The sequence below is a fragment of the Jeotgalibacillus proteolyticus genome (assembly GCF_050107735.1).
Classification (GTDB): Bacteria; Bacillota; Bacilli; order Bacillales; family Jeotgalibacillaceae; genus Jeotgalibacillus; species Jeotgalibacillus proteolyticus_A.
This window is the reverse complement of the sequence record NZ_JBNILO010000005.1, coordinates 57,233-111,726: the sequence shown is the minus strand read 5'-3', so window position 1 is coordinate 111,726 and position 54,494 is coordinate 57,233. Positions and strand designations below refer to the sequence as shown.

Below are 54,494 nucleotides of genomic sequence, written 5' to 3'. Positions count from 1 at the left end.
GGGTGAACGATAGAAATATAGTATAGTTTGAACCTGGATGTGCTAAATGTGGTTCATTTATAAGGCTGTATTAGTAGAAAAAACAACTATTGTATTAATCTATCTTTCTAGTCTTAGGAGCGAACCCCCATGATACTTGATAACGATAACGGCCTGCTGCTGATGCGCCATGACCATTTAGGGGAGCGGAGCTGGAGAAGTGATGAGTCGTATAAATTAATCTTTTCTCCGTTTGGCAGAGGGGTGTACCAGACCCGTCACCGAGACATCTCCATAGAAAAAGGGGAATGTTTAATTATGAATCCCTTTGAAAAGCATAAGCAGCTCCGTGCGGAAAAGGAAAAGTTTCTGGTGGAGCTGAAGCCTTCTTTCCTGAAGGAGGCGGCGGATCAATTGAATATTTACGTGAGTCCCGAGTTTTCGATGCTTTCTTCTAAGCATCCTCAGCTGCAGCAGTGGATGACGTTTGTCCGCGATTTTTTACTGTTAAATGAAGAAGGGAATCCGGCGATCAATCGGTTTTTTCTTGATAACAGTCTGACCCAGCTTTCTATTTTAATGCTGCAATATGGAGCAGGTTCACATCAGGTTGAGCTTCCTGAAATAAACAGCAGGGAACCGGTTCAAACGGTGGTCCAGGCGTTAAAAGAAAGCTTTCGTGAAGACTGGACGCTGGATGAGATGGCGAGGACAGCCGGTCTGAATAAATACCAGTTTGCCCACCTTTTTAAAGAGGAGCTTGGTCTTTCACCTTACTCCTGGCTGCAGCTTTACCGCCTCATTCGAAGTCAGCATGCCTTATTTCATACGAAGGAGTCAATTCTATGGATTGCCCTTGAGTACGGGTTTAAGAGTGTCTCTTCTTATACTCATTTAGTTAAAAAAGTGTACGGAAAAACGCCTGCTGAGTTTCGAAGAATTCACGGTTCTAACCAGTAAAGCTGCGAGACTGAATGCAATCATGAGAAGTCCGCTTGCCGCCATTAATTGCTGGATCGAAATAAATGTGGCGAGCAGGCCATACACCCCCAGGGAAAGAGTGTTTGAAAAATACAAGAGGACCGCATTGGAGCTGAAGGCCCTGCCCATTTTTTCTTCCGGCACAAGTGTCTGAAGAAGATAAACCCGTGCAAGACCTGCGATTGGAAGCCCGACTCCAACGATGGCACAGCCGATGAAAAAATGCTTAACATCATAAAACAAGCCGTAATAGGCAATACCAGCTCCCCAGATCGCGGCCCCAATTAAATACATTCTCAGCGTCATTTCCTTCACTACATAAGGCAAAAGGATATTGGTTAAAATCACTACACCGCCAAATACTCCCTGCAAGATGCTGTATACTTCTTCGCTTTGATCACTCATTTCTGCAAGAGCAAGCAAAAGCCCCACTTCCCAAACCCATGTGTTGAAAAAAACAGTTATAAAGGTAAACAGGAACAGCCCTCTGATCACCCTATGTGATGTCGCCCAGGCAGCAAATTCTGTAATGGAACGGTAGACTGCTTTGATCGATCTTTTTCCTTCAGACCTGTGCTCCTTCAGCTGAATCTGTGAGATGCAAAACGCGCTGATTGCATACGTTATGGCATCCACGGTAAAAAAGTGAATCGTTCCCCACACAGCTAACAGCCAAACTGTGAGCAGTGGACTGAGTACCGTAACACCGCGGGTAATGGTATCGTATAAGCTGTTCACAATGGTCCGGTTTTCTTCATCGGTCAGAAGGGACAAAATAGATCGGTGGGCGGGATTAAAGAAGCAGCCGATACTCTGAATAAGAAAGCTAACGATAAATAGATAGACATACGTGAGTGCACCAAAATGATAGAGGACCACAACGGAAAGGATCAGGGGAATGCGGATGAGGTCCAAGTAGATCAGCAGTTTTTTCTTGGGAACCCAGTCAGCGATCACGCCGCCTATCAGACCAAACAGCAAGTAGGGCACCGTCTCTGCCATGGCAATACCTGTGACGTGCAGCCTCGATTCGGTTAAATCATAAGCTAGAAACAAAAAGGCCATCCCGGAAAGAACGTCCCCGAGTCTTGAAACCCCTCCTGCCAGCAAGTAATACCGTATGTTTTTGTTGCGCCATATTTTTTTATACATGATCATCACCTCAAGCTCAATCATAGAGGGAGATCAAGGGAGCGTCTGCCTGATTATTGCTGTGAAAACAGACAATTTTTCTAACTGGTCAGGCTTTCTGAATTGGAAGGTGAAACCATTTTGTTCTCAAACCGTATGTCTACTGTACATACCTAAAACCGATGGAAGAAGGGAGTTGTACTAGAATGATCTGGTTTCAGGCGATCATTAATATCCTCCTGCCCGCTTATTTTATATGGCGGCTGTATAAGGGCGACCATGTCAGCAGGCGTTCATGGTTTGCGGAAGCGTTGTCTGTGGGGATGTTTATCGGGTTTATTTTTGTGATCAGCCCGTGGCATATCTATTTATATTATTTACGTTACGTGTGGCTTCTGCTTTTTCTCATTGCAGTGATTGTATCGTATCTGAAGGTGAAGGATAAACCATCAAAAGGTCCGAAAAATGATGGCAGCTACAAATTTTCAGTAGGTCTGAGTGTGGTGCTTGCAGTGTACTTCGGGGTATTTTTAAGTCAGGGTATTTCCGGTTATTTCCTCAACAGCAGTGATCGGGACGAGGCCATCGAGCTTGATTTCCCTTTAAAAGACGGTGTTTATTCTGTTGGACAAGGCGGAGCACACACAGCAATCAATTATCACCACTCGCATCAGTCCCAGGCCTACGCCTATGATATTCTTCAGATTAACGGATGGGGCTTGCGCGCGAATGGCCTGACCCCGACAGAAAATAGCGCGTATCATATTTACGGTCAGTCTTTATCCAGTCCGTGCACAGGAACGGTGACAGCGGCAGTGGATGAGTACGATGATATTCCACCATTAGAGCCGCCTTCTGAGGTGGAGGAGCCAGCCGGAAATCACGTGATCATTGATTGCCAGGATGCAGAGGTCCTGATCGCACATATGAAACCGGGTACTGTTGCTATTGAAGAAGGCGATGAGGTAGAGAGCGGTGACATGCTTGGGGAAGTCGGCAACACAGGCAATACAACCGAGCCGCATCTTCATATACACGCAGAAAGAGACGGTGAAGGGATTCCCATTACATTTGATGGGCGGTTTTTGAAGAGGAATAGTCTTATTTTTAATTAGCTTATGGCGGTCGATCAAAAAACAATAGGTTTAAACACTTTTCAGTAAAGAGAATTAGCTGATGATAAATAACTCAGGCTGGCAAGTACCAGCCTGATTGACGGTTATTTTACTTCATCCCATGCCGGATTCCAGACCACTTCCCACAAGTGACCATCAGGATCTTGAAAATGCCCGGAATATCCACCCCAGAATGTATCATGTGCGGGGTCTGTAATGGATGCGCCTGCGTTTTTTGCCTTGGTCATCACATCATCTACCTCAGCTTTACTATTTACATTGTGACCAAGGGTGAATTCAGTGGGACTTGGGCTGCCTGCCTGCACTTTTGTTTCATGCGCGATACTTTGGCGATTCCAAATAGCTAATTTCAGACCCGGTTGTAAATCAAAGAATTCAACAGCCCCATACTCAAATTCTTCCCCCACTATGCCATCAGTTGGGAAACCTAACCCATCACGGTAAAAATGGAACGATGCTTCAAGATTATCTACTCCGATTGTTATGACAGAAACTCTTGGCTTCATCTAGAGCCACCTCCTGTAATTTGAAGTAATCTCATCAATATCATAATGCCAGAGATCGTTCATAACAACTTTGGTGCAAGCTTCAATCTCTGCAGTAAACGTCTGCCTGAAACAAAGTGAACAGTCCAAAAATACTTATCCCATGGTGATTCCAATGTAGATTGCACGATTGAGATCAAAAAAAGTGTGGACTGAGATCTTCATTTGCCTATTACTTTGCAGAAACAGAGGATGTACACTGCAGCTAACACGTTTCTCCTTTCAAAAACAGGGAAAGAGAAGTATTACCACTGAATGATAGGAGTTTACGAGTATGCTAAATACATTAAAGGCAATCCCTGCCAGAACCTATATTCTAATCGTTCTGGCACTCGGAATAATAGGCGGCGGGTTTTACATTTTTTCAGAGCTTGGTGAAGAAGTGCTCGAGAACGAAAAATTCATGATTGACCGTCAGGCCGCTGACTATGCTGAGAATCTGGCCACACCTGAAATTAAAACCTTTTTCGCATGGATAACCGAACTCGGATCAGTCTGGGTACTGACTGCAGGATCATTTATCATGCTTGGAGTACTGTGGTATTTTTATAATAGGAATAAATGGAAGATTATTTACTTTGTAATTGCAATGGGTGGAGTGACCATTTTAGTTAGCGGACTTAAAGCAGCATTTTCAAGAGACCGCCCAAACATATTGGAAGAGTACGATGGAACTGGCTACAGCTTTCCAAGCGGTCATTCCACTGCGCCAATTGTTTTTTACGGATTTATTATCTATTTGGTTATCAGAAGTAAACTCAATGCTTTAGCAAAATGGCTGATCAATATTTTCCTTGGAATCCTGATCTTGCTTATTGCTTTCAGCCGTCTTCCTCTTGGCGTTCATTACTTCACAGACGTAATCGGCGGGCTGGCCCTTGGTCTAACATGGCTGGTTACCTGTATCGCAATCCTGGAAGTTACATTATGGCACAGAGGAAGAATAGCGAAAAAGTTAGAGAATGAAGAAACACCTTCAAAATTTAATACTAAATAAACCAAAAATATTTTGGCGAATAAAGGTATTTATTGTCTTTAGTGTTGTTAGGATAATTGCTTTACTCGTAAGGATATCAGTTGATACTTCATTAGCGAATAGCGTGTCAAAGGATAGAGTTTATTTAGTCCCTGAAGATTTGTATGATAAAAGCAAAAAATAAAACAGCTCCCTTTTGGTTTAAGCGTAAACTGAGAGGGGGCTTTTTTAGTTAGTAAGTCATTAATGCCAAACAAGGTGAGGCATAACTTATAAAAATTTAGAAAAAGGTCCAGTATCTACCGTAATGTAAGAGGTGAGCGGAGCGGAAGGTGGCGACTCCCTGCAGGATATGGCGGCAAGCTGAAACTTTGAAGGGCATAGCCCTGAAAAGGCTCAGCGGCGTCCCTGCGGAAAGCATCCACCTGAAGAGAAACGAACCGGTCGAAGAGCCTGAGTTCTACTTGTCCCCAGGCTCATAAAATCAACATTAACTTCAACAGAGTCAAAATAAAAGAGGGTTATCATACTTTATAACTCTTTCACGACAATAACTACTAATACCTTTTAGATGACAAGCCCTTATACCTATAATGCAGTATGTGAAAATAACTAATTTTCAGAATAAACAAAATTAAACTCTACGTTACCCTATTAACATGCTACACTGTAGGTGAAACGTTTCAATTACCTAAACGATTGAGTTTGAGAGGAGCTAATGATGAAAAAATCAAAAGCAGGTGTTATGTTGTTACTGTTTATTTTATTGCTTAGTGCCATTTCACCGACGAATGTTTCGGCAGCTAACCACGGAAAAGAAAAAGCGTTAAACGCACAATTGAAAGCGATTGCAAAAAAGACGTATCGGTATTTTGAAGATAATACAGATCCAAAAACAGGTATGACGTACGATGAGATTCGCTATACGGAAGATGGCAAAGTGGAAGCGGCGCATACCTCACCTACCAATATCGGGATGTATATGATGAGTACTGTTTCAGCAGAAGAAATGGGCTTCATTTCCCGAAAAGAAGCGGTTGAACGCATTCAAATCACAGTCAATACGTTAAAAGAGCTGAAGAAATGGAATGGGCTTTATTACAACTGGTACCAGACAGAGGATGGGTCTTTGAAAACAGATTGGGGTCAATTCATTTCTCAAGTAGATAATGGATGGCTCTCAGCAGGCTTGATCGTTGTTGGACAGGCGTATGAAGAATTAAATGAACAAACGAGCAAGCTGGTTGAAGAAATGAATTATACAACCCTATATGATGAAGAGGTTGGACAGTTCAGAGGCGGTTACGATGCAGAAGCAGGAAAGCTGACAGATCATCATTACGGCTTGCTTTACACGGAGCCTCGTGTTGCGAGTTATATTTCGATTGGTAAAGGAGACGTCCCGTCAGAACATTGGTGGAAGATGTATCGGACAATGCCAAAGGAATGGGACTGGCAGGCACAAATACCAGATGGATATGATCAGCAGTATGATGGGATCACGGTCTTTGAAGGACACTATGAATACAACGGTGTAAAATTTGTCCCAAGCTGGGGCGGCAGTATGTTTGAAGGGCTTATGCCAGGGATTGTGATGAAAGAAAAAGACTTGGGAACAAACGCACTGGGATTGAATAACCAGCGTCATGTTGATCTTCAAATTGACTATGCAAAAGAGATGGGATACAAAGCATGGGGCTTTTCACCAGCAGCGACGCCAGACGGCTACAGTGAATTCGCTGCCACACCGCTTGGAACATCAGGCTATGATGATGGAGCGACCGTGACACCGCATGCCACGTTTCTTGCTTTGGATTATGCACCTAAAGAAGTGTTGAAAAATATTAAAGCGTTAAAGAAATTAAATACGTACGGGAAATACGGTTTCTATGATTCTGTCAATGTAGAAACAGGTGAAATTGCAAAAGCATATCTTGCCCTTGACCAAGGCATGATTATGGTTTCCATCGCCAATTATTTAAATGAAGGCGTTATTCGTGAGTATTTCCACCAGGATCCAATCGGTAAAAAACCGGAGGAATTACTAAAAAAAGAAGCGTTTTCTATACAATAGTTGCGTTTATAACAAGAATCTGAAGAATAAAAAATTTGCAAGGAGCAGAGACATAACTTTATAAGTTTAAAAGGCATTATATATTGTAAGTAAGAGGTGAGTGGAACGGAAGGTGGCGACTCCAGCAGGAAATGACGGCAAGCTGAGACCTCGAAAGGCGAAGCCTGAGAAGGGCTCAGCGCCGTCCCTGCGGAAAGCGTCCACCTGAAGTGCAGTGAACCGGTCAAAAAGCTTGAGACGTATTTTGGTCTCAGGCTTTTTCCTTTAATTAAACTTGGGATTTTATCATATACATTAAAGACTGCTCATTATCCGAACTGGAAAGTGAAACCAATTTTATTTATGAACCGTATATAAACTGTACATAGTTTGATAAGGAGATGATGCAAATGACACGTAATCCATTTTTATCTGTGTGGACACAACCAAAAGAAACCGTCCGTGAGGTGCTCGGGAGTAAGGGCTTTGGGTTCACGGTGGCTGTTGCCGGTGCGGCGGGAATCGGTGCTGGGCTGATCAATGTGCAGGACTCCGGATTTGAACAATCTCTTCCTGTGGCAGTTGTGTTTTTATTGGCTGTTTTGCTGGGAGCCGCTGCAGCGATCCTGGGTGCTTTTATTGCCGCAGGACTCTACACGATGGTGGGGAAATGGTTCGGGGGAACAGGAAATTACCGCCGCATGGTGGTTGCTATTGCACCGTGCTACATTCCGCAGATCGCGATAGGTCTGGTCTATATCGTGGTGGCTGTAATCTACGGCGAGCAATTTATCCAGGCACCGGATCCAGACTCATTAGAGATCACTTCGCTGCCAATGAGCACCTACCTGATTACGCTGCTTTTATCTACGGTTTTTGGGGTATGGGGATTGGTCATTACTGCTAAAGCCATCGGAATCGTTCATGGATTTTCAAGCTGGAAGGGCCTGGGCGTCGTCTTATCGGTTGCTGCTTTCATTTTCGTCGTGTTATTGATTATAGGTATTATTATTCTTCTTTCTATTTTATAGACGACACTAAAAAGCCTGCTGTCTCGACGTTTATAGCGTCAGGCAGCAGGTTTTTTACATAACGTACCGTACTTCTTGAAAGTGATTCATCAGCTTCTCCCAATAATCAGGAAAAATATATTCATACTGCTTAAACACGTCGGCTGAATAGATCAGTAGCACATCAAGGGTGTGGTTTCTTCGCTTTAGATCATACAACAGCGCGTCCGGGATCGTGTAAAAAGGATGAAGCTGATAGGGATTTAACACCTTTAGCTGGATCTGATGTTTCCGAACAAAGTCAGTCAGCTGTGTATGCTGAAAGGTGATGCTGCAGGGCGTGAACGGAATGCTGTATTCCTTGTTAATTAACATAATTCCTTCCATCACTAAGCCTCTCTTTCCAAGTTCATGCTTTTACCTGCCAGTATGAACAACAGGGGCAGGACATAAACATGGAAGCCCTTAAAGAAGCTCCAGCTTTCTCAGTACTTTGTAATAGCCAAAAACACCGGTGTAACCTGTTACATACTCAAGTGCGGTCCATCCGATATTCCAATTGTTTTCGTAGCGGATCAGCCCCATTTGAACGAAAAACCATTCCAGTAGAGTAGAAAACAGGGTGAAACCCACAATCCAGGCAAGTGAGTAAGCATAGCGCTTCACCAGATAAATAAATATCGAGGCACAAACAGGCATTACACCTAGCGCCATGGGCAGGGAAGCGAAGTTGGTTTCTTTTGAAAAAGGGTACACAGATGCGAAGCCATAGGCTATCGTCCAGGCGTCCAGGGTAAAGGTCAGCACTGCTGTAATCGGAGCAATAAGTACAATAATTTTCAAATCAATTTTTAAAATAAAGAAAATGATTGCCCAGGGTACGATAAAAGCGAATAGAGTTGTAAATAACACAGTTGATCACGTCCTTTTAAGTAAGTACTCTATACAAGCAGTATTCGCAAAAAATGACCTGAGTAGACTCATCAAGGTTTTTACACATTCATAGACTTCTTTTTTACCTTAAAACTTGAACTGTAATAGAAGGATTCTCGTGCTTTTATGTGGAATGGTGGAAGAGAATGGGTGTCCGAACGGAATGAAAGGAGGAAGAAAGAATGGGTGAAGCAAGTCAATTGCAAAAGGTGTACAACCAGTCCAAATACAAGCTGGCCAATCATGGCGTGCGTGATATAGAGGTTTTACGAAAGGCATTTGAGAGCAGGGATGGGGGTTTGGTAAGTGATCTGTACGGCACTGGTCAAATCATTGAAGATTTTCAAAGCAAAATGGCCTCATACCTTGGAAAAGAAGACGCTGTTTTTTTCCCCAGCGGAACGATGGCACAGCAAATTGCTTTACGTATCTGGTGCGATGAAAAAGGCAATAAAAAAGTGGCTTACCACCCACTTAGTCATCTTGAAATTCATGAAGAAGATGGTTTAAAAGAGCTGCACCACATTGAAACAGTTCTTCTAGCGGACCGCAAACGGGTCATCGATCTGAATGATGTAATGAATATGGAGGACGGTGTGTCGGCCGTACTTCTGGAGCTGCCGCAGCGGGAAATAGGCGGGCAGTTGCCAAGCTTCGAAACGCTCCGGGATATTTCAGAGTATTGCCGTGTTAACAAGACCAGGCTGCATCTTGATGGAGCACGGCTGCTTGAAGTTTTGCCCTATTATGGGAAGACGGCCGCTGAAGTGTGTGCCTTGTTTGATAGTGTTTACGTGTCTTTGTATAAAGGAGTCGGCGGAATTGCAGGCGCCATACTGGCTGGTGATCAGGATTTTATCAAACAATCGAAAGTATGGAAAAGGCGGTATGGCGGTGATCTGATCAGCTTGTACCCTTATATCATCCCTGCAGACTATTACTTTGACATGCGTGCACATAGAATGGAGCAGTATTTTAAAGAAGCAAAGGAAGTGGCTGAGCGGTTTAACGCCTGTTATGGCATCTCAACACTCCCTGCCGTTCCAGTTTCGAATATGTTTCATGTCCATTTTCATTTTTCAAAAGAGCAGGTGGAACCAATCTTATTAGAGGTAGAACAGCAATCCGGAATTGGTTTGACCAGCCATTTAAAAGAAATAAATGACCAGTCTTGTTATTTTGAAGTTCATATGGGAGACATGTATTCTGAAATTCCCGAAGAACTCGTCATAAAGGCATTTGACTTACTCAATCAACGAATGAAACGAGATTTAAACAACGAGGCAGTTTATGAATAAAATCTTCTTTGGATTTCTTTTCGTATTTTTCAAAACAAATGCAAGTTTCTTTGAGGATGGGACTGCGTATTATGTAACCAATTTGGTTGGCTATAGTCTGATCTTTTTTGGAGTGAAGGAGCTGGGAATGAAGGATGAACATGTATTGAAGGCTCAGCCATATGTCATTTTCATGATCGTTCACAGCCTCCTCTTTTTGGGGTTGAATGGTTCGGGCAATGCCCCTTTATCCATGCCGCTGGACTCGTATATGGCAATAATCGCTTTGGTGGGGCTTGGTTTTGTCATTGCAGGAATGTTTATGGTATTTGTTATTATTCCCCTTATTCTTGAAGGGGTGGGGGATGCATTCCGTACAAGAAGACTGAGCATCCTTTGTGCAGTCATGATGATGACCTTCACTTTAGCGGGGCTATTTTATTTCTTTTCTCCTGAAGTCACTCAACTTTTGGTGAGTGTTCTCTTGCTTATGAAGGTCCTGTTTTTAGTCGGGTTTTATACTGTGTTTCTTGGTAATAGGGAAAGAATCGCTGGGCAGGATTTATAGCGCTGAGTCAACTGCCAATCTGATGGAATACATTTGGCAGATTGATTGCCGGAAATCAGCTGGTAAAGAGGGGAATGACAAAAGCGCCGACAGCAAGACCAGCAAGAAACAAAACAATTCCATACATCCATTTCCTGTTTTTCATACGTCACCCTCCTTAATTTTGGAATATAGTACCTTCATCCCCTTCCAGACCAGTAATAAACGTTTTTTATTAGGAGGGGACTCTTTTGTCAACTAGTCTCGTATCGTAAGGATAGACGATTTTTCGAAAACGCTTAACTCACAATGTATTGTGTTCAGCACCAGAGAAACGTAGTATCAGTCAAAGATAGGATCATTAAAGGAAAATTAATTCCAATTGTTACAATGTATGATAGAATAATATTATCTAATTATTCAAACAAATTAATTGTACTATAGTTATTCAATGCCTTTGCGTATAACGTCAGAAAATAAGAGGGGAAAACTAACATTGAATAAACTCTATCATTCTGAATGGAAACCTAGTGTATTTGCAATAACAACAATGATTGGAACTTTTATTGGTATCTATCTCGTTCAATGGGAGCTGAATTTACGATTCGCTTTTATGTATTTAATCGTTGTTTTAGTGATTTTGCTGGGCAATGCGATTTACGTTGTTTATAAGAGAAAGAAGAACAGCGAGTTAGGCAACGAGAATTAAAAAATTGTATAGACAACCATGCACAAGATTTTAAAAAAGATTGAACTATAACAAAAAAGCTTAAAGAATGAGGAGGTGGAAGGTGGCGACTCCATCAGGATTTGATGGCAAGCGTCCGCCTGAAACCCTTAATCAGCCTGAGACATCATCTGTCCAGGCCTTTTAGTGTTATTTAAAATACCATAAAATTTTACATAGCCAATTTAATTTGAAAGGTGCAGGATTCATAATAAAGTGATCGAACTTGGCAGGCGTTGCTACTAGGGAATAAGTTTGTGGAAATGATTTAAGCCGGAGAGCTTGATCATCGCAGCAAGATGCTTTTCGCTCATCGGGCCAGCTGAAGTAGTTTTAGGAAGTGAAAAGAAATGAAGAATTTCTTGTTCCGGATCGAACCAGTCCTTTCTTTTTTCAGGGGGGTGGATTTGATTGGGCCAGACGCTTGAAAGAGAGGGACTGTACAGTTTAAGAGGCGTTTTTTGAACTGTAAACAGGTCGGGATAATAGTCTGTCCTTGAACCGGTATGTGGATTTTTTTCAGCAAACAAGGAACTTCCTTTCAAAACGTCCGGGCTTTTAAACAGTAATGTGTAGAGTGATTTTCCAATATCAATTCTCGAAGGAAGGCTTGAGAACTGCTGAACGGATAATCCTGACAGCTCGATGCGGCCAGACTGTACAAAAGGAAATAAAATATGGGTCAGACCGAGCAGTTCCTGCATCTGAAAAGAAAAGGACTGAATGACCTTTTCCTGAAAGAATGTATTTTCCATGACCTGTTTTTCTAGAAAATGCTGTTCATTTATGATGAGGGCGACTGCCAGCAGGTCACGCTCCGGGCTTTTTTGTTCAATAAAAAGCTCCCAGATCGGAGTCATAAAGCTGGATACACCAAAGTGAGGAAGAAGATAGGACCAGTCTTTGCGGTCCTTTTTGCTTTTTTCATACAGCAGCAATTGAGGGTATGCATCTTCAAAGATCAGGTAATTGGCTTTTTCGAGGAAACGGAAAAAGACGGCTGTTTGATCATAAGACAGCAGCTGGTTTAGGATGCTCTTCAAGTCGGTCATGTTCCATCCGGCGTTTCTGGAAACCATATGGGCAAGAAAGGCCCAATGAAGTTCAGGTGTTCTGCGATAAAGGCTCCAGTAAGCGCGGGTTCTAGTGACATTATTCAGATTGAGCCGGTAGGTTTCCTTTAAAATTGTTTGGACGATGGTGGTCTCTTGTGAAGTGAGGGTGGATACTGGGGCCTTTTTCTGCCATTTCTTATTGAGCTGCAAGCGGTCATGGAGGGAGATGATCTGTATTTCTTCATGTTTTTTTGGGGATGGAAAGAACGACGCCAGCCATTTTCGTACCATCTGATCACACCTCCCATACAGTGTATGGCAGGTCTTTTCAGATCATGAGTGACAATGGTGAAAGGGATTTAAACAATCGTTTGTTTAGGGGGTTAAAGAGAAGGTTTTGGGCTGGATTCCCTTCCCGGACGGCGTGCAGGAAGGGAGAGGGCTAATACAAGAACTTAAACAGGTCCGTGTCTTCTTTCATCACTTTATTCCAGTCGGTTAACTGTTCAGTCAGCTGCTGTGCCGTAAGCGACTGAACGACGTGAGCAAACACATGCTTTTTTTGCTCTGCTGTATTGGAGGGGTCTTTGTATGCCTGTTTATAGTGAGACAATGCCTGTTCTGATTTCGTAGCAAGCATATGTGCATCTCCGGCCATCAGCAGAAATTTAACAAGAGTGAAAGGCGGAAGACCTTCTTTTTTTAACTTCTGGACTCTCTTGAATATCTCAAGAACTTCTTTGTGATTTCCTCTGTAAAAATGGGCAGCAGCCAGTTCATAGCTTGCGTTAAGCTGACCAATCGGATCGTTCAGTTCGGAAAACACGTTGCAGGCATACGTTACGTGCCGGATGGCTTCATCGTAATGTTGAAGCAGGCGGTGAACAATACCGATATTCGTAAGGATCCCGCCGGCATTTAATAAATCGGTTGCGGCTTCATAGTAGTGAAGTGATTTTTCATAATGCTCAAGAGCCTGTTCAAATAGTCCTTCCCTCTTAAAGCAAATGCCTAGGACCATATGAATTTGTCCCGGCTTGAATTTTATATTCGCTTCATTCGAGTTTTCAATCGCAGTCGTTAATAGCCGGATGGCAGAGCGATGTTCACCGATTTTGGCATGCGCCATCCCCATGCTGACCATGAGGCGGATTTGTTCGATGCCATCTATTTTATGCTTAATCACGAGTTTGTAAGCAGCCTCCAGATAAAGAAAGCTTTGATCGGTTTGATCCAGCTCAATCAGCAGGTCAGCCAGCTCATTTGCACAGCGGATTTTCTCGTTAAATAAACGTGTCTGAATGTAAAAGCTGAAGCTTGCCTCAAGATATTGAACCGCTTCATTCATCTCCTTTGAGTAATACCGGCAATACAAGCCTCTGCAATAATACAATAATGCTTTTTCCTGCTTTGATATCTGATTTGAAACCTGCTCCAGCAGTATAAAATCAGCTTCCAGATGACGGCATGGCTTTCGGTTTGTCAGAAGAAGCTCCATCTCAGCCAGTGTGCTCGAAACATCAATCATTTCAAGTACCATTTCCCCGCCAAATAAATCGTCAAGTTCACATTGAAGCCGGACGCTATATTGACGAAGCAGTGAAAGTGATGGCTTTACCAGTCCCTTTTCAATCTGACTGATTAAACTGCGATTGGAAATGCCCTTTGCCAGCTCTGCCTGTGTCAGGCCAAGCAGTTTTCTATATTCTTTTAGTTTAATGACTGCCTCCATGATGTATTTCACCCCCCATGTTAGGATAGTCATTCATTGCTAGGTTTCCCTCTGTACATACTTTAAATCCTGTTGTATTCAATTACATAGATTGGCAGAGAAAATGAATGAAAAACAGAGGAAAGGGTATATACAAAATAAGGCCGAACCCTAAATTCCGCGAGGCTTTATGCAAGATTGATTCAAACCTGAAAGGAAAGCTTTAAAGCGAAGAAGGTCTTTTACTGAGTCCTTCTCATGAATGGAGGCGTTATCCATGGATATTGAACTAAAAAAAATCAGCAAAGAGCAATGGGCAGAACAGTCAAATGAAGAGTCAATCATACCCCAGGATGAAAATGTGAAAACCGTGTTTTTCGGAATCTATGACGAAGATACGATGATCGGCACGATTTTATATGCCTTTGATGATGAAATCACCAACACCTATTGGATTCACGCAATCAAAATAGATGAGCAGCATGAGGGAAAAGGCTATGAAAAAGAGGCTTTAATATCCGTTGTAGAGTGGATCAGGGAGCATTTCAAACACTGTACAGAAATTCGCCTGAATGCTTCAAAAGAAGACGATTCGGCCAACGAGCTCTATAGAAACTTTGGATTTGTGCCAAGCGGAGAAGAACACGATGGTCAAAACGTCCTGTATTTATCGGTTCAAACAGCGAGTGATTAATATAACTTAAAATACACACCATTCGTCCTGGACATGAGGGATGAATGGTGTTTTTGTTTATGGTTAATTTAGAGAAACCATAGTTAACCCCTGTATGGACAAACTGCTGGAAAAAGAGGCAGAGAGATAAAGAAGAACGTTGTAATACCAGGAGAATCTACCGTTAGTATGAGGTGAGGCAGTCCTTGCGTCCACTTGAAGCGCGGCGAGCCGGTCAAAGAATCTTAGGCACGTTGCCGAGGGCTTTTTTAGTGCCATCATGTAAACTAGAAAGAAAGGAGGCGGTTGTCATGAGAGGGAAGTCCATTTATTTACGGCCATTTGAGGAGTCGGATGCAAAAGAATTAACAGAGCTTCAAACAAGAAACAGAGAATTTTTTGAAATGTTTTCTATGCTAAGGGAAGATTCATTTTACACTGAAAAAGCGCAGATTGAGAGAATCAAACAATTTAAACAGGATCGGGAACTGGATCTGACGTATCAGTTTGGGATATTCAAAAATGAAAACGATGAACTAGTTGGCACGATGAACCTTTTTCAGGTGATGCGTGGATCGCTGCAAAATGCTGTTGTTGGGTATTTTCTTGATCAGGATCATAATGGAAGAGGCTACGCCACCCAGGCCGCCAAGCTGCTAACAGCGTATGCGTTTGAAGAGCTGAAGCTTCACCGGCTTGAAGCGGGTGTGATGCCTCATAATATTGGCTCGCTCCGCGTTTTGGAAAAAGCAGGGTTTCATAAAGAAGGTATCGCGAAAAAGAATGTGAGGATTAATGGCAAGTGGGAGGATCATCAGGTGCTTGCGATCATTAATCCCGCAGACTCTTGATTAAAACATGACAGGAATCTTCACCCAATCAATCATCCGTCCATCTTCAGCGCTTCTTGCGTATACCCAAAGCTCTCCGGAGGATGTTTGAGGGGTTCGTTCAAACTGAATAGGGATCGAGAAGCTGCCGAAAGAAGGTCCGCCGGCGGATGCCTGAATTGAAGATTCTCTGGTTATCGTACCACCTGCTGAATCCTGCAGCTGATAAAGAATGCTTCCTTCAAATGCCCGTGCAAAGCCTGACAGCGTCTGTCCTGCAGCAACCGTCGATCCGGGTTTTGGAGACGTGACCAGGATATTTCCGGAAGAAGGCAGAGGAATCAGCAGATCGTACCCGGGATAGATAACATCCGGTGACCAGCCAGGACGATTGAGGTTGGCACTGAATAATGCGGATAGTGGAAGCCCGAACTGACTTGCGATTTGAGCGAGTGTATCGCCTTCTTCAACCCGGTAAACAAAAGCGGGTACGAAAACAGTCTGATTTACATAAAGAAGACCAGGGTTCCCAATCTGAGGATTGATCCCGTAGATCACATCCACAGCAGAAGAATAATCCTGTGCAAATTGGTAGAGGTTATCACCTCCATGAACGATTCGGTAGATCACAGCAGGTCCATTTTTTTCAACGACGACCCTCTGTCCGGGAATAATTAAGCCGGGATCTGTTATAGGGGGATAAAGGGCGTTTGCCTGTTCAATAGCAGATACACTGCTGCTGAATCGATAGGCGATGGAAGTCAGTGTGTCACCGGGTTGAACCGTATAAATAAAAAAGGTGCTATCAATGATGGGCATCGCAAAACGCTCCTTTTATTTAGGCTTCTTTCATTACCTTATGCAGGCGAAGATAAAATGACAAAGCTGGCTGCAGTTCTCCCTTCTTCGATGTGCTTGCTCTTGTTCCTTTTTAATTGAAAAGGGTAAAGACAGGTAAATGGGAATAAAAAGGAGAGTTTAATGATGACTGAAACGAAAAGGCCAGTCGTGGCGCTCACAGGGGCCACTGGATATATAGGAAGTAATCTGCTTGAACAGATCACCAAAAAAGCAGATGTGATTGCGCTGTCGAGAAGCGGTGATGATAAAGAAGATTCAGAGCATGTTACCTGGCGCTCATGTGATTTTTACTCAAAAGGTGATGCGGAAAAGGGACTTGAAGGAGCCGATTATGCGATATATTTGATTCACTCCATGAAGCCCTCTGCCAAGCTGACACAGGCAAAATTCGAGGACATGGATGTGATTTTGGCGGATAATTTTGCGCAGGCTGCCAAGAAGCAGGGTGTTAAACAGATCATTTATCTGAGCGGAATTGTTCCAAAGGACACAAAAGAGCTTTCCCGCCATTTAAAGAGCCGGCTGGAAGTGGAGAAAGTACTCGGATCCTACGGAGTGCCGGTCTCAACCATCCGAGCAGGACTGATTGTGGGTCCTAAAGGATCTTCATTCCCCATTCTTTCAAAGCTTGTAAAGCGTCTTCCATGGATGCTGCTGCCAAAGTGGACTCGTACCAAAACGCATCCAATTGCATTAAAAGATGTGATCGGCTCTTTAAAAAACAGCATTGGAAACAAGAAGGTGGAAAATAAATCAGTGGATGTCGGCGGACCGGAGATCATGTCCTATAAAGAAATGCTGATTCAGACTGCAGAAGTAATGGGCAAAAAGCCAAAAGTGGTGGATATCCCTCTTTTAACGGTAAACCTTTCCCGTCTGTGGGTAACACTCGTGACAGGCTCACCGAAAGAAATGGCGTATCCGCTTATTGAAAGTCTGAAGCATCCAATGGTCGCCCAAGATACGATTGAGGGAATCAGCGACGGCAAAACCACATTTAAAGAAGCGGCACAGGAAGCGCTCAAAGCTGAAAAAGAGGAAGGGGCGGAAAAGCCTGCTTTTCTAACATCTTCTCCAACAGGAAGTGACGTGCGCTCGGTTCAGCGGGTTATGCTGCCGGAGGGGAAAACAGCGAATTGGGCAGGGGAAGAGTATATGAATTGGATCTCCCGCCTTGCCCGTCCGTTTTTAGCAGTAGATCTCGATGAGGATAAAAATTGCAAAATCCGTTTGTTTTCAAAAGCAGCTTCTATTTTGGAGTTGACCTACTCAAGCGAAAGAAGCACCGACACCCGTGCGCTTTATTTGATCACGGGAGGACTTTTTGCAAATGTGGGGGAAGACAGCAAAGGAAGAATTGAGTTCCGCCAGATTCCCAATACGCAGGAGTGCATTATTGCTATTCATGGCTACAGACCCGCACTGCCGTGGACGATCTACAAATACACGCAAGCGAAGGTTCATTTATGGGTAATGGCGCTGTTCAAACGTCATCTTCAGCATCTGATGAAAAGCGATCAGCACGAAGAAAAAGAAGGACGCCAAAAAACAATCGCAGAAGCATAATCAATGCCCGTCTTTGCCCCATTTGGGTGAAGGCGGGTTTTTTTGCATGGCTTCTATTAATCTTTGAGAGTTCTTTTGTGAATTAATCTATTAACAAATATGTACACGACGGTGATAGCTAAAGGCGTTAAAAAAAGATAACTTCCTGTTCTGTACAATGTAAGGTAAGCGATAAGACTGACTTCTCCCCATTCAAGCGCCACACGCCAGCCCAGCCCGGCAGCATTCAAAAGAAAGGTGAAGGCAAATACTTTCGGCCAATTGTTCGTCGGATAAAGCCATGCATAGAAGAGGCCAATATAAGACCCAACCACAGCCATGAGGGCGAGAAAGAAGAAAGAGAAGCCTTCCGTAAACGGGTGAATAAATGTAAAGAGGATGCCTCCTAAAAAGAGTAAGGACAACGAATTGAATAAGTGCAAAAACGTACGGTTATTTGCTATAGGTTGATTTTGGGGTGAATAAATAGACATAGAAAGCCACTCCATTCCCGAATTGTCTTCTTATTTTCTCACAGATTTCTTTCTTTGTTCGGACCGTTTTAAAAAAACATTGAGTTCCTTTAAGTCTTTTGAAATACTTGGAATTGAAGTAATGATGAAAATTGGGGGCATCATATGTGGTTAATTGGAATCGCCATTTTGATTGTGTTATATGTTACGACAAGTACAATTGAAAAATCATTAAGATCGATAGAAAAGCAGAATGAACAGGTTATTGAACTGCTCAAAGAGATAAGAGACCGCTAAGGAGGCAAACGGATGTTTGTACATAAAATTGATGAAGAACTTGAATTGAAATTGCCGCAAAAGCAGGATGCTGAAGCTCTGTTCCGTTTAACGGATCAGTCAAGAACGCATTTAAAAGAATGGCTGCCGTGGCTTGATTTTACGACAAAAGTGGATGATACAGAAAACTATATTGCAGGAAGCAATAAGATCTATGCCAGCAATCAGGGGCTGAACGCGTTAATCCTTTTTAAAGGAGAGCTTGCAGGTGTGGCCGGCTACAACCAGCTTGACTGGACAAATAAAACAGCTAAGATCGGGTATTGGCTCGGGGAAGGATTTCAGGGTCATGGGATTATGACAAAAACCGCTGAGGCGCTGACACGGTATGCCTTTGAAGAGCTGAACATGAACCGGGTTGAGATCCGGGCAGCAGCGGGGAATAAGAAAAGCCGGGCAATCCCTGAAAGACTTGGGTTTACCTACGAAGGGCAAATTCGTCAGGCGGAATGGCTGTACGATCATTTTGTCGATCATGCTATATATGGGATGCTGCGGGATGAATGGATAAGCAGGTAAGGTCTGGAGACAAGCTGCAGGCAGACGAAAAACATTCATGAAATATGATATGTGGTTCTTTGTGCCTTGTTTAATTTTATTTTTTGTGTAGAAAGACACAAAAAAGGTAGCGCTTTCTCTCTTTAATAGGCTAAAATACAAGTAGACAAAGTCGATTAAAAAGGGGAATGTGTATGAGAGAGACGATCACGGCAGTTTCAGATGAAATGGTGGTAAGGGCGCTCGAAAGCAATTTGGCGATCATCCGGTTTGACCGGGCGCAGAATGTCGCCTATGTGAATGATTTATTCGCTCAATCAATGGGCTACACAAAGGAGCAGATGATTGGCATGAACCATCGCGCCTTTTGCTTTGATGCTTTTACGAGGAGTTTCGAATACAAATCATTTTGGCGTGATCTATGGGCGGGAATCAGTTATCAGGACAAAATTGAACGCAAGGATGCAGACGGAAACCAAATTTGGCTTGAAGCGACCTATATGCCGATTTATGATGATCAACAGAAGGTGATTGGCGTGTCAAAGGTCGCAACCAATATTACGTCCCGTCAGTCGGCAGTAACCGAAATGGTCGTAGAGCTGCAGGAAATGTCAGTTCAAATGACAAGCAGTGCGCATGAGGGGATTAAGCGAAGCGGAGAGCTTCTAACCAGCATCTCGGATATGGCAAAGGTCTCGTCCTCCAATATTCAAACACTTTCAAGCCTGCAGGAGCAATCCGAGTCAATTCAAAAGGTTGTGAACACCATTCGTGATATTGCCGCTCAAACGAATTTGCTTGCGTTGAATGCCGCAATTGAAGCCGCGCGAGCAGGGGAGCATGGTAGAGGATTTGATATCGTGGCAAAAGAAGTGCGCAAGCTGTCTGTGCGCGTAGAAGATTCAATTATGCAGGTGCGAAATACGATGGAAGGCATTTCAAAAGAAATTAAAACGATCTCTGAGGGAATCAATCAGGCTCAGCAATCCATCACACAAGGTGAGCAGCAAATTGCCAATACAACACGTGATTTCAATGGGATTTCACAGACAGCTGCAGGTCTCGGCGAACAGGCGAGAAAGCTGATGGAGATCATCTAAATAACAAAATGAGGTTGGGACAAAAATAAAAAGAGAAGTATTGATCAATAGTAAGAGGAGAGCGGAGCGGAAGGTGGCGACTCCTGACGGTTGCTTGAGACTATACAGGGCAAGGCCCTGGAGAAGCTCAAGCACCTGTACCTGCGGAAAGCGTCCGCCTGAAGGGCAGCGAACCGGTCAAAGAGCTTGAGACACTTTTGTCCCAAGCTCTTTTAGTTTATTCGCATACAAGAATTTCTCTTGAAAACTTCCCTTTCAACACAACACAACGGTCAGTTATGATAAAGCCGGCTTGTGAGAGCATATGATCAATCGATTCAATCGTGACGACCACAAGCCGTTTCGTGAAATGCCGTGCATTAACAAGAATATCAAGCTGTTCTTCCGGTGTGGCATGTGTGTATAAATTGTACGGCATATCAATAATGGTCGCGTCATAACTTCCGGTTACCTGATCAATCGGTCCGATGGAGACGTCGCCTGAAAAGCCAAAGTGGGCTATGTTTTCACGTGATCCAGTCACGACAAGCGGGTTGATGTCACGTCCCACGATGTCAATGTCCATCGACAGAGCTTCTACAAGAACTGTTCCAATTCCGCAGCACGGGTCAATGGCTGTTTTCCCCTCTGGATCAGGCACGGCGATATTGGCAACGGCTCTTGCTGTGCGGGTACTAAGTGCGGTTGAGTACTCCCGGGGTTTTTTTACGTGACGCAGCCAAACGGGTTCCGCTTTTTCGTAAAGACCGAGATGCCAGCTGCCTTCACAGGGAACTAATCCAAAGAAAACATCCGGCTGGTGAAGATCCAGTTCCCCTTCAATAATCATGCCAAGATCCCGTTCAATTTGTCTTTTCTGCTCATACTCTATTTTTTGGGGTCCCTCTAAATCATTAATTTTGACAAACAGCACTTTAAACGAGGAGTCGCCCATTTTAACATTTTGCAGCTTTTGGCAAAGTTCCTCAAGCGTGCTGCCTTCAAACAGCACCTGGATCCGCTCCTTCACGAATGGACTGCGGCTTGGGTGTATATCCCGGTCTGTTTTCAGTATTTTCGTATCAGACTGCCTCCCAAATAATGAGCGCATTTCAAGGTGGCATAGATCTTTTTCTTCTTCATTGTAAGCATACGTATAAATAAAGTCTCCTGTAGCAGGCCATTTGTTCAAATTGTTCCCATCCTTTTCGCCCTTACTTTATAAAGAGCTTTGAGGATTAGTATATCAAGATTCTAAGTGAATGGGGAAATCCCTGCGGAAATTGGGCAGCAGGTTTATGGGATTCAATTTGTATAAATCGTTTTTTGAAGGAAATAGCTGTTTGTTTGTGGAAATAGAAGGAAGTAAATAAAGGAGTGGGTCATTATCCAAAAGACTAGAGTAATGATTTATTTTAAACTCGAGGCAGAGGATTTTTCTTTAGAGGAAGTTACAGCACGTTTAAGCCTTTCCCCTACATCAACCTATAAAAAAGGAGATCTTATCCATCACATGGAGGGATCATCTCCGCGTTTACAGCGCAGTACCCGTTGGTATTATGGAACGGAGGAAGAGGAATCATTTGATGTGAAAGTGCAGCTTGATCGGGTATTGAGCATGCTTTATGGCAAAGAAGATGTAATAAATGCGTTAAGGGCGGAACTGAATGTAGCATGTACGATTGAGATTGTTATTTATATGGAAAAGGGAATTACTCCTGGACTTCATCTGGATCTTCCACAAATTAATTTTATTCACAGCATTCAGGCAGAGGTGGATATTGACTTATATGCACACCCCTATGCTGATATGGAGTAGAATCGTTATGGAAAGAGGTGGATTGCATGAACAGACGGACATGGGGCATCATTGGGATTGTCATCGTGTTGACTGTATTTCTTGCCATTGTTGGAGCTGTGGCGTTTTTTCTTGAGTCGTAACTAAAGAAGGGGCATTGTTTTACCAAAGAGGCGAATCTTCCTTCGTCAGTTTTACTAGTAAAGGACTCAATAAAAAGACAGTGACATAGCAGAGAAGCAGCAGCGGCAAAGACAGGCTAAACATAACAAACAAGGGCAGCAGCAGGGATGGTGAGACAATCAGCATGGATGTTTTTTGCTTAGACGATGCGGTCTGAAATTGAGATTTCTTACAATAGGGACACTCCAGCGTGTTTTTAAAGGAGGCAAGTCTCTTAAAGGTATCCTTCCATTTCCATTCTCTTCCGCAATATGCACAGGCAGTCATATTCATTCTCCTTTCCATTCATCTTCTACTATCTTCTACGTATACTGATCTGAAAAGTTTCATTTTGTATGGTTTCTGTTTCCAAATTATCATTGAGAATGGAACCGGGATAAAGTAGGATATGAGTAGGGAAAAAGGTATGAAGGGAATGGTAAAATGAGTTCGATATCAATGAGGGATCGCATCCATTCGCTGGATATGATCAGGGGATTTGCGCTTTTTGGAATTTTGATCGCAAATATGATTGCTTTCAAGACTCCTATTTTTAACAATATGAGCAGTTTAGTAGAAGGAGAAAGTCTGCCTGAGGGCGGTCTGAACGGGGCGCTGACCATTCTGACGGCACTGCTGGTTGACGGCAAATTTTATCCGATGTTCTCGATGTTATTTGGTTTAGGTTTTTATATTTTTTACACCCGTTTAATGCAGCGAAATCTCCCGGCAGCGAAGCTCTTTATGCGGAGGCTCGTGTTTTTACTGGTTCTTGGAATCGTTCATCTTGTTTTTATCTGGTCGGGCGATATTCTACATACATATGCCATTACAGGGTTTCTGCTGCCGCTCTTTGTTCACCGTTCACCTAAGGTCATTAAAATTTGGGGTATTGCTTTATTAATAGCAGGCAGCCTGTTTTTTACCCTTCTTCTGATTGGCAGCGGCTGGAGCATGGAATATACCATTGCGGAAGGGTTTGAGACGATTGAATCCCTCAAGGCTGAAGAACTCGCAGCAGTGTCTGTTATGGCAACAGGCAGTTACGGAGAAATCCTGTCTTTTCGCTTTTTTAATGAAGTTCTCTTTATCTTTTTCCAGGTCCTTTTGCTGGTTCCGACGATTTTGCCGTTGTTTTTAATCGGTCTTTATTTCGGTAAAACCGGGATGTTTAAGGATATTGAAGGCAATATCAAAAGATGGAAAAAGATTTTATGGCTTGGACTTGGCATTGGGGCGCCATTAGTCGGCCTTTCAGTAGCCGTTCAATACAATGTATTTGACTGGCCGGCGTATTTAACTTCTCCTCTTGCAGAGGGCTTGAATATGCTCGGTGGACCGCTTCTTATGCTGTTTTATGTGGCGCTTGTTGTTCTTGCAACGAGGAAAGCGTCCGTTGAAAAAATGCTTATGCCATTTGCAGCGGTCGGCCGCATGGCGCTGACAAATTATTTGATGCAATCGATTATTGCGGTGATCATTTTTAATGGATACGGATTCGGTCTTTTTGGTCAGGTATCAAAAACGCAGGGTGTAGGAATTGCGATTGTGATCTACGCGGTACAGGTGGTGCTCAGCTACTTGATTTTGAAAAAGTTTAATCAGGGCCCGCTTGAGTTTATTTGGAGAAAGTGGACCTATGCCGGAGCCGATAAGCAGTCTAAGGCAGCTTAAAACAAAGAGGCAGGGATCAAACTTCAAAATTTAGAAAATGGCGGCAAGCTGAGACTTTACAGGGCAGCGCCGTTCCTGCGGAAAGCGTCCACCTGAAGCACAGTGAACCGGGCAACGAGGCTGAGACACTTTTGTCTCAGTCGCTGCATTTAGACGGCAACAACATTGATTTCTCTTATTTAATTCCTCATATTATGAAACTTTTATCTTATATACAAGTTTAAATAGGGGTGTGCAAAGGTATAGAAATGAAGAAGTATTTTCCATTTTAACTTCGAGTTTAAAGAAAGGAGGGAAACAGATGCAGCATGAAACAACTGCTGAGTACCCTGAAAATCGCAATCACAAGGAAATGACCACAAAAAGCTGGGTTGGCACTCTTTTCTTATTAATGATTCCTTTGGTCAATCTTGTGCTGCTGTTCGTATGGGGCTTTGGTTCAGAAGAAGGTCAGCGTAAAAAGTATTCCCGCGCTATGCTGATTGTAACAGGAATTCTTTTGGTCGTTTATATCGTCATTTTAGTATTGTTTTTTATGTTAGCCGCTGCAGGAGGAGGCTTTTCAACTTCTCCTTAAGAGATTTCAAATGTGGAAGCGTCGAGGTTGGGACAAAACTCAAGAAAGTTTTAAAAATGAAGATATTTTCATTAGCAGTATTAGGTGAGCGGAACGGAAGGCGGCGACACCTGCAGGACATGGCAGCAAGCTGAGTCTTTACAGAGCAAGGCTTTGAAAAGGCTCAGCGCCGTCCTTGCGGAAAGCGTCCGACTGAAGCGAAGTGAACCAGTCGTAGAGCTTGAGACACCTTGTCTCAGGCTCTTTTATGTTCGATAAGAATCAAATCTACAGTTACTTTGGTATTTTGGCTTTATAATTTTTTCTTACCTTACTAAGTAATTCCAATTTCTCCATGGCAGGTTCTCCTATTAGCATCGCGATCCCTACAATAAGAGATTCAATAATCATCATGGGAGGCACCATTGAATGGAATTCCCATAATTCCCCTCTCCTTGCAAATAACGTGCTTTCTGTCTGACGATGCAGATCCGAGTACAACCGGTCCGTCACCAATACTACACGACAGCCCACTTCCTTTGCGTAATCTACCAGTACATCTGTTTCAGGAAGTGTTTGCACAAATTGAAAGATTAATAAGACACTGCTGGAGGATAAGTGAATCATAGATTCAAATAATTCATGTCCGCTTTTAGGCATTACAGCAACAGGCACTCCCAATCGTGATAAACGAAATTGTGCAAGGCAGCCAAGAGACTCAGAAGGACCGGGTGCAAAGATGAACAAAGGGTCTGCGCGTGATATAAGAAGAACAGCCTGATTAAAATCTTCTCTTGATACGTGCTGGTTTGTTTCAGCTAAATGATTCATCTGCTTTTGAACCATATTGGTCAGAAGGTCCTGCTGCTGAACTTCTTCAACTGCGTTTTTAAGTTTGTTTTCCGGAGTAACTTCGAGTTTTTTCTTCATTGCTTTTTTATAATCTTTAAAGTTCATATAACCGAGAAGTGCCCAGCATCTTGAAACGGTTGCAATGCTTACTTTTGCTTCATCTGCCACCTCCTGCTCTGTCATATACGCCACACTCGTCCCTCTTTTCTCGAGCACCTGCGTGACGCGGAGCTGTTTCGATGTGAATTGTCCGTGTCTGTGTCCTAATGAGTTTTGCATGCCGATCACTCCTTTTTACTAGAGTATATAAGGGTATCGGAAAACGATGTAAAAAAACTTTCATTCTTATTAAAAACTTAAATTCTTTTACAAAAGCTAAACCTTATTTATATTTTCCCTTCATCTTTATTTTGTACGATAAATGTGTAAGAAAAATAGATTCACATTTAGGGAGGAAAAAACAATGGCAGAGTTAGGTCGGCAGGAAATTACTCAGTCTCAGAAAATGATGATTTTTATATTAGCGATGTCCCTTTTCGGACTGGCTAATTTATTCACGGAATTACTACCGGAGTTTACGTTTGGTCCAGTGGAATTATCTGTTTCGTATTTTGCTTTTATCCCTCTTACTCTTTGTATTTTGTTTAATCCGCTTTATGCGGCGCTTGGTGCTTCTGTTGGGGAAATTATTTTTGGCGATTTATTAATGGGAGATTTCAGTGGTCTTGGTGAATTAGAAGGATTCATTGAGTTTACACTTGCCATGTATATTGCGGGACTCTTGGTAAAAGATCCAAGAAATCGCCGCCAGGTTGGTTTAGCAGTCATTATTGGGGTGGGGATCGATCAGATGCTCAGCACCATTGTGGATATCGGAAAAGTATGGTTTGGTATTGAAGGAATCGAAGCAGTTCCTGGTTTACCTGAAAGTATTGTGGCGATCGAGGCCTTTAGTTTTGTGAATGAAATGGTCATCTCAGGTGTGCTGTTTGGATTGCTTCCAACTCTTTATTTTATCCCGAGATTATATGGAAAGATTGAGCCGCTGCTTGGTATGAAACCGCGGGATGCGCGCCCTCAGGCTTCCATGACAGAATGGATTTCACTTCGATTTATTATTATTTCAATCTTCTTAGGTTTTATTGCGATTGTGGCAGAGTTTATGGCTGAAATGGATATAAACTTTGCTGTATGGGAACCTGAATTCTTAGAGCAATTCGGCTCTCAATATATCTGGCTGCCGATTTCCGCTGCTGCCATTGTGCTCATTATTATCGTAACTATAGCGGTTAAAATGGGAAAATCTCAAAAGAAAGTAGACTCTAAGATCGCATGACACAGGCATTGATTCAAATGAATGACGTACACTTTCGGTACCCGGGCAGTGAAGAATGGGTACTGAAAGGAGCGTCACTTGAAGTAGAAAAGGGAGAATTTCTTGCCATCATAGGGAATAACGGCAGCGGAAAATCGACTCTATGTAAAGCAATGAATGGATTAATCCCTCATTATTACGCAGGAGACGTCAAGGGCGAAGTTTCAGTCAATGGAAAAGAGGCATTTACTAGTGCGGTGGCTGTATTAAGCCAGGAAGTCGGCTATGTGTATCAGGATTTTGAACAGCAGCTGATGCGTCCGACTGTATTAGACGATGTCGCATTTGCTCCTTTAAATTTTGGGAAACCGGATTACAAAGAGAAGGCATTATGGGCTCTTGAGGTACTGGATTTAATGCACTTAAAAGATCAGAGCATCTGGTCGCTGAGCGGAGGTCAAAAACATTTGACCGCGATTGCCGGTGCGCTGGCTTTGGACCCCGGGATCATCATAGTAGATGAACCGGTGGCGCAATTAGATCCCTATCATGCAAAGAAAATCTATGAAAAATTAAAAGAATTAAATGAAAAACATGGAAAAACGATTATTGTCATTGAACATCATACTGAATTTATTGCAGATTATGCACGAACTCTTCTTTTAATGAAGGACGGGCAAGTGAATTGGAAGCTTCCTGTTCATGAAGGGCTGTCGCGGGTGCAGGAGTTAATGGAGCTTGGGATTTATCCTCCCCAGGTTACTCAGCTTGCTGCCGGACTGAATGGACAACGAACTATGTCCTATCCCATTACGCTTGAGCAGGGTGTATCTTTCTTTCAGCCGATTCGAAAAGAAGTCAGGGCCTTTTCTCAACAGAAGGTAAACGGTGAGAAAAATCCTTTGAAAACAATTGAAGCAGAAGAGGTCTCTCATCATGTCAGAACAATGGACGGAGACAAAAAGACGATTTTAAATAATATCTCCCTGACATTTGGAGAAGGAGAAAAGGTCGCCCTTGTCGGAACAAATGGAGCGGGTAAAACGACGCTTCTAAAAGCGCTTGCCGGACTCTCCAGGCCCTCTGACGGAGAAATCCGAGTGGAGGGAAATCCAATCCGCAAAATACGTGCTTCTGATTTATCTGATCATGTTGCGTATGTATTTCAAAATCCCGAAGAAATGATGATTCAGGATACAGTGGAGAAGGATTTATCCTTCTTTTCAAGGTCACGCGGGCGGCTGGAAAAAGATCAGGCTTTTTTATCCGAATTGTCCACATCGTTTAACCTGCACGATCTTTCCAAGCGGGATGCCCGTTTGCTCAGCGGAGGACAGCAAAGGCGCAGTTCGATGGCGATAGGAGTGGCGATGCGGCCTATGGTTCTTTTGCTGGATGAACCTACGGCAAGTCTGGATATTGTGTCACGAAGAGAGATGACGCGTATGCTCCACAAAACATCTGATCATTGCAAAACCGTCATTGTCGCAACGCATGATATGGAACTTGTCGCAGAGTGGGCCACACGTGTCATTGTAATGGAAGAGGGAGAAGTCATCTTTGATGGAGCCCCCCGAAGCTTATTCCAGGATGAAAAAACGTGGAAAAAGGCGAATCTGCGTCCCCCTCAAATCGTGGAATTGAGTCTGCAATTAGGATGTAAACCCGTCTTTTTATCTGTTAAAGAAATGGAAGAGGCGATGAAAGTAGGTGCAGCTCTTGAGTGCATGGCGTGAAAAGTTAAGTGTTGAGTATGTGAAAATGGAACTGATGAAAACCGCTTTTGGTAATCGTGATACATTTTTAGCCAAATTGGACCCTCGTATATTAATCATCTGGTACCTTGCTGTCAGCATTGTTCCGTGGTTTACATTTAACGAGTGGATCCTGTTTACTCTCGTTGTGTTCACCTCAATTTTGGCCATTATCTCAAAGGTGAGTCCTTTAATACTGGGTCTGCTTTCCTTTGGGGTTGTAAGTGAGATTGGCTGGATTACAGTAGTGGTGCTTTTCTTCGGGGGAGATATTACGGCGTTTCTCGCTTTATTGACCTTCACGATGAAGATTACGATTATGTCTATTGCGAGTATAGCCGTTTTTGCAAGCATGGACCCGGAAAAGCTTAGTGACGCATTGATCAGCTTTGGAGTGCCGGCGCAGTTTGGGTTCGGTGTTTCTTACGGCTATCGTATGCTGCCCATCCTGCTTGATGAATACCAACATATTTTCCAATCCTTTCTAATGCGAGGAAAGGGACCAGAGAAAAAAGGACTGCTCGGCTGGAGAATGGCTGTTTATTACGGCAAGATCATGGTCCTGGCTTTTTATCCGATGATATTAAATGTGGCAAAACGGACAAGAACAACGGTAGAAGCATTGGAAGTAAGAGGATTTCCGTATTCACTTCACAGTAAAGAAGCGAAAAAGCAGAAGCTTTCCTACATGAAAGTCGGTCCAGGCGATCTTGTTTTTTTAGGAGCAACCATGTGTTTTCTTCTTATGATATTTTCAGGAATCCCTTATTTAACTGCTTAATTAAACCGTAAATGACTGCACACAAGGCAGATTTTATAGATAAAAGGAGTATTAATCACATGATTATTGATTTTCATACACACGCAAAGCTATCTAAAGGAATTCCCGTTGATTTGGAGGAATTCACGAAAAAGATGAATGAAGCAAAAGAGGCAGGATTAACGGCTTTGGCCCTTACGGAACATTTTAATGCACCTGACTTTCTTAAAGTCTATGACATGCTTGACAATTCGTTTCCCTATGACGGCCACACCTATGATGTAAATGGACTCACCGTTTTTCCGGGAATGGAGATCGATGTAAAAGAAGTCGGACATTACCTTGTTGTTGGAAATCGTGATGACATTCGCTCGATTTCTATGGAACTGACGGCATTTACTGAGGAAGATAGCTTTATTCCAATTGCGGATTTATTTAACCTGCTTGCACCTTATAACGTACTTAAAATTGGTGCTCATCCATTGCGCAAATCAACTCCGCTGCATCACCATGATCCGGAATTGCTTAAGCAGTTTGATGCGTTTGATTTAAATGGAAAAGATTTGTTTAAAGCAGGCCCAGAAATGGAAAAGCTGGTGGCAGAATTTGCAGATCAATATGGTGTTCCGGTGGTTGGAGGAAGCGATACTCATCACTTTCTGCAATACGGAGCGATTTTCAATCGCTTCGATGAAGTATGCAGAACGGTTGACGAGTTGAAAGAAGCGATTCGTCAACAGCATTACCAGACCAGTATCTCTGATTGTTTACATGTAAAAGTCAAGTCAGCCGGGCTGATCAAGAAGGAATTGAAAGAACAGGTTACGTTGTAATTAAGAGAGCCCCACACTGTGGTATACATTCCTAATAAAGCGCAGTGAACCGGCAAGGAGCCTGAGACAGATTTGTCTCAGGCTCCTTATTTGATTTATTGAAACAAGTCTATTTCACTAAATGGATAAATCCTTGCTTTTACTTCTCCCAAAACAACTTCCTCTGAAATCACCCCATACTCCCGGCTATCCATGCTTTTTCTTCGGTTATCCCCAAGAACAAATAGCGATTTTTCCGGAACCTTAAGATAAAAATCGCCCGTTAAAGGCTCGCCAAAAAGCAGCTTTTCCTTGTTTTGTTCGAGGTAGGGTTCAGAATAAGGGATGCCGTTAATGGTAAGGATGTCTTCTTTTATTTCAATTTCGTCTCCCGGCAAGCCGATGACGCGTTTAATATGCTGATCGGATGAAATGGGAGAGTCAAAAACAATTAAATCAAATGCTTCGATTTCACTTATTTTTGAAATCACCACACGATTTTGATCTTCGAAAGTAGGCTCCATTGAAATTCCTTTTACCAATACAGGTGAGAAGAGGAAATGTCTGCAAATTAATACGATGATAAAAGCTATCAGAATCGACTTTAACCATGAAAACCATTCTTTTTTAGGGTTTTGCTTCAACAAATGTCCCTCCTGTTTATTTATGGGTTGATTTCAGTTAATAGGAAAAATATTCTATTGTCAATCTTCATTTAACAAATAGAGGATTTCCTTCTGCTGATAGAATTATTTGGAGAATGATAAGAATGGAATGGTGAAACGCAAAGAGTACCCTCAGGTTCCTCATAAGGTTGAGTACAGCTTCACGGAAAAAGCAGAGACACTTCTGCCTGTGCTGGAGAAGTTGTGTGAGTGAGGAGATCACAACCGTCCCCCGTGAAGCTCCGTGAACCGGTGAAAGAGCCTTAGCCCTATTGGCCCCAGGCTCATTCACATCATACGGTCAGTCTGTATATGGATCTTTTTCCTCAGCAGGTAAATCACCCAATAAAGACATAATATTTTCCTCATCGAGTACATCCTCGTAGCGTTCATGCTGCTTGTTCGGATAAACCGTCATATTGCCTTCTAAATCCACACCGACAAAATTTTCGTATTCCTCTGCGTACCCGTGGTTTTCCTCCCAGTCCGCATACATATTTTCATATTCTGAAGGAGGATGTTCAAGGTCAGATGGGGAGTCAGAGCTGCCATAACGCGCCACGTCCTGCCAGGAATCCTCCGAATCATAGACGGCACTTTCTTTCTTTTTGCTTCGCTCCGTTTTTCTGAAGTCAGCTGTCAGGATCTTTTCTTCAATTGGACGGTTTTGGGATCGGTATCGGTCTGGTGTGTGGTCGACACAATAACGCGTGGCGGGCAGTGCTTCTAATCGGTCATAGGGAATTTCCTCTGTACACGTAATACAGCGGCCGTACATGCCCACTTCCATCGCTTGCAGCGCTGCCAAAATACCCTCAAGTTCAAATCTTTCATGTTCATTTAACGCAAGATCTTTTTCTCTTTCGTATAATTCAGATGCGAGATCGCCCGGATGATTATCATAGGAAGAAAGCTCACCCACAGCGTCCTTCTGGCTTCGCTGCAGGTCAAAATGATCATTGTGCTTAAAGTGAACTTCCAGTGCCTTTTTTCTGGCAAGAAGCTCGCTCCGCAGGAAATGCTGCTGTTGAATCGTTAACATGCTCCTCATTCCTTTACTGTTTCACTGTCTTCTTATCGTTTCCTGAAAGTTGGTTTTCACACGTGGAAAATAGATAAGCAAAAGAATTCATCCATATTTCGAATTTTTAGAACGATCATGAGAAGAAATGGTACACTTAAGACAACACAGAGAGGGGCGTTTACTCATGAGTCATCCAATACCAGAAGTAACTTTACATGACGGCTTAAAGGTGCCGGTAATCGGATTAGGTACATATAAGCTGAAAGGAAATGACGGCGTACATGCGATCACAGGAGCGATTGACCATGGCTATCGTCTAATTGATTCTGCTTACAACTATGAAAATGAAGGAACGGTAGGAGAAGCAGTCCGACGCAGCACGGTTCAAAGAGAAGAGCTGCTTATCACATCCAAGCTGCCAGGACGCTATCAAGGGTATGATGACGCGGTAACTGCCATTCAGGAATCGCTGTACCGCGGAGGTCTGGATTATTATGATTTGTACTTGATTCATTGGCCTAACCCGAAACAGGATCAGTATGTGGAAGCATGGCAAGCGCTAATGGATGCGAAAAAATGGGGGCTGATTCGTTCGATCGGTGTTTGTAATTTCCTTCCGGAGCACCTGGACCGATTAGAAAAAGAAACTGGCGTGCTGCCAAGCATTAATCAGGTGGAATTGCATCCGTTCTTTAATCAGGCAGATCAGAGAAAATGGCATGAGGATCATGGCGTTCAAACGCAGTCCTGGAGTCCACTGGCGAGAGCCGCTGAGCTTATGAAAAATGAATCCATTCATTCCATTGCTTCTGCTCATCATAAAACAGTTTCTCAAGTCATTTTACGCTGGCACTATCAGCTTGGAGCCATCTCTATTCCAAAATCCTCTTCGCCGGTCAGGCAGCTTGAAAATCTGTCCATTTTTGATTTTACACTTAGCGAAAGAGAGATGAACAGGATCGGTGAGCTGTCTCATCCGGGAGGCAGGATGAACGACCAGGACCCTGCTTTTTATGAGGAATTTTAACTAAACTAAAAACTGCTCATGATCATCAAATTCTGATGATCATGAGCAGCCCATATTTTCAGTGATTCTATTCATGCCTTTTAGGTAATCTCACTATGAAGTGGTGCTTAAAAGTTCACGGCAGTGCGGACATTTGGCATAATGTCTTTCCTGCTCAAGCTTTGATACGTAAGATAAATCAGTAGTGAATTCCCTCTTTTCAATAGGGGTATCAAAAAAATCACATTGAGTACCCGCGTGACTGCTATGGTGAATTCTTTTCTTTTTATGATCCACAAAATACTTCATGCAACAACCAGTCCTTTCCAATAAAAAAAACCGAAAAAGACCACAGCAGGTGTGATGCTTTTTCGGCTTTGTCAGCGGTTCAAAAGCCCGTGACATATTACCTCTTTATATTAAGATTTAAAATACGAGTAATTATTTATTCTGCAGGATTGAAAACGCAAATGTTTTTCAATTAGTACAAGTATAAAGGGAAAAGAACAAAGAGTAAACCTTTATACTTTCCTGACTGATCCTTCATGGTCTTAATGTTGAATTAAATGGAGGGTGCGGGTTAACAAATTGATTTGGTCGTCGAGTACGATCCAGTTGCAGTTTTCAGAAGTTATGGTGGATTTCAATTCTTTTAAACGGTTCAAATCTCTTTGAAATAAAAACCGTTCATCATAGTGTGTCATTTAACCCCTCCTGAATATTATTTCATCACACTTGTCTACCCGTGTTTGCGCGAACTAAACAAAAAATAAGAAAATTGTGTTAGTACGGGCAGCGGATTGATTTTGATTGGAAAAGAAACGGTTGAGCATTTATACTAGATGAAACTTTTAAAACTGTACGAAATACATGCCTCCATTCATTTGATAAAGGAGTGTTTTTTATGGCTGATCTTACATCATTTATTGAAGAGTTTGTAGAAAAGCATTTTGGACAAAAACCAAATGTTTCGATGGTGTTCACCCATCCTTACATTACACTGATTCATCTCCAGAATTTTTTGCTGCCCAGCGAAAATATTCTTGTGCAGCAAGGAAATGAAAAACGGGTGCTCGAAACGAGAGATTTTATGATTTATTCATTAAAATCAGAATTTTTAGAGAGCATTGGATCGATGACCGATCGACAGTATAGTGAACTTTATGCCGATTGGAATCTTGAAACCGGAACGGGTATGCTTTTGGCTATTTCAGACTCCGGGCAAAAAAATGAATCACTGACTTGGCCTGATGACGTAGATGAAGACACCGTCCGGCAAATTTTTATGATAAACAGTATTCATACAGAAAAGAAGCCGGATTCCATTCAATACTTTTGGCTCAATGATCGATATCTTTTAATTGAGCGTTCAGGAATTATGGTGGATATCGAAAAAGAACTAATAAAAATTGGAAACGAAGAACAGTTAAGACTAGCGAAAAGGCCAATGGAGTATCGCATCTTAAAACTGTTTAATTTAAATGAAGCGTTAAATAAAACCGTAACAGAATTATTCGTCGATTGGGACTTCCACAAAGATAAAGGGTATCATGTATTGATTTTGGACGAAGCATAGGGCAGCTTACATATACAGGCTGGAGAGAATCGACTACCAAATAAGGGGGATTGATTGAATGGCTGCAGAAAAAACAATCCAGAAGGAAGTAAGCGGATATATTTCAACGCTGCTTCGGGATCATTTCGGAAAAGGACCCAGATCAGTTTATGTAACAATCAATCAACCATTTATCACGATCCATTTTCGCGGCTTTCTTGCGCCAATGGAAAAAGTGCTGCTTCAGCGAAATGAATGGAAAAGAGTGCTGGAGATTCGCGATCTGCTGGTGCAAAAGCTGCGGGAAGATATAAAAAATGAGCTTAAAAAAATAGCTGATTTGGATATTAATGAATTTTATGCAGACTGGAACCTTGAGCTTGAAACCGGCTTTTTTATTGGAGTAATGAAGGGCGAACCTAAAGGGTCAGCGTTTGACGGCCCCTCCTTTATTGATAAAGAAGCATTTAAACAGCGAATTCGAAATGCAACAGAAAAAGCACAAAGGATTCCCGGCAGAGTCGATACGTACTGGTTAAGTGAACGCACAGTTTTAGTAAAGAGAACAGATATTTTAGTGGGAATTGAAAAGGCGCTGATTAAAGAAGGCTATACGGAAGTGCTTAAGCTTACGAAACGCCCAATGGAACGCTCGCTTCTTGTAGAAGCCAATCTGGATGAACTACTGAACCGTAAAATAGAAGAGATTTTTCTGGACTGGGATTTCACAGAAGACTTTGGCTATGTAGGACTGCTGCTGGAGCCTCCAAAAAAATGATTTGATCAGACGCATTCACAAGGGTGCGTCTTTTTAAGATAAGCGGCAAAAATCGCGTCAGCATATTTAAAAGGAGGACAACATGAAAACACTTTTACCCGCTGCAAAAATAGCAGCGCAGCAGGCTGTACTGGAAGCAGGTGCGGCAGTAAAATTACGGTTTGACCAGATAATTGAGGTACGTGAAAAAGATCAATTTGGCGATCTGGTTACAGAAGCAGATTTTTTAGCAGAAAAAATAATTTTAGACAAAATTTCCGGCGCATTCCCTGATCATCAGATTCATAGTGAAGAAGCAGGGGATAATGGCCTCACAAGCGACTGGCTGTGGCAAATTGATCCGCTTGACGGCACGCACAATTTTGCGATGGGGTTCCCTGTATTTTCAGCCTCTGTTTCACTGCTGTATAAAAGAGAACCGGTGCTTGGAGTTACTTATGAACCGGTAGCCGATCGAATGTATACCGCTGTTTTAGGGGAGGGAACGTTCTGCAATGAAAAGCCGATTAATATAAAAACGAAATCAGGCCTCTCCCGGCTGACAGTTGCGTGGATTCAGGGGCACCAGGTGCAAAACGAAGCAAAAGCGGTGCAGTTAAGACACTACATAGATGTAACATGCAAACGAATGCTGCGGCTGTGGGCTCCTACTTTGCAGTGGGCGATGCTTGCAAAAGGAGATATTGACGGGATTATTTTATACAATTCCGAGGGTGATGATTTATACGGCGGGTTGCTAATGGTAAAGGAAGCAGGCGGAATTGTCATTGATTTTGACGGAAATGAATTTAAAGGAATGAGCAGCGAACCCTATTTAATCGCCTGCCATCCTGATCAAAAGGAGGATTTTCTCCAGCTTGTACAAGAAGGGCTTCGCGACCGCGTGTAGCAGATGATGGAGGTGGAATTATGGCAGCAGAACAAGATGTAATTAAAATTAGAAGCGGAACACTTCATGATGCAGTGTCATCACTTGCTCTTCAAAAAGCGGTGGTGTCAGAGATGAACTATCTGATTACCCTGCCAGAAGAGTTCACTGACGATCTGTCCCGTCACACTGAATGGCTGGAAAAAATAATTGATCAGGACCGGGAGACCTTCATAGTCGCTGAAATTAACGGAGAGCTTGCCGGCTGGATTGTGTTTCAATCCTCCCATCGAAAACGGCTTGCGCATACGGGTTCTCTTGGCATGATGGTAGGTGCAGAGCATCGGGGAAAAGGCATCGGTAAGCTGCTGGTAAACGCACTGCTTGAGTGGGCGGAACGCAATGAGGATATTAAGAAAGTCAGTTTAGGCGTCTTTTCAGACAACCAGCGGGCCCTTTCTCTTTATAAGAAAATGGGATTTCAGGAAGAAGGACGCAAGGTCAATGAAATCCAGCGCAGTGACAATGAATTTATCGATGATGTGCTGCTTTACAAAATGGTCTGGTGACCGGCTCAAGGGGAAATGTTATGAAGATTCATTTGATTCGGCACGGTAAATCCACCCATACACGCTCCAAACGTCTGACCCAAAAAGAACTGCAGAACTGGTTTGAACGGTATAATGAGGCGGGTGTCAGGAAAGAAAAAAGATATCCTCCATCGACTGTCAAACAAATTTCTCTTGCCAATGCAGTGTTAACGAGTGATTTGAATCGGGCAATAGAATCCGCTGGTTTCCTTCAGACTGAAATTCTGTTGTCGGATTCCTTGTTTCGTGAGGTAGACATTCCGCGTTTGCCGAAGGAGCTTGACACAATTAAACTAAAAGCCAACACTTGGGCGATCATATTGCGTTCATTATGGTTTTTAGGTTATTCAAGAGAATGTGAATCGTTAAAGGAAGCCACGACCAGAGCGGAAGAGGCGGCTCATATGCTGATCGCCAATGCTCAAGAGTACGGAACAGTGGCTTTGATTGGTCACGGCTTTTTTAACCGGCTGATTGCAAAGGAGCTCCAGGCTGCCGGGTGGAAGGGGAAAACAAGGTCAAGCCTGCGTCACTGGAGATGTTCAACATATTCTAAACGATAGAGCAGGTGTTTAAAAGGAGCTGCAGAAAAGTGAAAGAAAACGGAATTACGATTAAAAAATACAACCCGGAGTGGAAAAACGTTTTTCGGGAGCTAAAAAAAGTACTTGAGCACTCCCTTGGAGACTATATTTTGCGAGTGGAGCATGTAGGAAGCACATCTGTAGAGGGCTTAAGTGCAAAACCGATTATTGATCTTGACGTAGTGATCTCCCATAGAGAAATCCTTCCAAAAGTGATTGAAAAGCTTTCAGAGCTTGGCTATTCTCACCAAGGGGATCAGGGAATTAAGGGGCGTGAAGCCTTTAAACGGGCAAATTCAACTGTTCCATTTAGTGAAAAAAACACCGAATGGATGGCTCACCATTTGTATGTCTGTGCACTGGATAATGAAGAGTTAAAACGCCACCTGGCTTTCCGTGACTACCTGCGAGCGAATCGTGATGCCTGTCTTGCGTATGAAAAATTGAAACGGGAGCTTGCACGCACTTCACCTAATCGCGATGTGTATACCGATGGGAAAGAGGAATTTGTTTTTGCTATCTTGAAAAAAGCTGCAGCATCATGACTCTGTGAAAAATGACCATTTTAAAAAAATTTAATACATACCTGAAATGTGGATAACAAGCGGTTGTCCACTCTTTTTACGTTTAATAAAAACTTTTCAGCATAGTGCCTCGTCTAACGTAGTGAAAGGGGGAGCGAGTGTGGAAGAGCTAAGCGCAGCAATGATGGAAACGGAAGAAAAAGAAATACTGATTGATGATCTGATGAATCATTACGGACAGGATGTTTTAAAGCTGGTGTATTCCTATGTCCGAAACAAAGAGCTGGCGGAGGATTTAACGCAGGATATTTTTGTGAAATGCTACAAATCACTTCATACATATAAGGGGAAGTCAGCCCTGCGCACCTGGTTGTGGAGAATTGCGATTAACCACTGCAAGGATTATGTGAAAAGCTGGTACTACAAAAATGTGTGGGCAACCGAAGAGGATTATGTGTTTTCAGGCACTCCGAAAGAGACCGTTGAGCAGGAAGTGATCAAACAGGACGAGGATGAAAGACTCCTATCTGCTGTGATGGACCTGCCGATTGTGTACAGGGAAGTGATTTTTCTGTTTTATTATGAAGAACGGTCGATTAAAGAAATCGCGGAAGTGGTTCAAGTAAAGCAGAATACAGTGAAAACACGACTCAGAAGAGCCAAGGAACTCATGAAACAAGGATGGGAGGGTTAAAGCAATGGAAGATCGACTGAAAAAGCTTCGAAAATCGATGGAAGATACAGCATTAGGACAGCTGAGTTTTTCAGCCCAGCATCGCAAAGGGGTCCATGAGAAAATCAAGGGGTCAGAAGAGAAAGACCATGCGTACTTTTCCGTTCTGCAGCTGCTGAGTACAAAGAAAACAGGGTTTGAGTTAACGCAGCTGCTTCGATCCAGGGGAGTGCAGCGATTTGAAAACAGAGAAGGGTTCTTGTATATTTTTTTACATTCTCTTGAACAAAAAAAGATCATCCAGGCCTCTTGGGATAATGAAGATAAATACTATCAGCTGAGTCAAAAAGGAAGAAGAATTGTGCAAAAAGCGGAGGAAACGCCTCTAAAGAGAGCTGCCGTTCTAAAAGGCCTGATACAGGAGTGAAGAAGGATGAGTGAAAAAGGAGATCAATTTTTAAAAGAGGTCATGCATCATATTAAATCTAAAGAAGTAAAAGCTTTCGTGAAGGCAGAGTTGGATCAGCACTTAAGAAAAACATCGCAGACCTGGATGGACAAAGGGCTGAGTGAAAAGGAAGCGGAGGACAAGGCTGTAGGAGGGATGGGAAGTCCGGGTAAGCTAGGCAGGGAAATGAACCACCTTCACCGTCCAAGGGTGGACTGGGTTCTTCTGTGTCTGCTTGGAGCTGCGTTGGTGCTGGGATTCCTGCCCATCTTCTCTCTTGGTACAGAGGGCTTTATGGATATGGACCATTTTCTCCTTTATCGTGTGATTTTTGTGATTCTTGGGATCTTGGCTGCCATTGGATTAATGGTAATGGACTACCGGAAGCTCATGAAAAAAGGGTGGATGTTTTACATATTCGGTAATTTCCTTTTATTTATGATCGGTACTTTTCCAAATAGGATTGTAAACGGACAGTTCTTTATTGAAGTCGGTCCTTTGACTATTGAAGCACTGATGGCCCTTCCTTTTCTTTTAATTGCTTGGGCAGCATTTTTTCATCACCAATCAATGCGACTCTGGCAGCTTGGTATTTTAACTATCGTTCCTATCTATTTCTTCCTGCAAATTCCTAATCTTCACTCGCTTTTTCTTTATATGGCAATGGTCTTCATGATGGCCTGGTTCAGTTCCATGGCAAAGAAAAAAGTAGTGTGGATAAGCGTTTTACCTCTTAGTGTGGTGGTGATGGGTATGTTCGCATTCTGGTTCACTGCAGACGACTATCAGCTGAGCCGGATCATGGGCTACTTAAACCCCGAGGCTTATGCTGAAGAAGGGGGCTATCTCTACCTTCATCTGCAGGAGCTTCTTTCGCAGGCAGGCTGGTTTGGGGCTGAAGGAAGCAAGGAGTTTCTTAATGCGGCGCACACGGATTTTGTATTCGTCAGCCTCACCTATTATTTCGGATATGCATTCGCAATCGCTCTTTTGCTGATATTGTCGTTCATTGCGATCAGAATGATTGTTATTTCGCGGCAGCTGAAGGATTCATTTGGCAGGCTTTTACTCGCAGGCAGCATGACGATGTATGCCGTTCAATTGGTCTATAACGTGGGGATGGTCCTTGGGTTTTTACCGCTTACTTCTATGGCACTGCCCTTTATCAGCTATGGGCTAATGCCGACTCTGTTCAATGCCCTGCTCATTGGTGTAGTGCTCAGTGTTTACCGCCGAAAGCATTTAACCCTAAATGGGAACCTCGTAAGGCATTGAAAAAAAGGGTTGCGTTATCGGGAATTTTGGCCGGCACTGTAAAACTGTTTGCAGAGGAAAGGAACCGTTAAGCTGAAGCATAAAAATTGTTTACAAGAGGTTTGGGACACATATGTCTCAGCCTTTTTTTTATGTCAATTTCAATAAATTTTGGATTTTCAGTTATAGCGTTCAGAGGAAAGGGTAGTAAAAGGTGACTTGAATTTAACAGAGATAAAGGAAGTGAACATATTATGGGGTCTCAATTAAAGGAAAATATAAAATGGTACAGGCAGATGCCGAAAGAAGAAAAATGGCTTTATAAGTATTCAAATCTATGGATGACGCCATTAAAATATACAGTCGTTTCCCTTCTGCTGTTTACGCTCACGGTGTGGCTCGATTTATGGCAGAATTACGGAAGCAGGATGCCTCTTGTTCAGCCGGACTATCAGCTGACTATGACGATCTTGAGCTCTCTGACGACGGGGCTGCTCTCTCTTACTTCTTTTACTTTTTATGGAGTGCTGACGGCACTGACCACCTTTTCAAGCATGTTTTCCCCAAGAATTTTGAGGAATTTCATGGTGACGAAAAAAACGCAGCGGACCTTGGGGATTTTTATTGGAAGTTTTCTTTATGTAATCCTTTGTCTCTTATTTCTTACGGAAGAAACAAGCTATTTCTTTATTCCGGTCACAGCAACTTTTCTGGCGGTCTTTTCATTAGGCGCGTTTGTCGTTTTTGTCAATCACATCATTAACTGGCTGCAAATTACAAACATGACCATTGATATGAAAAATGAGTCGATCAGAATTATTGGTAAATCAGCTGTAAGCGAACTTGATGTGAACCAGTTAGAAGCTGGTGCAAAAGTTGAAGAACAACTGCCAAAAGAGAAAGGAATGCCGATTCTGCTAAAGGAATCCGGTTATCTGCAGTCCATCAATTTCAGGGAATTATTTGAACAGGCACAGCAGGATGGTATTTTGGTTCGTCTTGAGCATAAGGTGGATAATTTCATATTTGCGTACTCTCCGGTATTAACCTATTGGAAAACGAAGGACAGTACAGAAGAATTAGACACAGAAAAGTATATCAACATGTTTCATATAGGAAAAAAACAGCGGGAGCTTCACGATATCGAATACAGCTTAAATAAATTTGTGGAAATTGCGATTCGGGCACTCGGCAACGATGACCCAAGGACGGCCTCCGGAACACTGTATCAGCTTGGGGATTTGCTGATTAATATTTCGCAGAATGAATGCTTTACGTCCTATTTAGTTGATGACGAACAAAATCTGCGTGTAATTATAAAAAGCCTGGACTTTGATGATTATCTGCATATTTCCTTTGCCTCCATCCGACAGTATGCCGGACAAAACACGGTCGTTACCATTGAACTGCTCGCTGTCATGGGAGCGATCGCCCGCGGTGTGAAAGAACGGGATCATGATTCTGTTTGGAGTTTTGTCGAATATATTGTGAAGGGTTTTAACTATCAATACCTGCACCGGCTGGATCGCAGAAGATTTTATGAGATCCTTCAGGATATCGCCAGTACGACAGGATACACATCAGAATACTCAAAGCTGGCTGATAAATCGATTGCTCATTTAACGGATGAAGATGAAATTACAGACGCGAAAAGATATATTGGGAAGCTTGATTAATGAAAGTCTGCAGGGAATGTGCCCTGTGGACTTTTTTGTATTGCCTAAGAGGCTCGCAGAGGATATACTATTATTAACCAATGGTCAATAAAGGAGTCCTCCCCATGTCCCCACGAAAAAAATCATCTGATGAGCTGACAAAGGACAGAATTATTCAAACAGCACGTATTCAATTTATTGAAAAAGACTTTACTCTTGTTTCCATGAGAGAAATTGCAAAAGATCTCGGCTGCACGCACGGAGCTCTTTATTATCACTTCAAAAACAAAGCTGAGTTATTTAATGCTATCGTTGAAGAAGATTTCTCCACATTAAATCAAGTGCTTGAACGCACCCTTCGGGAAGAGGGGGACGATACAGTTCGTCTCTATAACATCCTGCTGCGCTTTATTGAGTTTGGGCTAAATCATCAAAGCCAGTTTGACATGATGTTTACGATTCGAAACAGTGTGTCAGATACCCAATCCGAGGCTGCGGCACTTGCAAGCTATCAGAACTTCGCTCAGGCTGTGGGCACTTTATCTCCAAGGGGCGTCAAGGTCAACGAAATCTGGTCAGCTTTTTTATCCTTGCAGGGTTTCGTGTCCTACTATAGTGGATTTACAGCTGATTTTAAAGAAGCGGAGGAAGCTGCGAAAGTACACGCAAAGTTTATTTTAAAAGCGCTGCAATGCAGAGAGAGCTGACAAACAGAGTAAGCTCTCTTCTTTTTTACACTTTATTGACCACTGGTTAAATAACAAATGAAGGAGGAGCAAACTTGTACATTACCGTAACGAGACTCCATTTAAAAGGAATAAGTAAGATCCCAAAGTTCAGCTGGTATACATACAAGTCCATCCGGCAGCTGAATAAAGCACCGGGGATTATTTCAGCTGCCTACAAGAGTGAAGATTACTGCACTTACTGGACATTGACAGCCTGGGAGTCAGTGGACAATATGCGTGCATTCAGGAATCATGGCTCCCACCTGAAAGCAATGAAAGCCTCGGGGAAGCTCGCTGATGAATTGAACTACATCAGCTGGGAGGGAGACAAGATTCCTTCGTGGAGTGTATGTATGCAAAAATTAAACGATCACTTAGAAGAGCAATAGAGTGTATTTTAAAGGAATTGAGAGTTTGAATAAAATTCTCTTACAGGGATGGCTGCGTTAAAGTTAAGGAATTCCGCTCAGAGTAGGTTCTTTTTATGGAAAAGAGAAAAAAATCAGCGGTAAACAACTATCAAAATGCTCTTGATTTATCCGCTTATAATTCTCAACTCATTTGGTTATATTACCAAGGTGGAGGTGAGACCTGATGAACAAACAAAACAACCAAAACGAAAACAAACAACAGCCGCAACGCAACAAAAATCAAGATGCTCAACGCAAAAATGCGAACAATGAGCAGTATGAAACAGAATTTGGCACTGAAATGAACGCAGAACAAGCAAAAGCAAAAAGAAACCAAAAAGATTGCTAATGACAAAAATCCTTGTTCCGTTTACAGGAACAGGGATTTTTAATTTACATCGGATTTAATGTGTCTGATCCTGCTTATAGCCGATTTCTAAGGCAGCGTCCATCATTTTCTGGTCCGTTTTAAACTGTGCCGAAGTGTTATGAGGATAGTAATACCCACTGTCAATCATATAATTAGTCAGTTCATAATGGAATTTGATTTCTTCTTCAAGCTGTTTGCTCAGCACAGCCCGTATGACAGGGGAGGCTGTTTCTGTAATGGCAAGGGCATAGGTTTTGACACCTGTTTTAGCAGCAATCAGCATGTCTGTCGCAATGACCTGATCCGTCATAGGGGACATGCCGGACAGTTTTTCAAAAAGTGAATTCATCTCCATGCCTCCTTTACTGTAAATGTTTTCGGAGCTCTTCAATTTGCCGGATAGACATCGTCACGTCCTGCTGCATCAGTTCTTTTAAAAGGGGGTCAGACACCAACCCCTGCATCACTGAGGATTTAGTTAGACATAGGCTCTTAAACGTCAGCAATTCATGGATTTCGAGCGATTCATGTATTCCTAAAGTTTCATTCATTGAAAACACCTCACTTTTTTCCTTACTCATGTGACTGCAAGGTTCGTTCTGCGTAATGTACATCTTTTTTCAGCTGATCTGGAACGTTGTAGGCGTCGTAAATCCCTCTGTCCTGTAAAAATGAATAGATTTTTTCATGATGAGAGATGGCCAGTTTTAATTCGGCTGCCAAAAACTGATGAATTTCCTCTGTTGCAGATTCTGTAATGGCAGCAGCCAGATCTTTAATGGATGCTTTTACTTCAAACAGCATATCTGCCGCTATGGCATGATCGGCTTTGCTCAGTTCTTTTTCCATGTTTGTTCCTCCTCACTGCTGCATTCTGACGGCAGATGCTGAAATAAATTCATTCATTTTATTGATCGAAGCAGTCAACTGCCCGATGGATTCCTCAGCCAGAGATTTTAACTCCTTATTTTCAATCACCTTAACTCGCTGTTTTGCTTCATCTAAGCAGGACCATTTGAAATTCAAGAGCTCTCGCAGATCCACGATTTCATGAATACCGTAGCGGCTGTTTTTCACTTCTTCACCCCCTCGAAAACACCTTGTTAGGTTTTGTGAAGAAAGAAAAAAATATACTCTCTAAGGGGATTAATTCAAGGTGTATTTCTCACACGTCGGGTCATACTAACAGCAACTATGTGGTTAATACGGGGTGATGGGGCATGAACTTTTTAACAGACTATTTGTTTATTCCATTTATCGTTTTTGTGGTTGCCTACCTTTGTATGAGAGGGATGGGAAAAAAAGCAGCAAGTGAAATGTCCGGAATTGATTTAATGATTGTCATGATCCTCGGTACCACCATTTCTGAACCGATTGTGAGCGGGAAAATCGGTACAGCCATCTGGTACTCCCTCCTGATCGTCCTGTTTTATATCCTCTACAGCTATCTGGAATTGTTTAACTTTTTTAAACGGTGGATTACCCCAACACCAACTATCTTAATTGATCAAGGGAAGATAAAAATAGATGGATTGAAAAAAGAACGGATTGAGGTAGAGGAGCTTTTAGCCCAAATGAGGATCGACGGCTATACTGAAGTGAATGAAATTGCCCGGGCGACGATGGAGCAGACAGGAGAAATCAGCTTTATACCAACTGAGAAGGCCCGTCCGCTTCAGGGAAGTGATTTACAGCTTGACCTCTCACCGACCTACCTTCCGATTCCATTGATCATAGATGGATCTGTTCAAAAGAATAATTTGCACTATATTAATAAAGATCTGCCCTGGCTTGAAGGGCAATTAAAGCCGCACAATCTGGAAGTGCAGAAGCTGGATTCGGTGATACTTGCAACCTACAATGTAAAAGGGTTCCTGGATTTGTACCGCCGGCAGGAGCAGGGAAATCAGGGCTGAAAACAAGGTGTTTGATAAATGAACGTAAAAAATGACCTTATGAATCGTTCATAAAGTCATTTTTTTGTTAATTCTCTTAGCTGAGCAAGAATGGATCGAAAAGGCACTTCATTTACATAATCCTGCATGTCACGGAAGGGGTCACCCACTTTTTTTAAACGCTCAAGGACAGCCGGAAGCGGAAATTGCTCCGGCCTCAGTTTTAGCGTGACTTCATCCCAGTAAAGCGGGGCAGCAATAAGCCCTTGAGGATTTCCTCTTGGTGAGTAGGGGGCAATAATGGTTTTGCCCTCATCGTGCTGGAGATAATCCAGATAAAGTTTATTGCCGCGGTTTTTTTTCAGCCGTTCGATCGTAAACCACTCCGGCTCCTGTTCGAGTAAAAATTGACAAACAAATGAGGTGAACTGTCTTGTTTCCTGATAGGTAAATGTATCCTTAGGCAGAGGAAGATAAATCTGCAAACCTTTTCCCCCTGACGTTTTTACATAGGAAACCATTTCAAATGAATCAAAGATCGCTTTCATTCGAACAGCCGCTTCAACGGCTAAGGAAAATTCATTGACTGAAGGAGGATCAAGGTCAAAAACAATTTCTGATGGTTTGTTTGAATGAATGGTTCCAAAAGGGATATGAAATTCCAAGGCAAGCTGATTGCCAAGCCACAGAAGAGTGTCCAGGTCGTTGCACAAAATATAGTCAATATCTTCTTCTTTTTTCGTTTTCACAAAATCCGGTGCATAATCAGGGCAGTTTTTTTGATAAAACCGTTCATCCCCCGCTCCATGCGGATAGCGAATGACCGTTAAAAGTCTGTCCTCTAATAGAGGAAGGAGCACAGACGATGCAAGCTGAAGGTAAAGAAGATAATCATCCTTTGTAAGGCCTAAGTCCAGCCACACCGGTTTTTCGGGATGAGTCACTGTAACTCGTTCAGGGATGGGCAGCAGCTGGCGGTGAATGGATTCCCACGTGCAGTCATCCGGCTCTATTTCAAAATTAAATGAATGAAAGCGGGGTTCTCTGACATGCTTCCCGTCAAAATCGATGCAGTCAATATTAACGCAAATGGAGGGGGGGAGCGTAAAGATGGTGGTCGACTGTTTATGTCCCCGGGACTTGAAAAGCTCCTGCAAGGTTGTTTCGTGTTCTGGTTCCAGGCCGTGGCGAAAATGAACAATCTCAAGCAGATCTTCATTTTTCATCACTGCACCGGTAAAATAACCATTATTTTTGTCCCACTGCGTGAGAAAGACGGTTATCGTTCGCCAGTTTTTTTCTTTTAGCCAATCCGTACTGCGTTTTCCGCTTTCCCATTTACTTGTTTTACGTTTAGCTATAATCCCCTCTCCATAGTGTTTCACAACAAGCTTTTTCACCGTTTCATAATGACTGAAGGTTTCTACACATTGAATCTTTTCCTTTTGGTTTACCTGCACCGTTACTGGAAGAAACAGCTCGGAAAAAAGAGTGTGCATCCTTTCTTTTCGTTTTTCAAACGGTGAGGAAGAAAGGGACTTTCCGCTGATGCCAATAAGGTCAAACGCAGCAAATAGACACGGAAAGGCACGGGCATGCTTTTGGATCGCAGATGCCGTTTTCATCCGTCCGCGCGTTTGAACGACTGAAAATTCACTTTTAAAGGAATTGACCAGATGGACTATTTCACCGTCAAGCAAGAGGGGTAGAAAAGGTTTTACGGCTTCATACCTCTCCTCGCAGAATGTAATCACTTCAGGAAACCTGTCACTCAGCTCCTTTTCATTGCGGCTGAAAAGTCTTGGTGTCTTCTCCTCCCACGTCAGCAGGCAGCGAAAGCCGTCATATTTGCATTCATACAGCCAGTCAGAACCCTTTTGAACCTTCGAAGCAGAGGTAACGAGCATCGGTTTCACAGTTACACCGCCTTGTCGTTTTTAAGTAGGTTTTGATGAAGATCAAAACTTCATACATAATATGGCCTAAAAACCTCCATAGTAAGAAAAAAACAAGCAGGTGAAAAACATGCATACCGTTTGGAAAGGAAGCATTTCATTTGGACTGGTCAATATTCCGGTTAAACTTCACACCGCTACTGAAAACAAAGATATTAAACTAAGACAGCTCCACAAAGAGTGCCATACACCGATCAATTATCAAAAGGTCTGCTCCGGCTGTGACCAGGAAGTGAAAAATGAAGATATTGTCAAAGCGTACGAGTACGCGAAAAATAAATTTGTCGTGCTGGATGAAGAAGATCTGGAACAGCTGAAAAAAGAAAATGAAGACAAAGCAGTTGAAATCATCGACTTTGTAAAATTGGAAGAAATCGATCCCATTTATTTTGAGAAAAGCTATTTTATGGCGCCCGATACTGGAGGAGGAAAAGCGTATTCCCTTTTGAAAAAAGCATTGGAGGAGTCAGGCAAAATCGGCGTAGCCAAGATAATCATCCGCTCGAAAGAACAGCTTGCTGTAGTAAGGGTCTACATTGAAACCCTCATCATGGAAACCATCCATTTTCCGGACGAGGTCCGCAGCTCAAAGGACGTACCAAATGTACCGGAAGACGCAAAAATCGTCCAAAAAGAACTCGATACGGCTTTACTGCTGATCGACCAGCTCACCACGGAATTTGATCCTGATAAGTATACAGACGACTACAGGACTGCCTTAATGGAGCTGATCGAACAAAAGAAAACAGGCAAAAAAACCGTCACAGCAATTGAGCGCAAGCAGCCAACCACCTCAGCCAACGTAACGGAACTCATGGCTGCGCTTCAGGCATCTGTAGACAAAACCAAAAAGAAAAAACCTGCCCCTAAAAAACGAGCAGCACCTTCAAAAGCGAAGAAAAATGCTTAACACTTAAAAAGGGGTCTGACCCCATCAGTGCGGTGACGCATCGATGGGGTCAGACCCCTTTTATGGTTTAAAGCACTACCTCATCCGCGCTGTTGTTTTTCTTTAATTTGATCAGAGTGAAATGGAGAGTTTTCTTCTTCGCTTACGACGCTAAACGGATTGCCGTCAGGATCAAAAAATTCAAAGCCTTTCATTCCGCCGAAGTCTTCTATTTCAGTAGTAGTGACCCCATTTGCTATAAGGTCACGGTGCACGGTTTCAATGTCCTCTACAACAAAATTAAAGTAGACGTTTTTTTTCTTTCCTCTTATCGTAAATTCCATGGGCTGCGGTTTTTCTACCTTAACGAGTCCGAGTTGTGTCGGACTATTTGGGAAGTACATTCCAAGTCCTTTGTCATCACCAAATTCCCACTCATCGATCACCGACACTCCTAAATTCTTCTGGTACCATTTTTTAGATTGGTCAAGGTTGGTCACTGGTATGAAAATACTGCCTACTCTGAACATCTGTCTCACTCCTTATTAAATTTCTCTTATCTAACGTTTATATTAGAGTAAAAGTTATATACCATAAATAAAAATTAATGAGGATGCCTCCCAGGAGATCAGGGGATAGACTCGTGGCGCAATGTTTTATGTAACGTTCTATCACCGTTCCCGTCTTATGGATAAGGGGGTGTAGGATGAAATTCCAAACGTTTCTTTTCACGTTAATCGTTTTGATGCTATCTGCATGTTCGTCAGAAAATGAGAGGGAGCGGCCTGGCGATGCCGACATCAACAAGGAGAAGGATGTAATTGAAACCCATGGATCTATTGAAAATATCGACCTGCTCAGCAGGTTCACAGAACATGTACAGGCGGGTGAAAAGAGCTCAATCAAACTTATCCAATATACCACAGAGGGAGATCCAATCATTTCTCAGCTTGAATACAGTCAGAAATTGAACTATACCCTTGATACGACCTATGACTCCTTTGGCAGCGGAAACGTCTACGAACACGAGTGTGACTCCATTAAGATGAACGAGACCGGTGCAGAGACGACTTATTATCTGATGGACTGTTCCGGTGAAGGTGATATAGAATTACTGACGGTATCTTATAACACAGAAGAGCAGGATTATTTTGCCGTTTCACTTGACAGTCCACACTATAAATTGAATTCGGCAAGGAAAGAATGGATAGAAAAGCTGGAGGATACCGAAAAAGGAACGAGTGACTTTCAGCTTTCAACTGAGCATTTAAATGAAATTTACAAAGAGCTTGTGTTTGCCAATTACTTAGAAGAAAAGACGTTGTCGACTTCCTGTGATCCCAATGATGATCAAACATACAAGCTCGAAGTATCGATCAATAGCGGAGAAAGAGTGTTTGAATGGGCTTCATGTGATAATGAGGAAGACAGTAAAGAAATGACTTCTGTGGCTGAGCGGATCATTGATATAGGAAAATCGGCCGCACAGCCGGAATAATTTTAAAAATCAATGCCTGATTTTTGGCGATGTCCGTTTGTAAGATACGGTAAAGTAAAAAGAAAACCGTTTTTTGCGAAAGCGAGGGAATTCCATGGAGGCTTTGGAAAGAAAAATCGAGTTTTATCAGGCATTGATCCAAAAAAATAGTGAGTATGAGGGTATTTTTTATGTCGGGGTTAAAACAACCGGCGTTTTTTGCCGCCCAACCTGTCCTGCGAGAAAGCCTAAATTTGAAAACTGTGAATTTTATCTTACTGCAAAAGATGCGCTGCTCGCCTCTTTTCGTCCCTGTAAAAGATGCCGTCCGCTGTCGCATCCCAATCAAGTGTCTGAAGTGGTCACAAGACTTGTTGAAGCAGTAGAAAAAAGTCCTGAAAAACGATGGAAAAGTTATCATTTCAAAGAAATGTCGATTGATGAATCTACCGCAAGACGTCAATTTAAAAAACGCTTTGGAATGACGTTTGTGGAGTATGCCAGGTCAAGAAGAATAGGGATTGCGGTGAAGCAGATACGTTCAGGGGATGCCGTGATAGAAGCACAGCTTGCTGCAGGCTACGAATCGGGCAGTGGCTTTCGGGATGCCTTCTCAAGAATTATGGGAGCTCCTCCTGCTTTGGCAGAAGAAACTAAAATCCTGAAAGCTTCCTGGATCGACACAAAGCTGGGTTCCATGATCGCCATTGCCGATGAAGAAGCTTTATGGCTGCTTGAATTTGTGGACAGACGGGGACTTGAACGGGAAGTGGAAAAGCTAAGAACCAAAACAAAATCAGCGGTTATTCCCGGCAGTAACGAGATCCTGCAGTCTATCGAAAAAGAGCTTCAAGCTTATTATGGTGGGAAGCTTACGGAGTTTAAAACTCCTGTCCACTTACTGGGATCAGATTTTCAAAAAAGGGTATGGGGAAAACTGTGTGAGATTCCATATGGAGAGACTCAATCTTATTTTGATATTGCTGCGGCTTTGGAAAAACCGACGGCCTTTCGAGCAGTAGCCCTCGCAAACGGAGCAAACCAACTGGCTATTATCATTCCTTGCCACCGCGTCATCCGGCTCAACGGGGAACTTGGCGGTTATGGAGGCGGTATTTCCCGTAAGCAATGGATGCTGGAATTTGAAAAAAAGAACAAATAAGAAATGGGGTCTGACCCCTTTCGTGCGTTTCAAATGTAAAGCAGAGAAGGGGCCTGGCCCCTTCTCTGCTTTATTGCGTTACCTCATCACCTTGAGAAAACAAAAGGGGTATGGGAAGATAGATCGGTGATTGTATTCAATATTCAAAAAAAGGGAGGAAGGAATGTGAAAAAGGATAAGAAGGAAAAAGTCGCATGGAAGGTGCCGCATACGTTTGTGATTGTATTTGGGGTTGTGGTTCTTGCCGCACTGCTCACTTATTTAGTGCCGGTCGGGCAGTTTGAGACAGAAGAGGTCACCTATAGCCAGGGGGGAGAGGAATCTTCACGGACAGTGCTGATTCCGGATAGCTTTTCAATTGTCACCGATAATGAAGGTAATCAGGTTCGTGAAGGCACGAAGCTGTTTGAAGCTGGAGGAGAGGCCGGGTTTTTAAACTACGTGTTTGAAGGTCTCGTTTCAGGAGATAAATGGGGATCAGCCGTGGGGGTTGTGGCTTTTATCTTGATTATTGGTGGAGCGTTTGGGATTATCCTGCGCACAAAAGCAATTGAACAGGGAATATTAAGTGTGATTGATAAAACAAAAGGAAAAGAGATTCTGATTGTTCCGATTATGTTTTTCTTGTTTTCGCTTGGCGGAGCCGTGTTTGGCATGGGTGAGGAAGCAATTGCTTTTGCTATTATTCTTGTTCCATTAATGGTCGCCCTTGGGTATGACGCGATAACAGGGGTCATGATTACATATGTAGCGACTCAGGTAGGGTTTGCCACTTCGTGGATGAATCCATTTAGTGTCGCGATTGCTCAGGGAGTATCTGATGTTCCGGTGCTGTCTGGTGCACCTTTTCGAATTGCCATGTGGGCTGTATTTACCATAATCGAATCATCTTCACATGGCGTTATGCTGCAAGAATTAAAAAGGATCCTAAAAAATCTCTTTCGTATGATACGGATTCGTACTTTAGGAAACAATCAGAATTACAGGACCTCGACGCGAAATTCACACTTGGCCACAGCCTGGTGATCCTGACATTAATACTAGGAATTGGCTGGATTATTTGGGGCGTCATTGAGAATGCGTATTATATTCCGGAAATTGCGTCGCAGTTTTTCACCATTGGTTTAGTGTCCGGTTTGATTGCTGTTGTGTTTAAACTGAATAATATGAAGGTTGATGACATTGCTGAAGGATTTGTAGAGGGAGCGAAGGATTTGCTGCCGGCCGCTTTAATTGTTGGAATGGCCAAAGGGATAGTCATTATTCTTGGAGGCGACAGCCCGGATTCACCTTCTGTCCTAAACACTATGCTTTTTGGTGCTGGACAAGTGATTGGGGATTTCCCTGAAACGCTGTCAGCATGGTTTATGTATGCTTTCCAGTCCGTCTTTAATTTCTTTGTAGTATCCGGCTCGGGACAAGCAGCATTAACTATGCCTTTAATGGCGCCTCTGGCGGATATTGCAGGAGTTTCACGTCAAGTAGCTGTGCTTGCTTTTCAACTGGGCGATGGGTTGACGAATATTATTGTGCCGACTTCTGCCGCTTTACTTGGAACGCTTGGAGCAGCGAGGCTTGATTGGGGCACATGGGCCCGTTTTATTTGGAAATTCATGCTGCTGTTGATTGCGTTGGCTTCACTATTTATTGTGATAGCTACGTTGATTAACTTTTAGTGAATTAAAGTGGTAAAGGGGTCTGGCCCCTTCTTTAATGGAACGCTTTACTTTGATCAAGGGGCCAGACCCCTTTAGTGTGATAAAGAAACTCAGGTTGTAAATAGAAAGGAGGCTGCTGAAATGTTGAAGTTGATTCGAAATGGCGATGTGTATGCGCCGCATCCGCTTGGCAGGAAGGATTTGCTGCTGGTGGATGGAAAGATTGGGTTTATTGGTGATAAGATCGAGCGGCCGGAAGGTTTTGTAGAGATTGAGGAGATAGATGCTGAAGGAAAAATAGTCGTGCCCGGCTTTATTGATTCGCATGTTCATATTATGGGCGGCGGGGAAGGCAGCTATAAAACAAGAACGCCTGAACTGCAGCTTACAGATGCTACGCTCGGCGGAGTGACCACTCTTGTGGGTGTGATTGGAACGGACGGCACAACTCGTACGATGGCAAGTTTGGTGGCCAAAGCCAGAGGGCTTGAAGAAGAAGGCATCACCTGCTATGCGCACACAGGGTCCTATCAAGTGCCGGTTAAAACGCTGACAGGTACGATTGAGGATGATTTGATTTTAATTGACCGGATTATTGGTGCCGGTGAAATTGCGATTGCAGATCACCGGTCTTCACAGCCTACGGTGGAAGAGCTTGCGAAAATTGCTTCAGCTGCCCGGATTGGGGGAATGCTTTCCGGAAAAGCGGGTATTGTCAATGTGCATGTGGGAGACAGCTTCGATCATTTGGATGTGATTGAAAAAGTTGTGGAGACGACCGATATTCCGATCAAACAGTTTTATCCTACTCATATAAACCGGAATCCTCACTTATTTGAAGCAGGTATTGCTTATGCGAAAAAAGGAGGATACGTGGACTTTACGACGAGCTCAATCCCTAAGTTTTTTGAAGAAGGCGAAGTAAAGTGCAGCATGGCGCTGAAAAGGATGCTTGAGCAAGGTGTGGATGGGTCTTTGATTACGTTTACTTCTGACGGACAGGCAAGTCTTCCGGACTTTAATGATCAGGGAGAATTTTTAGGTCTTCAGCTTGGCAAAGTAACCACGCTTTATCCTGAAGTGCGGGATGCTATTTTAGAAGAAGGTGTAGCCATAGAAGATGCTGTACGCGTGATTACTGAAAATCCTGCAGCAATTCTTAAGCTTTCTCAAAAAGGGCAGATCAAAGAAGGAAAAGCTGCGGATCTTGTGCTGCTCGACAAAGACACACTTGAGATTGATACCGTCATTTCTCTTGGACAAGTTATGGTTAAAAACGGAGAAGCGGTTGTGAAAGGAACATTTGAATAGCGTTTGTAAAAGGAAAGAGGAGCTATCCCATTTACAGGATAAGCTCCTCTTTTTTTATCCTGCTCGTTCGGTGAGGCCGTGTATGGACTGAATCACTGCTTCGAGTTTAGCTTCAATCCGGTGCAGTAAATAAAGGGTTACCACAATCGGAAATCCTACTTCACTAATTAGCTTAATCCACTCATCCATTTTGGTTCACTCCTTTCTAGGGTCTACTTATAAAAAAAGCAGTCAGCTGTTCGCTGACCGCTTTTAAAAAATCGATAATGCCTATGCCATCTCCACGTCTTCAACGTCTCTGGCTACAACGCGTGCGCCGATAATAGAGACAAGTCCGCCTGTTGGGGTGACGAATGCGTCTTCAGCAATGATGCTTTCCATTACTGATTTGACAGCAGCCGGATCGATGGGCTCGATGGGAGAATCAATTGACAGCGTGGATGTTGCTCCTCCAGCTGTTTGAAATTGAAGTTCCAGTGATTTACTCATGTTTTCGCCTCCTTTCTTTCTAATTAGCTATTAAAACGGATGGATTCCGGATGTTTCCACTCGCTCTGTGTCCAAAAGTGAGTAGCTGCACAGAGAAGAAAGTGCCTGAGCGGTGTTGTGAAGCTGGTCAGGTGTTGCTGTGAAGCGGATACGGCTAAGTGTTTTTCGTTTTAAAACGGGTGATCCGTTTGGCTTTAAACCGTCCTCGAAAACCAAACGAAGCTTTACATCACTGACGTTGCTAACTGCCATAGTCAATCACCTCCTTTCACCTCCTATATCGTAGCGGCGGACAAAAAAGGACACCGTAGCGAAAACAGATTGAAAACCATCCTGGCTACATAGAAAATGTGGATAGCATAGAGCCAAAAGTCCTGCTTTTTAGTGTTTGAAAAATAAAGAGAAAATGAGAATGAAAACGCATTAGAAGAGATTGCCAGTTTCTCTTAAACTATGCTTTAATAGAAATGTAAATATTATGAATTTA

64 protein-coding genes and 2 pseudogenes (1 of these 66 cut by a window edge) are annotated in these 54,494 nt (G+C 42.9%); 43 read left to right on the top strand and 23 right to left on the bottom strand.

The features are described from left to right. Window positions 1-13, top strand: partial view of a hypothetical protein gene (locus ACQCT8_RS09690; protein ID WP_426870558.1) — the 3' portion only. 182 nt of this gene lie to the left of the window's left edge; only the last 13 of its 195 coding nucleotides appear in the window; its start codon lies off the left edge, out of view; the stop codon is at window positions 11-13. A gap of 116 nt (window positions 14-129) precedes the next feature. After that, window positions 130-939: a helix-turn-helix transcriptional regulator gene (locus tag ACQCT8_RS09685; RefSeq protein ID WP_426870556.1), complete on the top strand. Its 810-nt coding sequence runs from the start codon at window positions 130-132 to the stop codon at window positions 937-939. Here the strand turns inward: ACQCT8_RS09685 and ACQCT8_RS09680 are convergent. Next, window positions 874-2,112 carry an MFS transporter gene (locus ACQCT8_RS09680; protein WP_426870554.1) on the bottom strand — a complete coding sequence of 413 codons (1,239 nt, stop codon included), beginning with the start codon at window positions 2,110-2,112 and terminating at the stop codon, window positions 874-876. The genes ACQCT8_RS09685 and ACQCT8_RS09680 overlap by 66 nt on opposite strands. 185 nt (window positions 2,113-2,297) lie before the next feature. On the opposite strand from ACQCT8_RS09680, the gene ACQCT8_RS09675 reads away from it, so the two are divergent. Further along, window positions 2,298-3,206, top strand: coding sequence for a M23 family metallopeptidase (locus tag ACQCT8_RS09675; protein WP_426870552.1), 909 nt, complete (start codon window positions 2,298-2,300; stop codon window positions 3,204-3,206). Window positions 3,207-3,310: 104 nt separating this feature from the next. Here ACQCT8_RS09675 and ACQCT8_RS09670 read toward each other — a convergent pair whose 3' ends face one another. After that, window positions 3,311-3,733: a VOC family protein gene (locus ACQCT8_RS09670; RefSeq protein WP_426870550.1), complete on the bottom strand. Its 423-nt coding sequence runs from the start codon at window positions 3,731-3,733 to the stop codon at window positions 3,311-3,313. A gap of 313 nt (window positions 3,734-4,046) precedes the next feature. Here ACQCT8_RS09670 and ACQCT8_RS09665 point away from each other — a divergent pair, with 313 nt between their 5' ends. The 3 genes from ACQCT8_RS09665 (at window position 4,047) to ACQCT8_RS09655 (ending at window position 7,832) form a co-directional block, all read left to right on the top strand. Continuing rightward, a complete protein-coding gene (locus ACQCT8_RS09665) occupies window positions 4,047-4,769 on the top strand; it encodes a phosphatase PAP2 family protein (protein ID WP_426870548.1) in 723 nt (240 codons plus the stop codon). A 700-nt stretch (window positions 4,770-5,469) separates the two neighbouring features. Then, on the top strand, window positions 5,470-6,822 hold the full coding sequence (locus tag ACQCT8_RS09660) for a glucoamylase family protein (RefSeq protein WP_426870546.1): 1,353 nt from the start codon (window positions 5,470-5,472) through the stop codon (window positions 6,820-6,822). A gap of 389 nt (window positions 6,823-7,211) precedes the next feature. Then, window positions 7,212-7,832 (top strand): Yip1 family protein, encoded by a 621-nt coding sequence (locus ACQCT8_RS09655; protein ID WP_426870544.1) that lies wholly within the window; start codon window positions 7,212-7,214, stop codon window positions 7,830-7,832. Window positions 7,833-7,886: 54 nt separating this feature from the next. Here the strand turns inward: ACQCT8_RS09655 and ACQCT8_RS09650 are convergent, their stop codons facing one another. Together ACQCT8_RS09650 and ACQCT8_RS09645 are read right to left on the bottom strand one after the other, a co-directional pair. Beyond that, on the bottom strand, window positions 7,887-8,198 hold the full coding sequence (locus tag ACQCT8_RS09650; protein ID WP_426870542.1) for a hypothetical protein: 312 nt from the start codon (window positions 8,196-8,198) through the stop codon (window positions 7,887-7,889). Between the two features lie 78 nt (window positions 8,199-8,276). Then, window positions 8,277-8,723, bottom strand: coding sequence for a CBO0543 family protein (locus ACQCT8_RS09645; protein WP_426870540.1), 447 nt, complete (start codon window positions 8,721-8,723; stop codon window positions 8,277-8,279). A 203-nt stretch (window positions 8,724-8,926) separates the two neighbouring features. Here ACQCT8_RS09645 and ACQCT8_RS09640 point away from each other — a divergent pair, with 203 nt between their 5' ends. The 3 genes from ACQCT8_RS09640 to ACQCT8_RS09630 all read left to right on the top strand — a co-directional run bounded on the left by ACQCT8_RS09640 (window position 8,927) and on the right by ACQCT8_RS09630 (window position 11,277). Next, window positions 8,927-10,042 carry a threonine aldolase family protein gene (locus tag ACQCT8_RS09640; protein WP_426870538.1) on the top strand — a complete coding sequence of 372 codons (1,116 nt, stop codon included), beginning with the start codon at window positions 8,927-8,929 and terminating at the stop codon, window positions 10,040-10,042. Next, the gene (locus ACQCT8_RS09635; protein ID WP_426870536.1) at window positions 10,035-10,589 is read left to right on the top strand and encodes a hypothetical protein; all 555 of its coding nucleotides are present in this window, start codon (window positions 10,035-10,037) and stop codon (window positions 10,587-10,589) included. The genes ACQCT8_RS09640 and ACQCT8_RS09635 overlap by 8 nt, the downstream gene beginning before the upstream one ends. Before the next feature lie 529 nt (window positions 10,590-11,118). Next, window positions 11,119-11,277 (top strand): hypothetical protein, encoded by a 159-nt coding sequence (locus ACQCT8_RS09630; RefSeq protein ID WP_426870534.1) that lies wholly within the window; start codon window positions 11,119-11,121, stop codon window positions 11,275-11,277. A gap of 260 nt (window positions 11,278-11,537) precedes the next feature. On the opposite strand, the gene ACQCT8_RS09625 is transcribed toward ACQCT8_RS09630, so the two are convergent. Both ACQCT8_RS09625 and ACQCT8_RS09620 read right to left on the bottom strand, forming a co-directional pair. Further along, window positions 11,538-12,641 carry a DUF2515 family protein gene (locus ACQCT8_RS09625; protein WP_426870532.1) on the bottom strand — a complete coding sequence of 368 codons (1,104 nt, stop codon included), beginning with the start codon at window positions 12,639-12,641 and terminating at the stop codon, window positions 11,538-11,540. 151 nt (window positions 12,642-12,792) lie between these two features. After that, complete coding sequence (locus tag ACQCT8_RS09620) at window positions 12,793-14,082, bottom strand: helix-turn-helix domain-containing protein (protein ID WP_426870530.1); 1,290 nt, start codon at window positions 14,080-14,082, stop codon at window positions 12,793-12,795. A 256-nt stretch (window positions 14,083-14,338) separates the two neighbouring features. Here ACQCT8_RS09620 and ACQCT8_RS09615 point away from each other — a divergent pair, with 256 nt between their 5' ends. Next, on the top strand, window positions 14,339-14,755 hold the full coding sequence (locus ACQCT8_RS09615; protein WP_426870528.1) for a GNAT family N-acetyltransferase: 417 nt from the start codon (window positions 14,339-14,341) through the stop codon (window positions 14,753-14,755). A 290-nt stretch (window positions 14,756-15,045) separates the two neighbouring features. Beyond that, a complete protein-coding gene (locus ACQCT8_RS09610) occupies window positions 15,046-15,585 on the top strand; it encodes a GNAT family N-acetyltransferase (protein ID WP_426870526.1) in 540 nt (179 codons plus the stop codon). On the opposite strand, the gene ACQCT8_RS09605 is transcribed toward ACQCT8_RS09610, so the two are convergent. Continuing rightward, on the bottom strand, window positions 15,586-16,383 hold the full coding sequence (locus tag ACQCT8_RS09605; protein ID WP_426870524.1) for a LysM peptidoglycan-binding domain-containing protein: 798 nt from the start codon (window positions 16,381-16,383) through the stop codon (window positions 15,586-15,588). Window positions 16,384-16,548: 165 nt separating this feature from the next. Between ACQCT8_RS09605 and ACQCT8_RS09600 the strand changes: the two genes are divergently transcribed. Further along, the gene (locus ACQCT8_RS09600) at window positions 16,549-17,991 is read left to right on the top strand and encodes an NAD(P)H-binding protein (protein WP_426870522.1); all 1,443 of its coding nucleotides are present in this window, start codon (window positions 16,549-16,551) and stop codon (window positions 17,989-17,991) included. A gap of 56 nt (window positions 17,992-18,047) precedes the next feature. On the opposite strand, the gene ACQCT8_RS09595 is transcribed toward ACQCT8_RS09600, so the two are convergent. Next, window positions 18,048-18,464 (bottom strand): hypothetical protein, encoded by a 417-nt coding sequence (locus tag ACQCT8_RS09595; protein ID WP_426870520.1) that lies wholly within the window; start codon window positions 18,462-18,464, stop codon window positions 18,048-18,050. Between the two features lie 144 nt (window positions 18,465-18,608). On the opposite strand from ACQCT8_RS09595, the gene ACQCT8_RS09590 reads away from it, so the two are divergent. The 3 genes from ACQCT8_RS09590 to ACQCT8_RS09580 all read left to right on the top strand — a co-directional run bounded on the left by ACQCT8_RS09590 (window position 18,609) and on the right by ACQCT8_RS09580 (window position 20,377). After that, window positions 18,609-18,740: a hypothetical protein gene (locus ACQCT8_RS09590; protein WP_426870518.1), complete on the top strand. Its 132-nt coding sequence runs from the start codon at window positions 18,609-18,611 to the stop codon at window positions 18,738-18,740. A gap of 12 nt (window positions 18,741-18,752) precedes the next feature. After that, window positions 18,753-19,298, top strand: a complete 546-nt coding sequence (locus ACQCT8_RS09585; protein ID WP_426870516.1) for a GNAT family N-acetyltransferase — start codon at window positions 18,753-18,755, stop codon at window positions 19,296-19,298. Between the two features lie 173 nt (window positions 19,299-19,471). Beyond that, complete coding sequence (locus ACQCT8_RS09580) at window positions 19,472-20,377, top strand: methyl-accepting chemotaxis protein (protein WP_426870514.1); 906 nt, start codon at window positions 19,472-19,474, stop codon at window positions 20,375-20,377. 217 nt (window positions 20,378-20,594) lie between these two features. Here ACQCT8_RS09580 and ACQCT8_RS09575 read toward each other — a convergent pair whose 3' ends face one another. Next, on the bottom strand, window positions 20,595-21,548 hold the full coding sequence (locus tag ACQCT8_RS09575; RefSeq protein WP_426870512.1) for a TRM11 family SAM-dependent methyltransferase: 954 nt from the start codon (window positions 21,546-21,548) through the stop codon (window positions 20,595-20,597). A gap of 213 nt (window positions 21,549-21,761) precedes the next feature. Here ACQCT8_RS09575 and ACQCT8_RS09570 point away from each other — a divergent pair, with 213 nt between their 5' ends. Next, window positions 21,762-22,175 carry a DUF4279 domain-containing protein gene (locus tag ACQCT8_RS09570; protein WP_426870510.1) on the top strand — a complete coding sequence of 138 codons (414 nt, stop codon included), beginning with the start codon at window positions 21,762-21,764 and terminating at the stop codon, window positions 22,173-22,175. Window positions 22,176-22,316: 141 nt separating this feature from the next. Here ACQCT8_RS09570 and ACQCT8_RS09565 read toward each other — a convergent pair whose 3' ends face one another. Beyond that, window positions 22,317-22,604 (bottom strand): TIGR04104 family putative zinc finger protein, encoded by a 288-nt coding sequence (locus ACQCT8_RS09565; RefSeq protein WP_426870508.1) that lies wholly within the window; start codon window positions 22,602-22,604, stop codon window positions 22,317-22,319. Window positions 22,605-22,760: 156 nt separating this feature from the next. On the opposite strand from ACQCT8_RS09565, the gene ACQCT8_RS09560 reads away from it, so the two are divergent. Next, on the top strand, window positions 22,761-23,990 hold the full coding sequence (locus ACQCT8_RS09560; protein ID WP_426870506.1) for a DUF418 domain-containing protein: 1,230 nt from the start codon (window positions 22,761-22,763) through the stop codon (window positions 23,988-23,990). Between the two features lie 301 nt (window positions 23,991-24,291). Continuing rightward, window positions 24,292-24,567 (top strand): hypothetical protein, encoded by a 276-nt coding sequence (locus tag ACQCT8_RS09555; protein ID WP_426870504.1) that lies wholly within the window; start codon window positions 24,292-24,294, stop codon window positions 24,565-24,567. A 273-nt stretch (window positions 24,568-24,840) separates the two neighbouring features. Here the strand turns inward: ACQCT8_RS09555 and ACQCT8_RS09550 are convergent, their stop codons facing one another. After that, window positions 24,841-25,677: a MurR/RpiR family transcriptional regulator gene (locus ACQCT8_RS09550; RefSeq protein ID WP_426870502.1), complete on the bottom strand. Its 837-nt coding sequence runs from the start codon at window positions 25,675-25,677 to the stop codon at window positions 24,841-24,843. A 184-nt stretch (window positions 25,678-25,861) separates the two neighbouring features. Between ACQCT8_RS09550 and ACQCT8_RS09545 the strand changes: the two genes are divergently transcribed. Genes ACQCT8_RS09545 through ACQCT8_RS09530 form a run of 4 tightly spaced genes read left to right on the top strand, consistent with a single transcriptional unit; the run spans window position 25,862 to window position 30,060 of the window. After that, a complete protein-coding gene (locus ACQCT8_RS09545; RefSeq protein WP_426870500.1) occupies window positions 25,862-26,734 on the top strand; it encodes a cell division protein FtsQ in 873 nt (290 codons plus the stop codon). Next, a complete protein-coding gene (locus ACQCT8_RS09540) occupies window positions 26,731-28,449 on the top strand; it encodes an ABC transporter ATP-binding protein (protein WP_426870498.1) in 1,719 nt (572 codons plus the stop codon). The genes ACQCT8_RS09545 and ACQCT8_RS09540 overlap by 4 nt, the downstream gene beginning before the upstream one ends. Further along, window positions 28,424-29,248: an energy-coupling factor transporter transmembrane component T family protein gene (locus tag ACQCT8_RS09535; protein ID WP_426870496.1), complete on the top strand. Its 825-nt coding sequence runs from the start codon at window positions 28,424-28,426 to the stop codon at window positions 29,246-29,248. Before ACQCT8_RS09540 ends, ACQCT8_RS09535 begins: the two co-directional genes overlap by 26 nt. A 59-nt stretch (window positions 29,249-29,307) precedes the next feature. Then, entirely contained in the window at window positions 29,308-30,060 is a 753-nt protein-coding gene (locus ACQCT8_RS09530) for a PHP-associated domain-containing protein (RefSeq protein WP_426870494.1), read from the top strand. A 95-nt stretch (window positions 30,061-30,155) separates the two neighbouring features. Here ACQCT8_RS09530 and lepB read toward each other — a convergent pair whose 3' ends face one another. Beyond that, complete coding sequence (gene lepB, locus ACQCT8_RS09525; RefSeq protein WP_426870492.1) at window positions 30,156-30,683, bottom strand: signal peptidase I; 528 nt, start codon at window positions 30,681-30,683, stop codon at window positions 30,156-30,158. Window positions 30,684-30,810: 127 nt separating this feature from the next. On the opposite strand from lepB, the pseudogene ACQCT8_RS09520 reads away from it, so the two are divergent. Next, window positions 30,811-30,918 (top strand): annotated as a pseudogene (locus tag ACQCT8_RS09520) (winged helix-turn-helix transcriptional regulator); the annotation flags it as partial. An 87-nt stretch (window positions 30,919-31,005) separates the two neighbouring features. Here ACQCT8_RS09520 and ACQCT8_RS09515 read toward each other — a convergent pair. Then, window positions 31,006-31,746, bottom strand: a complete 741-nt coding sequence (locus tag ACQCT8_RS09515; protein ID WP_426870490.1) for a TraR/DksA C4-type zinc finger protein — start codon at window positions 31,744-31,746, stop codon at window positions 31,006-31,008. A gap of 166 nt (window positions 31,747-31,912) precedes the next feature. Between ACQCT8_RS09515 and ACQCT8_RS09510 the strand changes: the two genes are divergently transcribed. Next, complete coding sequence (locus ACQCT8_RS09510) at window positions 31,913-32,755, top strand: aldo/keto reductase (protein ID WP_426870488.1); 843 nt, start codon at window positions 31,913-31,915, stop codon at window positions 32,753-32,755. A 530-nt stretch (window positions 32,756-33,285) separates the two neighbouring features. On the opposite strand, the gene ACQCT8_RS09505 is transcribed toward ACQCT8_RS09510, so the two are convergent. Further along, window positions 33,286-33,438, bottom strand: coding sequence for a hypothetical protein (locus ACQCT8_RS09505; protein ID WP_426870486.1), 153 nt, complete (start codon window positions 33,436-33,438; stop codon window positions 33,286-33,288). 200 nt (window positions 33,439-33,638) lie between these two features. Between ACQCT8_RS09505 and ACQCT8_RS09500 the strand changes: the two genes are divergently transcribed. The 13 genes from ACQCT8_RS09500 (at window position 33,639) to ACQCT8_RS09440 (ending at window position 43,150) form a co-directional block, all read left to right on the top strand. Continuing rightward, a complete protein-coding gene (locus tag ACQCT8_RS09500) occupies window positions 33,639-34,310 on the top strand; it encodes a Na-translocating system protein MpsC family protein (protein ID WP_426870484.1) in 672 nt (223 codons plus the stop codon). Window positions 34,311-34,368: 58 nt separating this feature from the next. Next, window positions 34,369-35,067, top strand: coding sequence for a DUF2294 domain-containing protein (locus ACQCT8_RS09495; RefSeq protein WP_426870482.1), 699 nt, complete (start codon window positions 34,369-34,371; stop codon window positions 35,065-35,067). An 82-nt stretch (window positions 35,068-35,149) separates the two neighbouring features. Further along, window positions 35,150-35,956: an inositol monophosphatase family protein gene (locus tag ACQCT8_RS09490; RefSeq protein WP_426870480.1), complete on the top strand. Its 807-nt coding sequence runs from the start codon at window positions 35,150-35,152 to the stop codon at window positions 35,954-35,956. 20 nt (window positions 35,957-35,976) lie between these two features. Then, entirely contained in the window at window positions 35,977-36,504 is a 528-nt protein-coding gene (locus ACQCT8_RS09485) for an N-acetyltransferase family protein (RefSeq protein ID WP_426870478.1), read from the top strand. Between the two features lie 20 nt (window positions 36,505-36,524). Then, window positions 36,525-37,088: a histidine phosphatase family protein gene (locus ACQCT8_RS09480; RefSeq protein ID WP_426870476.1), complete on the top strand. Its 564-nt coding sequence runs from the start codon at window positions 36,525-36,527 to the stop codon at window positions 37,086-37,088. Window positions 37,089-37,117: 29 nt separating this feature from the next. Next, entirely contained in the window at window positions 37,118-37,654 is a 537-nt protein-coding gene (locus ACQCT8_RS09475; protein WP_426870474.1) for a GrpB family protein, read from the top strand. Between the two features lie 139 nt (window positions 37,655-37,793). Beyond that, window positions 37,794-38,327, top strand: coding sequence for a sigma-70 family RNA polymerase sigma factor (locus ACQCT8_RS09470; RefSeq protein WP_426870472.1), 534 nt, complete (start codon window positions 37,794-37,796; stop codon window positions 38,325-38,327). A gap of 4 nt (window positions 38,328-38,331) precedes the next feature. After that, a complete protein-coding gene (locus ACQCT8_RS09465) occupies window positions 38,332-38,733 on the top strand; it encodes a PadR family transcriptional regulator (protein ID WP_426870470.1) in 402 nt (133 codons plus the stop codon). Between the two features lie 6 nt (window positions 38,734-38,739). Next, a complete protein-coding gene (locus ACQCT8_RS09460; protein ID WP_426870468.1) occupies window positions 38,740-40,029 on the top strand; it encodes an FtsW/RodA/SpoVE family cell cycle protein in 1,290 nt (429 codons plus the stop codon). Window positions 40,030-40,262: 233 nt separating this feature from the next. Beyond that, the gene (locus ACQCT8_RS09455; RefSeq protein WP_426870466.1) at window positions 40,263-41,684 is read left to right on the top strand and encodes a DUF2254 domain-containing protein; all 1,422 of its coding nucleotides are present in this window, start codon (window positions 40,263-40,265) and stop codon (window positions 41,682-41,684) included. Between the two features lie 104 nt (window positions 41,685-41,788). Beyond that, window positions 41,789-42,370, top strand: a complete 582-nt coding sequence (locus tag ACQCT8_RS09450; RefSeq protein WP_426870464.1) for a TetR/AcrR family transcriptional regulator — start codon at window positions 41,789-41,791, stop codon at window positions 42,368-42,370. A 74-nt stretch (window positions 42,371-42,444) separates the two neighbouring features. Beyond that, window positions 42,445-42,780, top strand: coding sequence for a hypothetical protein (locus ACQCT8_RS09445; protein ID WP_426870462.1), 336 nt, complete (start codon window positions 42,445-42,447; stop codon window positions 42,778-42,780). 205 nt (window positions 42,781-42,985) lie between these two features. Continuing rightward, a complete protein-coding gene (locus ACQCT8_RS09440; RefSeq protein WP_426870460.1) occupies window positions 42,986-43,150 on the top strand; it encodes a hypothetical protein in 165 nt (54 codons plus the stop codon). A gap of 55 nt (window positions 43,151-43,205) precedes the next feature. Here the strand turns inward: ACQCT8_RS09440 and ACQCT8_RS09435 are convergent, their stop codons facing one another. From ACQCT8_RS09435 to ACQCT8_RS09420, 4 genes are read right to left on the bottom strand one after another with little or no spacing between them, the layout of a single operon-like run. Further along, window positions 43,206-43,520, bottom strand: a complete 315-nt coding sequence (locus tag ACQCT8_RS09435; protein ID WP_426870458.1) for a spore coat protein — start codon at window positions 43,518-43,520, stop codon at window positions 43,206-43,208. A 13-nt stretch (window positions 43,521-43,533) separates the two neighbouring features. Next, a complete protein-coding gene (locus ACQCT8_RS09430) occupies window positions 43,534-43,722 on the bottom strand; it encodes a hypothetical protein (protein WP_426870456.1) in 189 nt (62 codons plus the stop codon). Between the two features lie 22 nt (window positions 43,723-43,744). Further along, window positions 43,745-44,020: a spore coat protein gene (locus ACQCT8_RS09425; protein WP_426870454.1), complete on the bottom strand. Its 276-nt coding sequence runs from the start codon at window positions 44,018-44,020 to the stop codon at window positions 43,745-43,747. 12 nt (window positions 44,021-44,032) lie between these two features. Continuing rightward, complete coding sequence (locus tag ACQCT8_RS09420) at window positions 44,033-44,248, bottom strand: hypothetical protein (protein ID WP_426870452.1); 216 nt, start codon at window positions 44,246-44,248, stop codon at window positions 44,033-44,035. Window positions 44,249-44,391: 143 nt separating this feature from the next. Here ACQCT8_RS09420 and ACQCT8_RS09415 point away from each other — a divergent pair, with 143 nt between their 5' ends. Next, window positions 44,392-45,087, top strand: coding sequence for a DUF421 domain-containing protein (locus ACQCT8_RS09415; RefSeq protein ID WP_426870450.1), 696 nt, complete (start codon window positions 44,392-44,394; stop codon window positions 45,085-45,087). 56 nt (window positions 45,088-45,143) lie between these two features. On the opposite strand, the gene ACQCT8_RS09410 is transcribed toward ACQCT8_RS09415, so the two are convergent. Continuing rightward, complete coding sequence (locus tag ACQCT8_RS09410) at window positions 45,144-46,982, bottom strand: DNA ligase D (protein ID WP_426870448.1); 1,839 nt, start codon at window positions 46,980-46,982, stop codon at window positions 45,144-45,146. Between the two features lie 109 nt (window positions 46,983-47,091). Here ACQCT8_RS09410 and ACQCT8_RS09405 point away from each other — a divergent pair, with 109 nt between their 5' ends. After that, window positions 47,092-47,931 (top strand): Ku protein, encoded by an 840-nt coding sequence (locus ACQCT8_RS09405; RefSeq protein ID WP_426870446.1) that lies wholly within the window; start codon window positions 47,092-47,094, stop codon window positions 47,929-47,931. Between the two features lie 80 nt (window positions 47,932-48,011). Here ACQCT8_RS09405 and ACQCT8_RS09400 read toward each other — a convergent pair whose 3' ends face one another. After that, window positions 48,012-48,440, bottom strand: a complete 429-nt coding sequence (locus ACQCT8_RS09400; RefSeq protein WP_426870444.1) for a VOC family protein — start codon at window positions 48,438-48,440, stop codon at window positions 48,012-48,014. A 176-nt stretch (window positions 48,441-48,616) separates the two neighbouring features. Here ACQCT8_RS09400 and ACQCT8_RS09395 point away from each other — a divergent pair, with 176 nt between their 5' ends. The 4 genes and pseudogenes from ACQCT8_RS09395 (at window position 48,617) to iadA (ending at window position 53,518) form a co-directional block, all read left to right on the top strand. Next, complete coding sequence (locus ACQCT8_RS09395; protein WP_426870442.1) at window positions 48,617-49,408, top strand: DUF4362 domain-containing protein; 792 nt, start codon at window positions 48,617-48,619, stop codon at window positions 49,406-49,408. Between the two features lie 94 nt (window positions 49,409-49,502). After that, complete coding sequence (locus tag ACQCT8_RS09390) at window positions 49,503-50,549, top strand: bifunctional transcriptional activator/DNA repair enzyme AdaA (protein WP_426870440.1); 1,047 nt, start codon at window positions 49,503-49,505, stop codon at window positions 50,547-50,549. 126 nt (window positions 50,550-50,675) lie between these two features. After that, window positions 50,676-52,225 (top strand): annotated as a pseudogene (yfcC, locus tag ACQCT8_RS09385) (putative basic amino acid antiporter YfcC). A 123-nt stretch (window positions 52,226-52,348) separates the two neighbouring features. Beyond that, complete coding sequence (gene iadA / locus ACQCT8_RS09380; RefSeq protein WP_426870438.1) at window positions 52,349-53,518, top strand: beta-aspartyl-peptidase; 1,170 nt, start codon at window positions 52,349-52,351, stop codon at window positions 53,516-53,518. Window positions 53,519-53,572: 54 nt separating this feature from the next. On the opposite strand, the gene ACQCT8_RS09375 is transcribed toward iadA, so the two are convergent. The 3 genes from ACQCT8_RS09375 to ACQCT8_RS09365 all read right to left on the bottom strand — a co-directional run bounded on the left by ACQCT8_RS09375 (window position 53,573) and on the right by ACQCT8_RS09365 (window position 54,259). Beyond that, entirely contained in the window at window positions 53,573-53,707 is a 135-nt protein-coding gene (locus tag ACQCT8_RS09375) for a YvrJ family protein (RefSeq protein WP_278240696.1), read from the bottom strand. 81 nt (window positions 53,708-53,788) lie between these two features. Beyond that, a complete protein-coding gene (locus ACQCT8_RS09370) occupies window positions 53,789-54,007 on the bottom strand; it encodes a DUF2922 domain-containing protein (protein WP_426870436.1) in 219 nt (72 codons plus the stop codon). A 30-nt stretch (window positions 54,008-54,037) separates the two neighbouring features. After that, window positions 54,038-54,259, bottom strand: coding sequence for a DUF1659 domain-containing protein (locus ACQCT8_RS09365; RefSeq protein WP_426870434.1), 222 nt, complete (start codon window positions 54,257-54,259; stop codon window positions 54,038-54,040). Window positions 54,260-54,494: the final 235 nt, after the last annotated feature.

Excerpts from the sequence above, each read along its gene's own strand:
- ACQCT8_RS09685 (WP_426870556.1), top strand. The coding sequence starts at position 130 with ATGATACTTGATAACGATAACGGCCTGCTGCTGATGCGCCATGACCAT.
- ACQCT8_RS09680 (WP_426870554.1), bottom strand. The coding sequence starts at position 2,112 with ATGTATAAAAAAATATGGCGCAACAAAAACATACGGTATTACTTGCTG.
- ACQCT8_RS09675 (WP_426870552.1), top strand. The coding sequence starts at position 2,298 with ATGATCTGGTTTCAGGCGATCATTAATATCCTCCTGCCCGCTTATTTT.
- ACQCT8_RS09670 (WP_426870550.1), bottom strand. The coding sequence starts at position 3,733 with ATGAAGCCAAGAGTTTCTGTCATAACAATCGGAGTAGATAATCTTGAA.
- ACQCT8_RS09665 (WP_426870548.1), top strand. The coding sequence starts at position 4,047 with ATGCTAAATACATTAAAGGCAATCCCTGCCAGAACCTATATTCTAATC.
- ACQCT8_RS09660 (WP_426870546.1), top strand. The coding sequence starts at position 5,470 with ATGAAAAAATCAAAAGCAGGTGTTATGTTGTTACTGTTTATTTTATTG.
- ACQCT8_RS09655 (WP_426870544.1), top strand. The coding sequence starts at position 7,212 with ATGACACGTAATCCATTTTTATCTGTGTGGACACAACCAAAAGAAACC.
- ACQCT8_RS09650 (WP_426870542.1), bottom strand. The coding sequence starts at position 8,198 with ATGGAAGGAATTATGTTAATTAACAAGGAATACAGCATTCCGTTCACG.
- ACQCT8_RS09640 (WP_426870538.1), top strand. The coding sequence starts at position 8,927 with ATGGGTGAAGCAAGTCAATTGCAAAAGGTGTACAACCAGTCCAAATAC.
- ACQCT8_RS09635 (WP_426870536.1), top strand. The coding sequence starts at position 10,035 with ATGAATAAAATCTTCTTTGGATTTCTTTTCGTATTTTTCAAAACAAAT.
- ACQCT8_RS09630 (WP_426870534.1), top strand. The coding sequence starts at position 11,119 with ATGATTGGAACTTTTATTGGTATCTATCTCGTTCAATGGGAGCTGAAT.
- ACQCT8_RS09625 (WP_426870532.1), bottom strand. The coding sequence starts at position 12,641 with ATGGTACGAAAATGGCTGGCGTCGTTCTTTCCATCCCCAAAAAAACAT.
- ACQCT8_RS09620 (WP_426870530.1), bottom strand. The coding sequence starts at position 14,082 with ATGGAGGCAGTCATTAAACTAAAAGAATATAGAAAACTGCTTGGCCTG.
- ACQCT8_RS09615 (WP_426870528.1), top strand. The coding sequence starts at position 14,339 with ATGGATATTGAACTAAAAAAAATCAGCAAAGAGCAATGGGCAGAACAG.
- ACQCT8_RS09610 (WP_426870526.1), top strand. The coding sequence starts at position 15,046 with ATGAGAGGGAAGTCCATTTATTTACGGCCATTTGAGGAGTCGGATGCA.
- ACQCT8_RS09605 (WP_426870524.1), bottom strand. The coding sequence starts at position 16,383 with ATGCCCATCATTGATAGCACCTTTTTTATTTATACGGTTCAACCCGGT.
- ACQCT8_RS09600 (WP_426870522.1), top strand. The coding sequence starts at position 16,549 with ATGACTGAAACGAAAAGGCCAGTCGTGGCGCTCACAGGGGCCACTGGA.
- ACQCT8_RS09595 (WP_426870520.1), bottom strand. The coding sequence starts at position 18,464 with ATGTCTATTTATTCACCCCAAAATCAACCTATAGCAAATAACCGTACG.
- ACQCT8_RS09590 (WP_426870518.1), top strand. The coding sequence starts at position 18,609 with ATGTGGTTAATTGGAATCGCCATTTTGATTGTGTTATATGTTACGACA.
- ACQCT8_RS09585 (WP_426870516.1), top strand. The coding sequence starts at position 18,753 with ATGTTTGTACATAAAATTGATGAAGAACTTGAATTGAAATTGCCGCAA.
- ACQCT8_RS09580 (WP_426870514.1), top strand. The coding sequence starts at position 19,472 with ATGAGAGAGACGATCACGGCAGTTTCAGATGAAATGGTGGTAAGGGCG.
- ACQCT8_RS09570 (WP_426870510.1), top strand. The coding sequence starts at position 21,762 with ATGATTTATTTTAAACTCGAGGCAGAGGATTTTTCTTTAGAGGAAGTT.
- ACQCT8_RS09565 (WP_426870508.1), bottom strand. The coding sequence starts at position 22,604 with ATGACTGCCTGTGCATATTGCGGAAGAGAATGGAAATGGAAGGATACC.
- ACQCT8_RS09560 (WP_426870506.1), top strand. The coding sequence starts at position 22,761 with ATGAGTTCGATATCAATGAGGGATCGCATCCATTCGCTGGATATGATC.
- ACQCT8_RS09555 (WP_426870504.1), top strand. The coding sequence starts at position 24,292 with ATGCAGCATGAAACAACTGCTGAGTACCCTGAAAATCGCAATCACAAG.
- ACQCT8_RS09550 (WP_426870502.1), bottom strand. The coding sequence starts at position 25,677 with ATGCAAAACTCATTAGGACACAGACACGGACAATTCACATCGAAACAG.
- ACQCT8_RS09545 (WP_426870500.1), top strand. The coding sequence starts at position 25,862 with ATGGCAGAGTTAGGTCGGCAGGAAATTACTCAGTCTCAGAAAATGATG.
- ACQCT8_RS09540 (WP_426870498.1), top strand. The coding sequence starts at position 26,731 with ATGACACAGGCATTGATTCAAATGAATGACGTACACTTTCGGTACCCG.
- ACQCT8_RS09530 (WP_426870494.1), top strand. The coding sequence starts at position 29,308 with ATGATTATTGATTTTCATACACACGCAAAGCTATCTAAAGGAATTCCC.
- ACQCT8_RS09515 (WP_426870490.1), bottom strand. The coding sequence starts at position 31,746 with ATGTTAACGATTCAACAGCAGCATTTCCTGCGGAGCGAGCTTCTTGCC.
- ACQCT8_RS09510 (WP_426870488.1), top strand. The coding sequence starts at position 31,913 with ATGAGTCATCCAATACCAGAAGTAACTTTACATGACGGCTTAAAGGTG.
- ACQCT8_RS09505 (WP_426870486.1), bottom strand. The coding sequence starts at position 33,438 with ATGACACACTATGATGAACGGTTTTTATTTCAAAGAGATTTGAACCGT.
- ACQCT8_RS09500 (WP_426870484.1), top strand. The coding sequence starts at position 33,639 with ATGGCTGATCTTACATCATTTATTGAAGAGTTTGTAGAAAAGCATTTT.
- ACQCT8_RS09495 (WP_426870482.1), top strand. The coding sequence starts at position 34,369 with ATGGCTGCAGAAAAAACAATCCAGAAGGAAGTAAGCGGATATATTTCA.
- ACQCT8_RS09490 (WP_426870480.1), top strand. The coding sequence starts at position 35,150 with ATGAAAACACTTTTACCCGCTGCAAAAATAGCAGCGCAGCAGGCTGTA.
- ACQCT8_RS09485 (WP_426870478.1), top strand. The coding sequence starts at position 35,977 with ATGGCAGCAGAACAAGATGTAATTAAAATTAGAAGCGGAACACTTCAT.
- ACQCT8_RS09480 (WP_426870476.1), top strand. The coding sequence starts at position 36,525 with ATGAAGATTCATTTGATTCGGCACGGTAAATCCACCCATACACGCTCC.
- ACQCT8_RS09465 (WP_426870470.1), top strand. The coding sequence starts at position 38,332 with ATGGAAGATCGACTGAAAAAGCTTCGAAAATCGATGGAAGATACAGCA.
- ACQCT8_RS09460 (WP_426870468.1), top strand. The coding sequence starts at position 38,740 with ATGAGTGAAAAAGGAGATCAATTTTTAAAAGAGGTCATGCATCATATT.
- ACQCT8_RS09455 (WP_426870466.1), top strand. The coding sequence starts at position 40,263 with ATGGGGTCTCAATTAAAGGAAAATATAAAATGGTACAGGCAGATGCCG.
- ACQCT8_RS09450 (WP_426870464.1), top strand. The coding sequence starts at position 41,789 with ATGTCCCCACGAAAAAAATCATCTGATGAGCTGACAAAGGACAGAATT.
- ACQCT8_RS09440 (WP_426870460.1), top strand. The coding sequence starts at position 42,986 with ATGAACAAACAAAACAACCAAAACGAAAACAAACAACAGCCGCAACGC.
- ACQCT8_RS09435 (WP_426870458.1), bottom strand. The coding sequence starts at position 43,520 with ATGAATTCACTTTTTGAAAAACTGTCCGGCATGTCCCCTATGACGGAT.
- ACQCT8_RS09430 (WP_426870456.1), bottom strand. The coding sequence starts at position 43,722 with ATGAATGAAACTTTAGGAATACATGAATCGCTCGAAATCCATGAATTG.
- ACQCT8_RS09425 (WP_426870454.1), bottom strand. The coding sequence starts at position 44,020 with ATGGAAAAAGAACTGAGCAAAGCCGATCATGCCATAGCGGCAGATATG.
- ACQCT8_RS09415 (WP_426870450.1), top strand. The coding sequence starts at position 44,392 with ATGAACTTTTTAACAGACTATTTGTTTATTCCATTTATCGTTTTTGTG.
- ACQCT8_RS09405 (WP_426870446.1), top strand. The coding sequence starts at position 47,092 with ATGCATACCGTTTGGAAAGGAAGCATTTCATTTGGACTGGTCAATATT.
- ACQCT8_RS09400 (WP_426870444.1), bottom strand. The coding sequence starts at position 48,440 with ATGTTCAGAGTAGGCAGTATTTTCATACCAGTGACCAACCTTGACCAA.
- ACQCT8_RS09395 (WP_426870442.1), top strand. The coding sequence starts at position 48,617 with ATGAAATTCCAAACGTTTCTTTTCACGTTAATCGTTTTGATGCTATCT.
- ACQCT8_RS09390 (WP_426870440.1), top strand. The coding sequence starts at position 49,503 with ATGGAGGCTTTGGAAAGAAAAATCGAGTTTTATCAGGCATTGATCCAA.
- iadA (WP_426870438.1), top strand. The coding sequence starts at position 52,349 with ATGTTGAAGTTGATTCGAAATGGCGATGTGTATGCGCCGCATCCGCTT.
- ACQCT8_RS09375 (WP_278240696.1), bottom strand. The coding sequence starts at position 53,707 with ATGGATGAGTGGATTAAGCTAATTAGTGAAGTAGGATTTCCGATTGTG.
- ACQCT8_RS09370 (WP_426870436.1), bottom strand. The coding sequence starts at position 54,007 with ATGAGTAAATCACTGGAACTTCAATTTCAAACAGCTGGAGGAGCAACA.
- ACQCT8_RS09365 (WP_426870434.1), bottom strand. The coding sequence starts at position 54,259 with ATGGCAGTTAGCAACGTCAGTGATGTAAAGCTTCGTTTGGTTTTCGAG.